Source organism: Verrucomicrobiia bacterium (assembly GCA_035577545.1).
In the GTDB taxonomy this organism is placed as follows: domain Bacteria; phylum Verrucomicrobiota; class Verrucomicrobiia; order Palsa-1439; family Palsa-1439; genus Palsa-1439.
Map to the genome: position 1 here is coordinate 1 of DATLVI010000007.1, position 51,217 is coordinate 51,217.

General features: G+C 57.7%; 46 protein-coding genes and 1 tRNA gene. 28 read left to right on the plus strand and 19 right to left on the minus strand.

The window, feature by feature from the left end:
• Positions 1-141 precede the first annotated feature (141 nt).
• From pyrH to VNL17_01605, 4 genes are all read right to left on the minus strand, one after another.
• On the minus strand, positions 142-876 hold the full coding sequence (pyrH, locus tag VNL17_01590; protein ID HXI82764.1) for a UMP kinase: 735 nt from the start codon (positions 874-876) through the stop codon (positions 142-144).
• Between the two features lie 19 nt (positions 877-895).
• The gene (tsf, locus tag VNL17_01595) at positions 896-1,513 is read right to left on the minus strand and encodes a translation elongation factor Ts (GenBank protein HXI82765.1); all 618 of its coding nucleotides are present in this window, start codon (positions 1,511-1,513) and stop codon (positions 896-898) included.
• A 40-nt stretch (positions 1,514-1,553) separates the two neighbouring features.
• On the minus strand, positions 1,554-2,375 hold the full coding sequence (gene rpsB / locus VNL17_01600; protein ID HXI82766.1) for a 30S ribosomal protein S2: 822 nt from the start codon (positions 2,373-2,375) through the stop codon (positions 1,554-1,556).
• 175 nt (positions 2,376-2,550) lie between these two features.
• Positions 2,551-3,708: a family 10 glycosylhydrolase gene (locus VNL17_01605; GenBank protein ID HXI82767.1), complete on the minus strand. Its 1,158-nt coding sequence runs from the start codon at positions 3,706-3,708 to the stop codon at positions 2,551-2,553.
• A gap of 87 nt (positions 3,709-3,795) precedes the next feature.
• On the opposite strand from VNL17_01605, the gene VNL17_01610 reads away from it, so the two are divergent.
• From VNL17_01610 to VNL17_01655, 10 genes are all read left to right on the plus strand, one after another.
• Positions 3,796-4,680 carry a prephenate dehydrogenase/arogenate dehydrogenase family protein gene (locus VNL17_01610; GenBank protein ID HXI82768.1) on the plus strand — a complete coding sequence of 295 codons (885 nt, stop codon included), beginning with the start codon at positions 3,796-3,798 and terminating at the stop codon, positions 4,678-4,680.
• Positions 4,677-5,939, plus strand: a complete 1,263-nt coding sequence (aroA, locus tag VNL17_01615) for a 3-phosphoshikimate 1-carboxyvinyltransferase (GenBank protein ID HXI82769.1) — start codon at positions 4,677-4,679, stop codon at positions 5,937-5,939. The genes VNL17_01610 and aroA overlap by 4 nt, the downstream gene beginning before the upstream one ends.
• Positions 5,936-6,658, plus strand: coding sequence for a (d)CMP kinase (cmk, locus tag VNL17_01620; protein HXI82770.1), 723 nt, complete (start codon positions 5,936-5,938; stop codon positions 6,656-6,658). Before aroA ends, cmk begins: the two co-directional genes overlap by 4 nt.
• 4 nt (positions 6,659-6,662) lie before the next feature.
• Positions 6,663-7,301, plus strand: coding sequence for a lysophospholipid acyltransferase family protein (locus VNL17_01625; GenBank protein HXI82771.1), 639 nt, complete (start codon positions 6,663-6,665; stop codon positions 7,299-7,301).
• Between the two features lie 119 nt (positions 7,302-7,420).
• Complete coding sequence (locus VNL17_01630) at positions 7,421-9,088, plus strand: 30S ribosomal protein S1 (GenBank protein HXI82772.1); 1,668 nt, start codon at positions 7,421-7,423, stop codon at positions 9,086-9,088.
• 74 nt (positions 9,089-9,162) lie between these two features.
• Positions 9,163-10,347 (plus strand): tyrosine--tRNA ligase, encoded by a 1,185-nt coding sequence (gene tyrS, locus VNL17_01635; GenBank protein HXI82773.1) that lies wholly within the window; start codon positions 9,163-9,165, stop codon positions 10,345-10,347.
• Between the two features lie 33 nt (positions 10,348-10,380).
• Positions 10,381-10,459 (plus strand) — tRNA-Pro (locus tag VNL17_01640).
• Between the two features lie 21 nt (positions 10,460-10,480).
• The gene (locus VNL17_01645; protein ID HXI82774.1) at positions 10,481-11,104 is read left to right on the plus strand and encodes a DUF1080 domain-containing protein; all 624 of its coding nucleotides are present in this window, start codon (positions 10,481-10,483) and stop codon (positions 11,102-11,104) included.
• A gap of 57 nt (positions 11,105-11,161) precedes the next feature.
• On the plus strand, positions 11,162-12,052 hold the full coding sequence (locus tag VNL17_01650) for an NmrA family NAD(P)-binding protein (protein ID HXI82775.1): 891 nt from the start codon (positions 11,162-11,164) through the stop codon (positions 12,050-12,052).
• 113 nt (positions 12,053-12,165) lie between these two features.
• On the plus strand, positions 12,166-12,612 hold the full coding sequence (locus VNL17_01655) for a CBS domain-containing protein (GenBank protein ID HXI82776.1): 447 nt from the start codon (positions 12,166-12,168) through the stop codon (positions 12,610-12,612).
• Position 12,613: 1 nt separating this feature from the next.
• On the opposite strand, the gene VNL17_01660 is transcribed toward VNL17_01655, so the two are convergent.
• Positions 12,614-14,092: a glycoside hydrolase family 13 protein gene (locus VNL17_01660; protein ID HXI82777.1), complete on the minus strand. Its 1,479-nt coding sequence runs from the start codon at positions 14,090-14,092 to the stop codon at positions 12,614-12,616.
• Between the two features lie 36 nt (positions 14,093-14,128).
• Here VNL17_01660 and VNL17_01665 point away from each other — a divergent pair, with 36 nt between their 5' ends.
• Positions 14,129-15,061, plus strand: coding sequence for an EamA family transporter (locus VNL17_01665; GenBank protein ID HXI82778.1), 933 nt, complete (start codon positions 14,129-14,131; stop codon positions 15,059-15,061).
• A 1-nt stretch (position 15,062) separates the two neighbouring features.
• Here VNL17_01665 and VNL17_01670 read toward each other — a convergent pair whose 3' ends face one another.
• Complete coding sequence (locus VNL17_01670) at positions 15,063-17,846, minus strand: HEAT repeat domain-containing protein (protein ID HXI82779.1); 2,784 nt, start codon at positions 17,844-17,846, stop codon at positions 15,063-15,065.
• Positions 17,847-17,877: 31 nt separating this feature from the next.
• Complete coding sequence (locus tag VNL17_01675; protein HXI82780.1) at positions 17,878-18,519, minus strand: sulfite oxidase-like oxidoreductase; 642 nt, start codon at positions 18,517-18,519, stop codon at positions 17,878-17,880.
• Between the two features lie 684 nt (positions 18,520-19,203).
• On the opposite strand from VNL17_01675, the gene VNL17_01680 reads away from it, so the two are divergent.
• Genes VNL17_01680 through VNL17_01705 form a run of 6 tightly spaced genes read left to right on the plus strand, consistent with a single transcriptional unit; the run spans position 19,204 to position 27,101 of the window.
• A complete protein-coding gene (locus VNL17_01680) occupies positions 19,204-20,667 on the plus strand; it encodes a circularly permuted type 2 ATP-grasp protein (protein ID HXI82781.1) in 1,464 nt (487 codons plus the stop codon).
• Positions 20,667-21,638 carry an alpha-E domain-containing protein gene (locus tag VNL17_01685; GenBank protein HXI82782.1) on the plus strand — a complete coding sequence of 324 codons (972 nt, stop codon included), beginning with the start codon at positions 20,667-20,669 and terminating at the stop codon, positions 21,636-21,638. Before VNL17_01680 ends, VNL17_01685 begins: the two co-directional genes overlap by 1 nt.
• Positions 21,639-21,653: 15 nt before the next feature.
• Positions 21,654-22,424, plus strand: coding sequence for a peptidase (locus VNL17_01690; GenBank protein HXI82783.1), 771 nt, complete (start codon positions 21,654-21,656; stop codon positions 22,422-22,424).
• 8 nt (positions 22,425-22,432) lie between these two features.
• Positions 22,433-23,287, plus strand: a complete 855-nt coding sequence (locus VNL17_01695; GenBank protein HXI82784.1) for a transglutaminase family protein — start codon at positions 22,433-22,435, stop codon at positions 23,285-23,287.
• 10 nt (positions 23,288-23,297) lie between these two features.
• A complete protein-coding gene (locus VNL17_01700) occupies positions 23,298-24,410 on the plus strand; it encodes a glucose 1-dehydrogenase (GenBank protein HXI82785.1) in 1,113 nt (370 codons plus the stop codon).
• 18 nt (positions 24,411-24,428) lie between these two features.
• Entirely contained in the window at positions 24,429-27,101 is a 2,673-nt protein-coding gene (locus VNL17_01705; protein HXI82786.1) for a glucosidase, read from the plus strand.
• Positions 27,102-27,118: 17 nt separating this feature from the next.
• Here VNL17_01705 and VNL17_01710 read toward each other — a convergent pair whose 3' ends face one another.
• Together VNL17_01710 and VNL17_01715 are read right to left on the minus strand one after the other, a co-directional pair.
• On the minus strand, positions 27,119-27,745 hold the full coding sequence (locus VNL17_01710; protein ID HXI82787.1) for a hypothetical protein: 627 nt from the start codon (positions 27,743-27,745) through the stop codon (positions 27,119-27,121).
• A 16-nt stretch (positions 27,746-27,761) separates the two neighbouring features.
• On the minus strand, positions 27,762-31,355 hold the full coding sequence (locus VNL17_01715) for a DUF6537 domain-containing protein (GenBank protein ID HXI82788.1): 3,594 nt from the start codon (positions 31,353-31,355) through the stop codon (positions 27,762-27,764).
• 44 nt (positions 31,356-31,399) lie between these two features.
• Between VNL17_01715 and VNL17_01720 the strand changes: the two genes are divergently transcribed.
• Together VNL17_01720 and VNL17_01725 are read left to right on the plus strand one after the other, a co-directional pair.
• Positions 31,400-31,882, plus strand: a complete 483-nt coding sequence (locus tag VNL17_01720; protein ID HXI82789.1) for a hypothetical protein — start codon at positions 31,400-31,402, stop codon at positions 31,880-31,882.
• Complete coding sequence (locus VNL17_01725; protein ID HXI82790.1) at positions 31,879-32,907, plus strand: M23 family metallopeptidase; 1,029 nt, start codon at positions 31,879-31,881, stop codon at positions 32,905-32,907. Before VNL17_01720 ends, VNL17_01725 begins: the two co-directional genes overlap by 4 nt.
• A gap of 24 nt (positions 32,908-32,931) precedes the next feature.
• On the opposite strand, the gene VNL17_01730 is transcribed toward VNL17_01725, so the two are convergent.
• Positions 32,932-33,300, minus strand: coding sequence for an STAS domain-containing protein (locus VNL17_01730; GenBank protein ID HXI82791.1), 369 nt, complete (start codon positions 33,298-33,300; stop codon positions 32,932-32,934).
• A gap of 456 nt (positions 33,301-33,756) precedes the next feature.
• Between VNL17_01730 and VNL17_01735 the strand changes: the two genes are divergently transcribed.
• Positions 33,757-34,311 (plus strand): RNA polymerase sigma factor, encoded by a 555-nt coding sequence (locus VNL17_01735; protein HXI82792.1) that lies wholly within the window; start codon positions 33,757-33,759, stop codon positions 34,309-34,311.
• On the plus strand, positions 34,304-35,050 hold the full coding sequence (locus VNL17_01740) for a hypothetical protein (GenBank protein HXI82793.1): 747 nt from the start codon (positions 34,304-34,306) through the stop codon (positions 35,048-35,050). The genes VNL17_01735 and VNL17_01740 overlap by 8 nt, the downstream gene beginning before the upstream one ends.
• Before the next feature lie 18 nt (positions 35,051-35,068).
• Here the strand turns inward: VNL17_01740 and VNL17_01745 are convergent, their stop codons facing one another.
• On the minus strand, positions 35,069-35,638 hold the full coding sequence (locus VNL17_01745) for a hypothetical protein (protein HXI82794.1): 570 nt from the start codon (positions 35,636-35,638) through the stop codon (positions 35,069-35,071).
• A 166-nt stretch (positions 35,639-35,804) separates the two neighbouring features.
• Between VNL17_01745 and VNL17_01750 the strand changes: the two genes are divergently transcribed.
• On the plus strand, positions 35,805-36,197 hold the full coding sequence (locus tag VNL17_01750) for a hypothetical protein (GenBank protein HXI82795.1): 393 nt from the start codon (positions 35,805-35,807) through the stop codon (positions 36,195-36,197).
• 65 nt (positions 36,198-36,262) lie between these two features.
• Here VNL17_01750 and VNL17_01755 read toward each other — a convergent pair whose 3' ends face one another.
• The 3 genes from VNL17_01755 to VNL17_01765 form a co-directional block, all read right to left on the minus strand.
• On the minus strand, positions 36,263-37,585 hold the full coding sequence (locus VNL17_01755) for a DEAD/DEAH box helicase (protein HXI82796.1): 1,323 nt from the start codon (positions 37,583-37,585) through the stop codon (positions 36,263-36,265).
• Between the two features lie 438 nt (positions 37,586-38,023).
• The gene (locus VNL17_01760) at positions 38,024-38,992 is read right to left on the minus strand and encodes a hypothetical protein (GenBank protein HXI82797.1); all 969 of its coding nucleotides are present in this window, start codon (positions 38,990-38,992) and stop codon (positions 38,024-38,026) included.
• A gap of 359 nt (positions 38,993-39,351) precedes the next feature.
• Positions 39,352-40,155: an isocitrate lyase/phosphoenolpyruvate mutase family protein gene (locus tag VNL17_01765; GenBank protein HXI82798.1), complete on the minus strand. Its 804-nt coding sequence runs from the start codon at positions 40,153-40,155 to the stop codon at positions 39,352-39,354.
• A 264-nt stretch (positions 40,156-40,419) separates the two neighbouring features.
• Between VNL17_01765 and VNL17_01770 the strand changes: the two genes are divergently transcribed.
• The 5 genes from VNL17_01770 (at position 40,420) to VNL17_01790 (ending at position 44,760) form a co-directional block, all read left to right on the plus strand.
• A complete protein-coding gene (locus VNL17_01770) occupies positions 40,420-41,475 on the plus strand; it encodes an NAD(P)-dependent alcohol dehydrogenase (GenBank protein HXI82799.1) in 1,056 nt (351 codons plus the stop codon).
• A 421-nt stretch (positions 41,476-41,896) separates the two neighbouring features.
• The gene (locus VNL17_01775; GenBank protein ID HXI82800.1) at positions 41,897-42,517 is read left to right on the plus strand and encodes a YdeI/OmpD-associated family protein; all 621 of its coding nucleotides are present in this window, start codon (positions 41,897-41,899) and stop codon (positions 42,515-42,517) included.
• Between the two features lie 195 nt (positions 42,518-42,712).
• Positions 42,713-43,078 carry a nuclear transport factor 2 family protein gene (locus tag VNL17_01780; protein ID HXI82801.1) on the plus strand — a complete coding sequence of 122 codons (366 nt, stop codon included), beginning with the start codon at positions 42,713-42,715 and terminating at the stop codon, positions 43,076-43,078.
• A 174-nt stretch (positions 43,079-43,252) separates the two neighbouring features.
• Complete coding sequence (locus VNL17_01785; protein HXI82802.1) at positions 43,253-43,789, plus strand: GrpB family protein; 537 nt, start codon at positions 43,253-43,255, stop codon at positions 43,787-43,789.
• Between the two features lie 215 nt (positions 43,790-44,004).
• Positions 44,005-44,760: a hypothetical protein gene (locus VNL17_01790; protein HXI82803.1), complete on the plus strand. Its 756-nt coding sequence runs from the start codon at positions 44,005-44,007 to the stop codon at positions 44,758-44,760.
• A gap of 245 nt (positions 44,761-45,005) precedes the next feature.
• On the opposite strand, the gene VNL17_01795 is transcribed toward VNL17_01790, so the two are convergent.
• The 5 genes from VNL17_01795 to VNL17_01815 all read right to left on the minus strand — a co-directional run bounded on the left by VNL17_01795 (position 45,006) and on the right by VNL17_01815 (position 50,412).
• Positions 45,006-45,308: a hypothetical protein gene (locus tag VNL17_01795; GenBank protein ID HXI82804.1), complete on the minus strand. Its 303-nt coding sequence runs from the start codon at positions 45,306-45,308 to the stop codon at positions 45,006-45,008.
• Between the two features lie 269 nt (positions 45,309-45,577).
• Positions 45,578-47,317, minus strand: a complete 1,740-nt coding sequence (locus VNL17_01800; protein ID HXI82805.1) for a hypothetical protein — start codon at positions 47,315-47,317, stop codon at positions 45,578-45,580.
• A 76-nt stretch (positions 47,318-47,393) separates the two neighbouring features.
• The gene (locus VNL17_01805; GenBank protein HXI82806.1) at positions 47,394-48,185 is read right to left on the minus strand and encodes a prepilin-type N-terminal cleavage/methylation domain-containing protein; all 792 of its coding nucleotides are present in this window, start codon (positions 48,183-48,185) and stop codon (positions 47,394-47,396) included.
• Between the two features lie 113 nt (positions 48,186-48,298).
• Positions 48,299-49,036 (minus strand): type II secretion system protein, encoded by a 738-nt coding sequence (locus VNL17_01810; protein HXI82807.1) that lies wholly within the window; start codon positions 49,034-49,036, stop codon positions 48,299-48,301.
• Positions 49,037-49,194: 158 nt separating this feature from the next.
• Positions 49,195-50,412 carry a YgeY family selenium metabolism-linked hydrolase gene (locus tag VNL17_01815; protein ID HXI82808.1) on the minus strand — a complete coding sequence of 406 codons (1,218 nt, stop codon included), beginning with the start codon at positions 50,410-50,412 and terminating at the stop codon, positions 49,195-49,197.
• Positions 50,413-50,497: 85 nt separating this feature from the next.
• Between VNL17_01815 and VNL17_01820 the strand changes: the two genes are divergently transcribed.
• Positions 50,498-51,217: FAD binding domain-containing protein (locus tag VNL17_01820; protein HXI82809.1), on the plus strand; the 720-nt coding region annotated here is incomplete at its 3' end.

The following is a 51,217-nucleotide window of genomic DNA, read 5'->3' on the forward strand; positions in this document are numbered from 1 at the left end:
GTAATAGTCGACGCGGATGTTTTCAAGAATGGCCGCACTGGCCCGTCCCGTCCGCAGGGTGCCAAAATCCGTTCGCATGCGGTCGATTGTCTTCTGCATTTGTTCTTCGATGTGAGTCTGAATCGCTTTAGGGATCATCGCTTAATGACTCTTGATCAACGTGCCGACGGATTCGCCGGCGACGACGCGCCGAATATTGCCGTTTTTATACAGATTAAAAACAATGACCGGAAGCCGGTTGTCCATGCAGAGCGAAAAAGCCGTCGTGTCCATGACCCGCAATCGCTTGCGGATGGCCTCCATGGCCGTCAATTGGGTGAGCCGCTTGGCCTGAGGGTTGGTGCGGGGATCATCCGAATAAACCCCGTCGACCTGTGTGCCCTTCAACAAAACGTCCGCGCTGATCTCGACCGCACGCAGGGCGGCGGTCGTGTCGGTTGAAAAATAAGGATTTCCGGTCCCGCCGGCAAAAATGACCACGCGGCCCTTCTCGATATGTCTCATCGCTCGACGGCGGATGAACGGTTCAGCCACGGCGCGCATCTCGATGGCGGATTGAACGCGGGTGTGGACTCCGTTCTTCTCCAATGCGTCCTGGAGCGCCAGCGCATTGATCACCGTGGCGAGCATGCCCATGTAATCGCCGGTGGTGCGGTCCAAACCGTGCTTGGTCCCCGCGAGCCCGCGGAAGATGTTGCCGCCGCCAATGACAACCGCCAGTTGGACGTCAAGCTCCTGAAGCTCCTTGATCTCCTGTGCGATGGAGTCACAGGTTTCCGGTGAAATGCCGTACTCGCGTGATCCGATCAGCGCTTCGCCGCTCAACTTCAACATCACGCGCCGATATTTGGGTGGCGCTGCGGATGTCGTCGTCATCCTTGGTCGTCTCCGTGGCTCAGGCGGTCGGCGTTGCGCCGGGAATTTCCTCACCCAATTGCCAGCGGGTGAAGCGTCGGATCACCAGGTTCTCGCCCAACTGCGCAATCTTCGCGGTGAGATGGTCCTTGATGGTGATCTCCGGGTTCTTCACGAAGGGCTGCTCCAGCAGGCAAACGGTGGAATAAAACTTCTCCAACTTGCCCTTGAGGATGCCTTCCACAGCTTGCGGCGGTTTGTCCTTCACTTGGGCGCGGTAGATTTCCTTCTCGCCTTCGATAATGTTCGCGGGAACATCTTCACGCTTCACATAGCTGGGGTTGGCCGCTGCGATGTGCTGCGTGATGTCCTTGACGAGTTCGCGGAAATGCTCATTGCGCGCGACGAAATCCGTCTCGCAGTTGATTTCCACCAAGACGCCAAGTTTGCTGCCGTGATGGATGTAGCTGGCGATGCAACCTTCATTGGCCGTGCGCCCCGCCTTCTTGCCGGCGACGGCGATCCCTTTTTTGCGGAGGATCTTCTCGGCCTCAGTCAGGTCGCCCTTGGCTTCCTGCAGGGCCACTTTGCAGTCCATCATGCCCGCGCCGGTCTTATCGCGCAGTTCTTTCACGACCTTGGAGTCAATTGCTTGCATGGTTGTCGTAGTCATCTTGATTTCTGGCGTCGTAAACCGGCTAGGCTGAGACGGCTGATTCCTCGGGAGTCAACGCCGGCTCGGCGGGCGGCGGAACAGCCTCCACAGGCGCGGGGGCGGCGACGGGTGCCGGGTACTTCTTGCCCAGTTCGGCCTGTGCCTCGGCGATGGTATTGGCGATCACATTCGTGATGAGCTTGACCGCGCGAATGGCGTCGTCGTTGCCGGCAATCGGGTACGTGGCCTGATCGGGATCGCAATTGGTGTCCACAACGGCAATGATCGGGATGCCGAGGCGCTTCGCTTCGTGGATCGCGATGGCCTCGCGCATAATGTCGATCACGAACATCGCGGCGGGCGCCCGCTCCATTTTCACGATGCCGTCGAGATTGCGGTGCAATTTGTTCTGCTCGCGACGCAGGGACGCAACTTCCTTCTTGGGTAAATGCTCGCCTTCGGGCGACTCGAGGAGACGGTCGATTTCCTGCATCCGCTTGACGCTGTTGCGGATGGTGCGCAGATTCGTCAGGGTGCCACCGAGCCAGCGATCCACGACGTACGGCATATTGGTGCGCGTGGCCGCTTCCTTGACTTCCTGTTGCGCTTGCTTCTTGGTGCCAACGAATAAAACGGATCCCCCGCCGAGCACGATATCGTGGAGAAAACCACAGGCGATTTCGATCTGGGTGAGGGACTTGTTGAGGTCGATAACGTGAATTCCGTTACGCGCGGCAAAAATGAACTTTTTCATCTTGGGGTTCCACCGCTTGGTCTGATGACCGAAATGAACCCCGGCTTCCAACAACTCTTCAACTGTTATACTGGGCAATGTATCCTCCGTTGTTTCATCCCGCGACCGCACGACTTTTGGTGGCGCGAGACATCCAGTCATTAAACGACTGGATTTTGGTTTAGTGTTTTTATGTCCCGAATCCTTCCGGGACGGTTTAGTACTGCCACGTCACTACTCGGGCAGGACTAAGCACTGTAACCACCAGACAACGGCTTTGCAAGCGGAAAAGGCATGCGTGTTGGTATCAGAATCTCGTGCCGGAAGCGCCCAGATTGGGGAGGAAATTTCGCGCGGCCGAGTCATCGTACGAAAAGAGCACGAAACCCGGCGCGCCGAGTTGGCGGATCATGGTGATTTGCGCGTTCAACTGGCTCAGGCGGTCGAACTTCCAACTGCCGATGCCAACGACCACCTTGCTGCGCGGCGCCCACGTCTGCTCCTTTTGCACCTTGGATTCGAAATCGCGCAAATCGGGTGTGTAGGTCATTGTGCAGACGTAATCCACGTACCCGCGATCAAGCCAGAGCTTCCAGTCCTGAGCTTTTTCCTCGCGCGCGCGATTGAGGTCGGAGAAGACGGCCGCCGACACCGCCAGGCCTGGCCGTGCCTGCCGCGCGCGGGCGGAGAGATCTTCGATCCAGGTATTGATGACATGTTGCCGCCATTCGTTGAACTGCGCGACGTACACGCCCTGTAGCACGGCTTCCGGCCAATGCTTCACGTGTGTGCCGATGCTACGCTCGAATTCACGGCGACAGTTGGCGCAAAAACAGGACGGCTGTTCGCAGAAACGGATGTAGTCGAATTGAATGCCATCGACGGGATACCGCTTCGCCATTTCCGTCACGGACGAGGCGATCAATGCGCGGTTCGCTTCCTGCGAGGGACACAACCACGTGAAGCCCGCCTGCATGACCGCATGCCCATCGGGTCCGCGCATCACGCGGTCCGACGCGACCAATTCCCGTTGGAACGCAGGAGGCGCCTTGAACATGAACGTGACGATTTGCTTGGCATGCACCGCCAGCCCGCGTCGGTGCGCCAGGTCGATGCCGCGCGCGACCGGGTCGGGCGAACCGCTCACGATGCTGGGGAGAGACCTGCTATTCGGGTAAAGCGCCGCGCCGCCCGAGGCAAGATTGGCAAAGATCGTGTTGAAGCCTGCCCGCTGCAGGTTCGCCGTCGCGCTGTCCCAGTCTAGCTTTGTCGTATCGCTGACCCAGACGCCGCGCAGTTCGGCAGCGCGCGTTGGACGCGGCACCGGCGCTGGTATCGGTGTCGGTGGTGGTTGCGGCAGGCTCGCAACGCTCGGGCGATGTGGCGCCGTGCAAGAGCCGAATAATAAAATCACGCCGTAGGCGACGATCAGCGCGCCGACGGGAAAGTTCCCCAACCTCCTCATATTCCTCCCTGTAACCCCGGGAGCGCAGTGACAAATTCGCGCTCCAAAAGTTGCCGCACTATAAGTGGAATCCGGTGATGTTGCCAAATGAAAAGTTTGCTGTTACAACGGCCTTCGATGCTTGGCAAACTTTCCATCCTTGGCCCCGGTCTTTTGGGTGGTTCCATCGGCCTCGCGGCTCGACAACGCAAGGTCGCCAAGCGGGTCGTTATTTGGGGGCGTCGGCCCGACGCCGTAGACCAGGCCTACAAACTCGGGGCGGCCGACGAAGCGGTGACCGATCTGGCGAAAGCGGTTGCAGATGCGGAGTTGGTCGTACTGGCCACGCCAATCGGCGCCATGCAGACGCTGGCCGAGCAGATGCGCCCTTCCCTGCCCAAGGGTTGCATTGTAACGGATGTGGGCAGCGTCAAATACACCATCGTGACCGCGCTTTCCGACGCGCTGCAAGGCCACGCCCGTTTCGTCGGCTCTCATCCGATGGCGGGCTCGGAACAGTCCGGCATCGACGCCGCCAAGCGCGACCTTTTCGAGAATGCCGTTTGCATCGTTACCCCGCGCGAGGACACGGACAAGGCGGCGCTGAATGTCGTTTACGATTTCTGGAAGGCGCTCGGCTGTTCGGTGAAGACGCTCGGACCATTGGAGCACGACGAAATGGTCGCGCGCACCAGCCATTTGCCGCACGTCGTCGCCGCCGCGGTCGTCAACGTCGTCTGCAACAACGGCGATAAGCCACTCAACTTTGTCGGCCCCGGCTTCAAGGATTTCACGCGCATCGCCAGCGGCCCGTTCGAAATGTGGACGGAAATCTGCCTGGAAAATCGCGTGGAAATCGGCCGCGCACTCGATCAATTGATTGAGGAACTCGTCAAACTCCGAGCTGCTGTCGAAAACTCCGATACCGTCGAATTGCGCACGATGCTGAAACGAGCCAAACATTTTCGTGATGAGTTGAGGTTCAAGACGTGAAGCCTCTGCCTGACCCTTACCCCATCGAACCGCTGGCGAAGCCGCCGAATTGCACGATCACCGTGCCCGGTTCCAAGAGCATCACCAACCGAGCGTTGATTCTAGCAGCGCTCGCCAAGGGCAAATGCACATTGCGCGGCGCGCTGTGGGCTGACGACACGCAGGTGATGGTGGATTCCCTGCAGAAACTTGGATTTGAAGTAACGGTTGAGCCAGATCCAAACGAGGAGTGCAATCGTACCATCACGGTAGTTGGGCACAACGGCGAGATTCCCGCGAAAAAGGCGGAACTGTACGTTGGTAATGCGGGCACTGCCGCTCGGTTTCTGACAGCGCTGGTTTGCCTTGGTCACGGCGAGTACACGATTCGCGGCGATCCACGCATGCACGAACGACCAATGAAGGAACTCTTTGACGTGCTGATACAACAAGGTGCGGCCATCGAAAGCAATGCCGGATCTCTCCCAGCCAGAATTAACGCAAATGGTTTGCGTGAAGGAAAAGTTGTTATAAGTAACGTAAGCACGAGTCAATTCGCGAGTGCACTGGAATTAATCTCACGACCCGCTCGCCTTAAAATTTCGTTTAAACTGGAGAAGCAACTCGAGGAACTTGGGGAGCAATTCGAGCCTCAATACGTCTTCATGACACACGATATGTTGGCTCATGACATGTCGAACTATTTTATCGCGCCGGATGCTTCCAGCACCTCGTATTTCTGGGCTGTAGAGTTTATCTGCGGTGGTCACATATCAGTCGCGGCCATGCCAGAGTTTTCACTCCAACCTGATTTTAACTTCCGTACCTACTTGCCTACCCAACTCTCTGCTGAAGAGCTGCAAGGGTTTTCTCCAGAGGTTCGACAGCGATGGCCACAGACAATTCAAGTGTCCAGGTTCCTTAATCTTGGTGACAGTGTATTGACTCTGGGGATCTGCGCCTTGTTTGGCGATCAACCGATTCAGATCAACCAAGCATCGAGACTACGACTGCAGGAAACAGATCGACTAAAGGCGATGGTCACAGAGTTGCAACGTGTTGGGGCGAAGGCGGAGGAGCATGAGGATGGTTTTACGGTTTGGCCTGCAAAACCGGGGCAATTGCATGGCGCGGACATTGAAACGTACAACGACCACCGGATGGCGATGTGTTTTTCTGTGTTAGGATTGAAAGTTCCGGGCATTCGGATTAAGAATCCACAGTGCGTGAGCAAAACATTTCCCAATTTCTTCGAAAAGCTGGAGCAACTGCGACAGTGAGCAACCCCTCGACAACCGACAAGGTCGTGGTCGTGGCAGTGGACGGACCCGCCGCCAGCGGCAAGAGCACCGTGTCCCGGGCGCTGGCCCGGATGCTGGGCTACAACTATGTCGATACCGGCGCGATGTACCGCGGCATCACCTGGAAGGCGCTGGCGGAAGGGATCGATGTGGACGATCCGATTGCGGTGATCGCGATGATGCATCGGATCAAGATTACTTTTGAAATTGTTGACCATCAGGCGCGGATGTTGATTGACGGCGTTTATCCGGGCGACGCCGTTCGCGACCCGCGCGTGACAGAGAAAGTCTCGACCATCGCGGCCATGCCCGAGGTGCGCCAGGTCCTCGTGCAGCACCAGCGGTCGCTGACGAAGCTCGGCAGCCTGGTGATGGAAGGGCGCGACATCGGCACGGTGGTGTTTCCCAACACGCCCTACAAGTTCTACCTCGAAGCCAGCCCGGAAGTACGCGCGCGGCGGCGCAAGCGGGACCTGGAGGCGATGAAGATCGACACCAGCCAGGAGGGCGTGAAGGAATCACTCCAGCGCCGCGACAAGAAAGACACGGGCCGCAGCACTTCGCCGTTGCAGATCGCGCTCGGCGCCACCGTGATTGAGAACTCGAATTTGTCGGTCGAAGAAAACGCCAAGGTGCTGCTGGATCACATTCGCCAGCAGGGCCAGCGCCGCGGTAGCTTCGGCGTCGGCGGCGCTTGAGCGCATGAGGCAACTCTGGTACCGGTTCTGCCGAGTCTGGTTTCGCCTCTACTTTTATCTGTATCACCGCGGCCGCGTTTACAACGCCGAACGACTTCCCGCGGAGGGAGCGTTCATCCTGGCCGGGAACCACGTTAGTTTTCTCGACCCGCCATTTTTCGGGCTGGCTTGTCAACGCGACGCCTACTTCATGGCACGTGACACCCTTTTTCGCAATCCGCTGGCCAATTGGATTCTACGAAGTTGGCACTGCGTGCCTATCAGCCGCGACCGCGGCGACATCGGGGCGATGAAAACTGTGTTGCGGATGCTCGGCGAGGGCAAAGCGGTCCTGATGTTTCCCGAAGGCACGCGCAGTGATGATGGCCAGCTACAGGAACCTCGCGCGGGTGTCGGCATGATCGCGGCCAAAGCGAATGTTCCCATCGTTCCGATGCGCGTTTTCGGCACGGACCGGGCGCTGCCACGCGGGACAAGTTTTCCACGGCCTGCGCGGGTGGAGATCAAGTTCGGCGAGCCATTCTTGTATTCGTTGCCCGCGGATTTCGAGAACCTGCGCGGTGACGCGCTCAAGGCGGTCTACCTTGATATCGGGCGGGAAATCATGCGGCGGATCGCAGCGTTGCAGCCCCGAACCGAGTAAATCTGGGGGTTTTCAGAAAGGGCTTGCTAAGCCCTCGCTTCAGGCTTTATATTTGCGCGCCTTTTCAGCATACCGCACCATCGTTGTGCCTTGCCAGAGGCAGGAGAAATAATCAGTTAATGTCTAATTCAATGGAGAAGCTATTTTCCGAGGTGAAGCAATTCACCGAGGGAATGCTTGTGAAAGGGCGCATCCTCGAGGTGCGCCCGAACGAAGTGTTGGTGGATATTGGTTACAAGTCCGAGGGCTCGATTTCGCTCTCGGAATTCGATGAGCCCGAAGCCGTCAAGCAGGGCGACGAGATCGAGGTGCTGTTGGAAAGCCTCGAAGACGACGACGGCATGGTCGTGCTATCCTACGCCCGCGCTGAGCAGAAGAAGAACTGGGACCGCATCGTCACGATTTGCACCGAGGGCGGCACCATCGACGGCAAAGTACGCGGCAAGGTCAAGGGCGGCCTGATGGTCAACATCGGCGTCGATGCCTTCCTCCCCGCCTCGCAGATTGACGTCATCCCCCCTCGCAATCTTGACGAGTACATGGGCAAGACTTTCAAATTCAAAGTCGTCAAGATCAACCAGGAGCGCCACAACATCGTTCTCTCGCGGCGCGAGCTGATTGAGCAGGAACGCGAGGACAAGCGGCGCACGCTGCTCTCGAGCATGCAGGTCGGCCAGATTCGCTCTGGCGCGGTGAAGAACCTCACGGACTTCGGCGCGTTTATCGATCTCGATGGCCTCGATGGATTACTCCACATCACCGACATGAGCTGGGGCCGCATCAATCACCCCTCCGAGTTGCTCAAGGTCGGCGAGACCATTGAAGTCATGATCCTGGAAGTTGATCGCGAGAAGGAACGTGTTTCGCTCGGCCTCAAGCAGAGGAATCGCAATCCTTGGGACAACGTGGAAGTCAAATATCCCGTGGGCAGCAAGGTGCGCGGCAAGGTCGTTAGTGTGGTGCCTTACGGCGCGTTCGTACAGTTGGAGGACGGAGTTGAGGGCATGGTGCATGTCTCCGAGCTTTCGTGGACCAAACGCGTGGCGCGGGCTTCTGATGTATTGAAGGTGGGCGAGGAAATCGACGCCCTCGTGCTGGAAATCAAGCGCGAGGAGCAGAAAATATCCCTCGGCATCCGCCAACTCGAAGCGAATCCGTGGTCGCAGGTCCCGAAGAAATATCCACCGGGCACGAAGATCACCGGCAAGGTCCGCAACCTCACGAATTTCGGCGCGTTTGTCGAAATCGAGGAAGGTATTGACGGCATGGTGCACGTCTCGGACATGTCGTGGTCGCGCAAGGTCACGAATCCGGCCGAACTGTTGAAAAAGGGCGAGACCGTCGACGCCGTCGTGCTGGAAGTGGACAGTGCCAACCAACGCGTTTCGCTCGGTATGAAACAACTGGAAGAAGATCCGTGGCGGTCTATCGACCAGCGTTACAAGATGGGTGACCTCGTGAAGGGCAAGGTCGTCAAGCTCGCGTCGTTTGGCGCGTTCATCGAGTTGCCCGACAAACTGGAAGGTCTTGTCCACATCTCGCAGATCAGCGAAGATCACATCGACAAGATCAAGAACGTCCTCAAGGTGGGCGACGATGTCAGCGCCCGCGTCATCAAGGTGGATGCTCCCGAGCGGCGCATCGGTCTCAGCATCAAGGCCGCGAACTACAGCAGCGACCAACTCGAAGCCGAGAAAGAGCAGTATGAGGCCGCGCTCAAGCCGGGCGAGGCCATCGTTGATCTCGAGCACGCGTTCGAGCAGGCCGAGGAGGAGAAAAACCAGTAGCCGTTTCGCCTCGAATCTAGTACAAGAAACCCAGCCCGGAATGTTTTCGGGCTGGGTTTCTGTTTTTGCACTCAATGAAGACCGCCGACGAACAACTGGATCTCCTCGCCCAGGGTTGTGAGAGCGTCGTCACGCGCGACGAGTTGAAGAGGAAGCTGGAGCAAGGCCGCCCGCTCCGTGTCAAACTCGGTTGCGATCCCACCGCGCCCGATCTGCATCTTGGCCATAGCGTCGTGTTGCGCAAGCTCCGCCAGTTTCAAGACCTCGGCCACAAGGCTGTATTGATCATTGGTGATTACACTGCCCTCGTGGGTGACCCGACCGGCCAGAACAAGACGCGCCCCATGCTCAGCGAAGCCGACATCGAGCGCAACGCGAAGACATATTTCGATCAGGCAGGCAAGATTTTGGACACGGCTCCTGACAAACTGGAGATTCGCCGTAACGGCGAATGGCTGGCAGGGATGCGCCTTGCGGATGTACTCAAGCTCATGAGCCAGATGAGCGTAGCACGGATGTTGGAACGCGATACTTTTGAGAAACGCTACGAGGCCGATGTGACGATTGGCCTGCACGAGTTCCTTTACCCGCTCATGCAGGGATACGATTCCGTCATGATCAAGTCGGATGTCGAATTGGGCGGGACGGATCAGTTGTTCAACAATTTGGTGGGGCGTGATCTGCAACGGGACGCGGGCCAGGAGCCACAGGTTGTGATGATCCTCCCCATTCTCGAAGGACTCGATGGCGTCGAGAAGATGTCGAAGAGCAAAGGCAACTATATCGGCATCGGCGATACGCCCAAGGACATGTTCGGCAAGACCATGAGCATCGGCGATGAATTGATGTGGAAGTGGTACGCGCTTCTCATCGGTAAGACCCCGGCGGAAATTGCCGACTTGAAAAAGGGCCATCCCATGGAGGCAAAGAAAGTCCTCGCCCATGCCATCGTGGCTCAATATCAGGATGCAGCGGCCGCGGATCACGCTCGCGAAGATTTTGAGAAGCAGTTTTCGAAGAAGGACCTCGCGGAAATCGCCGAGAACCTAGGCGTACCCGCCGGTGAGATAGGGATCGTGGAATTGGTGGAGAAGACGGGTAAATTCAAAAGCCGGGGCGATATTCGACGGATCATTCAACAAGGCGGCGTCTCCGTTGATGGGAATAAGATCACGGATGCCGGTGCCAAGGTTACCGTCCGTAGCGGCCAGATCCTCAAGGCCGGCAAGTTGGTCGTCGTCAAGCTGACGGTTGCCTAACGCTTCTCTTTGCCGTACACTTCCTGACTCGACCGGGACGTAGCTCAGCTTGGATTAGAGCGCCTGCCTTGGGCGCAGGAGGTCGCAGGTTCAAATCCTGTCGTCCCGACCATTTTTTCTAACTATGTCGTTTATGAAAACGGCTTTTCTGATTCTCAGCATTCTTTTGTCATCAGTCCCGCTTGGCGTTACCGCGACGGCAGCGGCGGGTGCGGATGGATTTGCCGCGGTCTTCAACGGGCTGAATCTCGATGGCTGGAAAATGCAGGGGCACGCTTCGTGGAAAGCCGATCGCGGTGAAATCGTGGGCCAGCCGGACCCGGGCCAGAATACGGATTGCTGGCTCTTCAGCGAGGTAGAATGGACCGACTTTACGTTGGAGGTGGAGTTCAAGGTCCCGGAAAAGTGCAATAGCGGAATTGCAATCCGCATGCCCAAAGAAGCGACGGGCGACCCCGATATGTACGGGTATGAAGTCCAGATCTCCGATGCGCCGGGGAGAAAGCCGACCGGTAGCGTGTTGCATCATGTGGATTCCAAAATCAACAACGTCCACGAACCGAATGAGTGGAACCGTATGTCGATCACTTGTGAGAGAGATCACATTGTGGTTCGTCTCAACGGACGGTTGGTGGTGGACACAAAAGAGACCGGCTCCAAGCGTGGAAGAATTGGGATGCAGATCGCCAAGGGCGAGGAATTTGCCAATCAGGAAGTGCGGTTTCGAAATATCCGGATCAAGAACCTCGCGCCTTAACCGGCTCCAATCCTTCCGCTTGCCCTGCCCCACCGAGCGCACGTACATTGCGACAACATGAAATCCCACGGCAAAAGGCAGGCTTTCGCGATCACCGGAATTACGGGTCAGGTTGGCGGCGTTGTTGCGCACGCATTGTTGGCGGCTGGTCACACGGTACGGGCGGTAGTGCGTAGCGCGGAAAAGGGGAAGATTTGGGCGGAGCAGGGATGTGAGATTGCTCTGGCGGAGATGAACGATGGCAAGGCGCTGCAGGTTGCATTCACGGGAACGGATGGTGTGTTCGTTCTGTTGCCACCGAATTTTGCGCCTTCGCCGGGCTTTCCGGAAACGACAGCCATCGTCGCTGAATTGAACAAAGCTCTTGCGGCGGCGCGCCCCGGCCGGGTTGTCTGTCTCTCGACGATTGGCGCACAAGCGAGCCAGGCAAACCTGCTCACTCAATTACGAATCATGGAGCAAGTGTTGGGACTGCTGGCCATGCCGGTGGCATTTCTTCGTGCTGCCTGGTTTATGGAGAACGCCGCGTGGGATGTCGAACCGGCGATGAAAACCGGAGTGATTCCAAGTTTTCTTCAACCGTTGGATAAACTCTTTCCGATGGTCGCCACGGCGGACGTCGGACGCGTTGCCGCCGAATTGCTGCAGGAGGAGTGGAACGGGAAGAAAGTGGTCGAGCTTGAAGGACCGCGCCGCGTCGCGCCGAATGATATCGGGGCAACCTTTTCACAAATTCTGGGTCGGTCGGTAAAAATGGAGGCTGTTCCACGGGAACAATGGGAAACGCTCTTCAAAAGGCAAGGCATGACTGACCCCACGCCGCGAATGAGAATGCTGGATGGCTTCAACGAGGGCTGGATTGAGTTCGAGGGCGGCGAGGCTGGCTCCGTCAAGGGCGTTATCCCCCTCGCGACGGTCCTCAAAGAACTCGTGAAGCGCAAGAAGTGAAGTTACTTTATCTCACCTGCGAAAGACCACGCCGTTAATATTAATCCTTCCGCTTGCCCTTCCCTACCAGGGGCGGGTACACTATCGACAGACGGGCAACGGAGGATTCTTTCATGCACACGGTCAAGGAACTGTTGCGGGAGAAAGGTAATGAGGTCTGGACCATTGCGCCGAAGGTCACGGTGTACGAGGCGCTCGAGCTGATGGCCACGAAGAACATCGGCGCGTTGGTGGTTATCGAGCAGGGAAATGTCGCGGGGATCTTCACGGAACGCGATTACGCCCGCAAAGTCGTCCTCAAAGGCCGATCTTCCAAGACCACGACGGTGGGGGAGTTGATGATCACGGATGTCCTGTACGTCAGTCCCGACGATACAATCGAGAACTGCATGGCGCTCATGACCGACAAACGTCTGCGCCATTTGCCGGTCATGGATAACGGCCGGTTGGGTGGGATCGTTTCCATCGGCGACATTGTGCGAGTGATCATCTCCGAGCGCGAGTTCACGATCCGCGAACTCGAGCGCTACATCACCGGGGGGCACAGCTCGCTCGCGTAGTTCAAAGGTTGCGGGGCTTGAAGAACTTGTAGTTGGGCAGGCGCGTGTCATCAGGAACAAAGATCGCCGCAGAGCGCGCGGGGATGTCCAACCTGAGGTTGCCTGCTTCCATATTGACCACCTGCGACGGCTCCAGCAGGTTTTTCATGGGCAGCGCGTGATAGAGATGCGAATGCGGTGTGAAGACGATCTGGCGCAACGGTTGCGTCGCATTGTTGATCACGACCAGGGCGACTTCGTTGATCCTGTCTGTGTGGCGGAGGAAAACCAAGGCATCTCCGTCAAGTTTTTGTCCGAGCACGGTGAGCTTGCCCTGTCGCAGGGCTGGGTGTGTTTGGCGAATCTCGATGATCCTCTTGTAAAACTCCAGCGTCTCCCCGTCCCAGCGCTTCTGATCCCAAATCATGGGACGGCGGCAATCCGGATCGTGCCCACCGTCCATGCCAATTTCTTCGCCGTAGTAGAGAAACGGGACACCGGGTAGAGTAAATTGCGCGACCACAGCGAGCCTTCGCTGGGCGGTATCGTGGATCGTCCAGCGCAACCGGGGCGTGTCGTGGCTCGACAGCATGTTCCAGGATTGAGTCGCGCCGGCGTGGCCGTAACCGTCGTGATATTCCCCAGCGGCATGGTTCATCTGGCGCGCCGAAACTTCCCCGCCCAACCAGCCGAGCACCGCGTCGCGGAAGTAATAGTTCATCACCCCGTGAAAGACCTGGTCGCCATTGCACCAATCGCCCGCGTAGCACATCACTTCGCCCAGCAGCACGGCATCCGGGAAACGCTGGCGGATTCCCTTTCGCATTTCACGCACGGTCTTGAGACCGACATCCACCGCCACATCAAAACGCCAGCCGTCGATGCCCATTTCGAGATACTTGTGGAGCACGCTATTTTTGCCTCGAAACAGCAACTTCTGCAGTGCCTCGTTCAACAGATTTAACTCAGGCATGTGCCGATGGCCGCGCCAACATTCGTATTCGCCGGACTTCTGGAACGTGAAAAAATCCTTGTACGGTTTCTCACCGCGCCGCGCCGCTGGGAACCAGGGATGGCTGTCACTGACGTGATTGAGCACAGCATCGAGAACGAGTCGCATCTTCCGCCGCTTCAACTCGCGGATCAACTGCTTGAGTGCTTTCTCCCCGCCAAATTGCGGGTCGATGGTGAAGAAGTCGGTGGTGTCATACTTGTGGTTCGACGGCGCGATGAAGATCGGGGTGAGATACAGCGCCGTGACCCCGAGGTCCTGGATGTAGTCGAGACGTTCGGTGATCCCCATCAGGTCGCCGCCGAAGAAATCCTTTCCGCGCGAGGGGTTCTCTGGCATCTCGTCCCAGCGGCGGCGCGAAGACCCGGGAGCATCGTAAAAGGGCAGTGCCAGCTTCGACTCCGACGTATGCGGTTTGCCAATGGCAAATCGGTCGGGGAAAATTTGGTAGGTCACCTGATCGGCCATCCAAAGCGGATCGTTCTTCATGGCGCGGGATTGTAGGAGTTGTGGTAGGCTCGCGCAATGCGCGAATCGCAAAACCGATCCGGGACACCCCCGCGCTGGCAGGTCATGATGGCCTTCGCGGCGGTCTATCTCATTTGGGGATCGACGTACCTCGGCATCCGTGTGGCGGTCGAAACCATCCCGCCGTTCTCGATGGCAGGCTCGCGCGCGCTGGTAGCCGGCGCATTACTTTACATTTGGGCCCGAGTGCGCGGAGCGGCGCGCCCGGAAGCCATCCATTGGCGTGAAGCGGCCATCGTGGGCGGATTCTTACTGCTGGGGGGGAACGGATTACTGAGTTGGGCCGAGCAACAAGTGCCCTCCGGGGTCAGCGCGCTAATCATCGGCTCGGTCCCTTTGTGGATGGTGCTGCTGGAATGGCTCTGGCACAGCGGGCCGCGGCCAACGGTGGGCACTGTTTCGGGGCTTATCGTGGGATTCGCCGGCCTCGGCTTTCTCGTGGCCCCCGGCAAGTTGGGAAATGGGACGCAGGTCAATCTCTCCGGTACGGCCGCGCTCCTGCTGGCGGCATTTTTTTGGGCCATCGGCTCATTGTACTCGCGGCGGGCGCTACTGCCGTCGTCGCAGTTGCTCGGCGCGGCGATGGAAATGATCGGGGGAGGCGTTTTGCTGTTGGTGGTGGGCGCCGCGCTTGACGAATGGAAGCATTTTACGTTCGCCCATGTGACAGTCCACTCGGCCATCGCTTGGGTCTATCTCTCGGTGGTTGGATCGCTGATTGGCTTCACCGCGTATGTGTGGCTCCTGAAAGCCACGACACCGGCGCGGGCTTCCACATATGCATATGTCAATCCCGTGGTCGCGGTATTCCTTGGTTGGGCACTGGTTGGCGAACCGATTACGCCCCGCATGTTGTTCGCGGCCCTGGCGATCATCCTGGCGGTTGTGATCATCGTGACGCGCTCCAAGGAAGTGCCGACGGAAACCTGAGTCAGCGTTTCTTCGTTGCGGTGGCGAGCTCTTCTGTGAATTGCTTCTCCAAGGCGGCCCGCACAAGGACATCGTCATTTTTGTATTCTGATTTCGCCCATGCCAACGCGCGCTTATCGCCGAGCTTTACCAACGCTTCGATGATGTGCGGTCGCGCCCGCAGCGGCGCTTTCGCAAAGGCCTTGCGCAACGGTCCGATGCTGGGTCGGCCCAAGACGACGAGCGAGTCTGCGGCCGCGTAACGCACGTCGTACATCTCGTCGTTGAGTACGGCGATCAACTTCGGAATCGCGCGCGCATCGGCGATCCGGCCCAGCGCTTGCGCGGCGCGCAGGCGCACCAGTTCCCGCGGATCGGCCAGCGCAGCCATTGCGGGCTTAAACGCTGCGCGGGCACGTAGATGACCGAGTGTATAAAATGCGGTCGTCCTTGTCTTGTCGCGGTCAATCAAGGGCAGAATGTGGGGAATGGCGGCGCGTGCCTTCTCGTCAAAACGTGCCAGAAAATAGCAACAGATGCGGGCAACATCATCGTTCTTGGCGTGGTCGATGCCGTCGATGAGCAAGGGAATGGAATTTGTGCCGAGATCATCGGCCACCTCCTCGGCCTTGACTCGTATGAGAACTTCCGGGCTATCCAATCGCGAGATGAGCCAGGGTAGCACTTCCACTCCACGCTTCTTCAGCTCCGCCGATGCTGTCGCTGCATCGGACTTGTCGCTGTTCGCGCGGCGCAGCAATTGTTCGATGGGTTGATGCGGGTCGACCGGGGCGATGGTGTAGAGGCGCTTCTGGGGAACGGGATTCAAAGGTTTGGGACTATTTAATTCTGCGCTTCGCAGAAGCGCAGCTACAACGCTCTCACCTGAAGCATTCGTGCCGGCTTCGCAATCCAGCCCCGCACCATATAGCGGCTTGAGCCAGATGGTGTTGTTCGTCTGTCCCTGCGAATAGTAGTCTTGACCGCTGAGATCGAGGAGGAGCGCGATGGAACCGTACTCGCGTTTGCCACCGTCGTGGCCGGCCGCCTGTGATTGGTTCGTGTCGGTACCGGTGTACGAATCATTGCCGGCGTGGTCGAGGAGCATCGCGAAGGAATTATTGATGGCGGCACCTTGCGCGGTCGTGTCGCCGGAGTATTTATCGTCGCCGGCACGGTCGATGAGCATGCCGACGGCGTAATCATGCGCCGCGCCCTGGCAAATGTGGCCGGCGGTATAGGTGTCGTTGCCGTTCCAATCAATGAGTGCGCCGCTGCTGAGATGAATTCCCGCGCCCTGACAGTATTGATAGGCGTCGTAGATATCGTTGCCTTCCGCGTCGAGAAGCAGGCCGACGGAATACCAGTAGCTGGCGCCTTGACCGTACACGTCGGCCACATAGTGGTCGTTGCCCTTCAAATCGCAGAGGATGCCGATGCCGCCGCCCGCGAACGGTCGCATCCCGTAGCCGAAACCTTGCGACAACGTGAAAAAATGCTTCGGCAGCCAGCCGCAGGGATATTTGCCGCCGGTAATGTACAAATCGTCGCCGCTTTCGTCGAGGAGGAGTCCGATTCCGCTTGTGCCGCCGAATCCCTGCGCCATTTCGGAGGCCTTGTACGTGGTGTCGCCGCCGCGTTGCCAGAGGATGCCCGCGCCAAATTTTCCGGCGCCCTGACAGAACGTGTCCGCTTCGAAGGTCTGCTTCCCCTGCCCTGTCATGAGCAATCCGCAACCGAAAAGGCCTGCTCCTTGCGAGATGTTTTTTGACTGAAAGGTGCAATTGCTGCCCAGCGCGGCGAGAATCCCAATGCCGAAGACTCCCGACCCTTGCGAGAAACTGCGTTTCGAGGTGAACTGATCGTTGCCGCCGAGATCGATCACGATGGAAATGGGCCGCCCGAGTAGTCCATTAGCTCCGCCCGCGGAATTCAGATAGGTGTCATCGCCGCCCGTATCGATAATGAGGAAGGCCTCGTTCGAATACACGTTGTGCCCTACCCCGCCGACAATGATTTTGCCGAGAGGAGTGTCGGTTTCGACTTGAAACTCTTCGGTGAAGGTGTTGGTGCGGAGATCAGCAATTGCGGACTCAACGGCCCAGCTCAACTGCTCGAATGCGATAAACAGATACCTCGAATTCAACTTGTCGCTGGCGTCGAGAATGTCCTGCGCCAGTTCATCATCTTGAAGTTCAAGGTCGTCACTTCGTTTCAGGATGCCCCGGAGCGTGTGAGTGTCGATTCCCAACCGTTCCCACGATTCTACTTCGGCTTTATCCTTGTCGAGTTCGAATGTTTCCGCCGCGAATGCCGCGAACGGCGTATTCTTGTCTGGAGGCAAGCCCTGAACGAGCAGGGTTTTCGAGAGTGACGCGGCGTCAACGATTTTCCGAATGGCGAGGGCCACGGATGGCGGCAGCCCATTCAGGAACGCCGGGTCAACAGTCATCGGAGCAAATTTGAAGTCCAAATCCCCACGACGTATTTCCAATTGTTCGCGAGAGAATCGAGCGAGTGCCGCCAATGAGGTAACGGTTTGCAAATTGGACATTACCGATTGGCCATAAACCGGCAAAGTAAGCGGGTGCTGCAGGAAGACGCTGGCTTTGTGGAGCACCAGTTCGGACTCGGCGTTTGTTTTCGAGAACGACAAGTCTTGCGGGGTCATTTTGAGGGCGCGGAGGGCGAGTTCGATGGCGTGTTCGTCGGTGGAGTCGAGGGCCGGAGGAGTTTCACAACGAAGGCACGAAGGGCGCGAAGCAAAGAGACAGAGAGCGACGATGATTCGAATGGTGCGGGTCACGGAGCAGGAATAGCGGATAGCCGGCGGCAAGTCACGAGAATCTGTCGTCGGTCCACGGGTCGGCGGTGTTGGAATAGCCGCGGACTTCCCAGAAGCCGGGGTGATCTTCCGGTAGAAAGATGATGTCTTTCACCCACTTCGCGCCTTTCCAGGCGTAGACTTTCGAGACGACGACGCGCGCGGGGCCGCCGTGTTCGCGCTCGAGCGGCTGGCCTTCCCAATGATGGACGACCAGCGCGTCCTCGCGGGCCAAGTCGAGTGGCAGGTTCGTCGAGTAGCCGTCGAAGCCGGTGAAGAGGACGAACTTCGCTTCCGGTTTCGGCTTTACGAGATCGCAGATGGCTTCAAAGGCCACGCCCTGCCAGTGATTGTCGAATCGGCTCCACGTGGTGACGCAATGGAAATCGGCGGTACGATCGACCTGCGGCAGGGCCATAAAATCCGGCCACGTGAGCAACTTGGGGTTTTCGACGAGGCCTTCGATGTTCAGCGACCATTTGTCGAGCGGGATTTCCGGCTGAATACCAAGATCGAGGACGGGCCAGTTCTTCACTTCATGCTGGCCGGGCGGAAGACGCAGCTTAGCGGGAGCGGGAGCTATGCCTTTTCGAGAGCGACCGGCTTGGGCAATGCGCTCCTTGCCCTTGATCAGTTTCTCATTAAGTTCGTCCATGGCGCTACCCCGTCATAGCACGGAGTATAACCATGGTGTTTGCCGTGAGCAACCTATCCGAGGAAGGCAACAAGCTTGGTCGGCGGGACATCAAGGCGCCAGACGGAGCGCCTGCCCTACAATTTCTGAATATCGTTAATTGATATTTTTATCTGGACAGGACACTTTGGAAAGGGTATGATCGGCCCAGTTCTTTGACAAACCGACTTCGCGGGGAGGCTTCCTCCTTCGCAAAGGCTACGGCGGACAAGTCGAAAGTCCAGGGCTTGGTTCGGGGAAACGTCGGCCTTCGGTATGGGGGTAAAATGGCGCTATCGTGGTGTCCGTACGACAGGGGTCGGGCGTCCATATACGTTTCTGCGAAACGAACCCATTTTCATGTGAGCCTAAATACAAATGTATTCCGCTGATGGAAAGGTGTTTACAACCGTCCGAGTGGGGCAAAATAAATGGGTTCGTTCTGGAAAACGAACCCATTTAGGAGCCGTTTTCGGGTGTCAGAGAGGCGTTTTACGACAAATATCAGGCTTCTGTGGGCGTCGGTTCGGTGGCGAAGGCGCTTCACGAGGGGTTGACTTTGGCACATGAATCTGTTTTTCTATTGTCCACAGCTTCACGGGTTAAGGAAGGTCTTTGGCGTTGGGCGGCCGTCGTGCGCGTGCGAGAAACAGGGCACGTTGTGTCATGAAATTTGACGGCTACAATACCGATGGGTTTTTTGACGAGATGTTCTCGCCAGATAGTTCTCCCCGACACGAGGCGAAAGCGCTGGTCCAAAGACTCCAAACTCTGCCGCAGGGGGAACTGCAACGTCGTCAACGCGCGGCCGAGCATGCCCTGCTCCAACTCGGGATTACCTTCAATGTTTACGGCGATGCCGCGGGTACCGAGCGCATTTTCCCGTTCGACGTCGTGCCGCGCGTGGTAGGCGCCAAGGAGTGGGACCGGATCGAGCGCGGCCTCAAGCAGCGCATCGAGGCGTTGAACCTCTTCCTCGACGATCTCTACCACAAACAAAAAATCATCAAGGACGGTGTCGTGCCCGAAGAAGTGATCCGTTCCGCCAAGAGCTTCCGCGCCGAGTGCGTCGGCATCGATCCGCCGCGCGGAATCTGGTGCCACATTACCGGCACGGACCTCGTGCGCGACGGTGATGGACAGGTCTATGTGCTGGAGGACAATCTCCGTTGCCCGTCCGGCGTGTCCTACGTCATGGAAAATCGGCAAGTGATGAAGCGAACATTTCCACAATTATTTGCGGCGACGCGAATCCGTCCCGTCGTGGATTATCCGAGCCGCCTGCTGGATATGCTGGAATCCATCGCGCCGTCCAGGGTGGAGTCGCCGCGGGTGGTCGTGTTGACGCCGGGCCCTTACAACTCTGCGTATTTCGAGCATTCGTTTCTCGCGCAGCAGATGGGCGTGGAACTGGTCGAAGGGCGGGACCTGGTCGTGATCGACGGCCTGGTGGTGATGCGCACGACGAAGGGCTTTGAACGTGTCGACGTAATTTACCGGCGCATCGACGATGATTTTCTTGATCCGCGGACGTTCCGGGCTGACTCGGCGCTTGGGGTGCCGGGCTTGATGAACGTGTACAAAGCGGGACGTATTGGGCTGGCCAACGCACCGGGCACGGGAGTGGCCGACGACAAGGTCGTGTACGCTTATATTCCGAAGGTCATCAAGTATTACCTCGACCAGGAGCCGATTATTCCGAATGTGCCGACATATATGTGCTGGGAGGATAAGGAACGGAAACATGTGCTGGAGAACCTCGACAAGTTGGTCGTCAAGGCGGCGAACGAGTCGGGCGGTTACGGGATGTTGGTTGGACCACATGCCACGAAAAGTGAGCGCGAGGAATTCGCGGTGAAGATCCAGGCTGCGCCGCGCAATTACATCGCCCAACCGACGTTGTCGCTCTCACGCGTGCCGGTGCTGGTGGAAGATCATTTTGAAGGCAGGCACGTGGATTTGCGTCCCTACATTCTTTATGGCGAGTCGATCTATGTATTGCCCGGTGGCCTCACACGCGTAGCGCTCAAGAAGGGCTCGCTGGTGGTGAATTCGTCCCAAGGCGGCGGCAGCAAGGACACGTGGGTGCTGTCCGACGGCGGCGGTGGCGAAGCCGAAGGAATCCACTGATGCTCAGCCGCGTCGCCGATTCGATTTATTGGATGAGCCGCTACATCGAGCGCGCGGAGAACGTGGCGCGCTTCATGGATGTCAACCTGCGCCTGATGCTGGATTTGCCGATGGGCGCCGAGGAGCAATGGGAGCCGATGGTCAACACCACGGGCGACCAAAAGCTCTTTGCCGGCAAGCATCCCGTGGCCACGCGCGAAAACGTGATCCGGTTCCTGGCGTTCGACGCGAGTTATCCCAACTCGATCCTCTCCTGCCTACGTTCGGCGCGCGAGAATGCCCGCTCGGTGCGGGAAATCATTTCCTCGGAGATGTGGGAGCAGTTGAACAAATTCTATCTGATGGTCAACGACGCCGCCCATTCCCAAGAGACACTGGACGAGCCCGCGGAATTCTTCGCCGCGGTGCGCAACGCCAGCCAGGCGTTCGGGGGAGCGATGAATGCGACCATGTCGCATGGCGAAGGCTGGCATTTTTGCCGGCTCGGTCTGCAATTGGAACGGGCGGACAAGACCTCGCGCATCCTGGACGTCAAATACTTTATCCTGCTGCCGACGCCCGCGGACGTCGGCACGCCGATCGACGACATCCAGTGGGCCGCGGTCCTGCGGTCGGCCAGCGCGTTTGAAATGTACCGGAAACGGCACGGACGCATCCTGCCCGAGAAGGTCGTGGATTTCCTGCTGCTCGACCGCGAGTTCCCCCGCGCGATCCACCATTGCCTGATCAAGTCGGAGGAATCGCTGCATTTGATTTCAGGCACGCCGCTGGGGACGTTTCGCAACCCCGCCGAGCAGCGGCTGGGGCAATTGCGCTCCGATGTCGCTTTTGCACAGGTCGGCGATATAATTGCCAGCGGATTGCATGAGTTCCTGGATGGATTCCAGACACGGCTCAACCTGGTCGGTGGCGCGATTTTTGAGACGTTTTTTGCGATTCGCCCGCTGGCGGAGGGAGCACGGTTCAAATAGCGAGGAGATCGACGAATGACATTCTGCCTGGGCATTAAAGTGCGCGAGGGACTGGTGGGATTGGCGGACACGCGAGTGACGATCGGCACCGAGGTGATCACCGCCCGCAAAGTGTACACACACCAGCGGGGGCGGCAATCGCTGTTCCTGATGGCGTCGGGCTTGCGGTCCGTGCGCGACAAGGCGCTCACGTATTTTGAGGAAGCGCTCAATGACCCCAACCAGTCCTACGACCGGATTTTCAAGGCGGTTAATTCCTTTGCGGCACAGGTCCGTCGCGTAGCCCAAGAGGACAAGGAAGCGCTCGCACAGAGCGGCCTGCTGTTTAACATCTACGGGTTGATCGGCGGGCAATTCGAGGGTGACACCGAACACAAAATGTACCTGGTGTATCCGGAAGGCAACTGGGTGGAAATTGGCCAGGGCACGCCGTACCAGATCATCGGCGCGGGCGGTTATGGCAAGCCGGTACTCGACCGCACGCTGACCTTCGAGGACACGATGCGATTTGCGTTCAAGGTTGGCTGCCTGGCGTTCGATTCGACGCGCATCAGCGCCGCGGACGTGGATTTTCCGATGGATGTTGTCCTGTATCCGCGCGATTCCTTCCAGTTGGTCGAACACCGCTACAAGAGGGAGGATTTGTTGGATATTTCCAACTGGTGGCAGGAGCGACTCCGCAAATCCGTGAGCGAATTACCCTCGGAATGGATCGAGCACGCCTTCTCCAAACTCATGCCGCACGCCGACAAAATCACCATTCTCCAGCAACCCCGGACGGGATAGATTCGTCCATGCTTTTTGAAGTCACGCACATTACCACGTACCGCTACAGCCGACCGGTGTTCCTGGAGCCGCACACGCTGCGGTTTCATCCCCGCAGTGATGGCCAGCAGCGCGTGAATCGGTTTGCACTGTCCGTCAATCCCTACCCCGATGTAATGACTGAGTGTCTCGACTGCGAAGGCAACGTTGTGACCGAAGTGTGGTTCGGGAGCCTGACCGATGCCTTCGAGGTCACGGTGAAATTCGCCGTCGAAACTCTGCGCGGCGACCCATTCGACTACCTCCTCTCTCCTACGGCCGAAAAACTGCCGATTCAGTATTCCAGCGAAGCAGGGCTTAGCCTGGTCCCCTATCTGGCGAGAGACGATATTGATGGCTCTGTCGCCCATTTCGCGCAGTCTGTCGTCCAGCAGGCCAAGGGGCAAACCGTTCCGTTCCTGTTTCTCCTCACCCAGCAAATCCACGATACCTGCCGCAACGTCATCCGCCAGGATGGCGATCCCCTGTCCGCGGCTGCAACGCTGGCGGCCCGTGAGGGATCATGCCGCGACCTGACGGTGCTATTCATGGATGCCTGCCGCGCACAAGGCATCGCGAGCCGGTTTGTGAGCGGCTATCAGGAGGGTGTGTCCGGGTTGTCGGAGCGCGACTTGCATGCCTGGGCCGAAGTCTATCTGCCCGGCGGCGGCTGGCGCGGCTACGATCCGACGCTGGGCCTCGCCGTGTCCGACCGCCACATCGCGGTCGCGGCCAGTCGAACATCGCGCGGGGCTGCGCCCATTACCGGCACATTTCGCGGCTCGGAGGCGACGACGCAAATGGCTTCACGCATCGAGCTTGTCGCTGCTGCATCACCGTCATGAGCAAATCACCATGAAAGCCATTGCCGTTTTTCCCGCAAAGCAGGAACTCGCGCTGATCTCGCATCCCGAGCCGGCGCTCACGTCACCGACACAGGCGAAACTGCGGATGCTCGAGGTTGGCGTCTGCGGTACTGACAAGGAGATTTGCGTGTTCCAGTACGGTACGCCACCGAGTGGGTCTGACCATTTGGTCATCGGGCACGAATCGTTGGCGGAAGTGATCGAGGTGGGCCAGGGCGTGTCGCGCGTCAAACCCGGCGATCTCATCGTGATGATGGTGCGGCGTCCGTGTTCCCATGCGGAGTGCCTGGCCTGCCGTTCGGATCGACAGGATTTCTGTTACACCGGCGATTTCACGGAGCGCGGCATCAAGGAGCAACACGGGTTCATGACCGAGTTCATCGTGGACGAGGAGAAGTATATGAACGTCGTGCCCCACGAACTGCGGGATGTCGCAGTACTCGTCGAGCCATTGACGATCGCGGAGAAAGGGCTGACGCAGTTGTGGCAGGTACAACAGCGTTTGCCGTGGGCCTGTCCTCTGGAACCAGGGAAAGCACCGGCTTCCTGTCACCGCGCGGTAGTATTGGGCGCCGGGCCGGTGGGCCTGTTGGGGGCGATGGCTTTGGTAAACCAAGGGTTCCAAACGTTCGTGTATTCACAAGAACCCAAGCCGAGTCCGAAATCATCCGTAGTAGACTCCATCGGAGCGATGTATGTGTCCGGCAAAGATACCTCGCTGGATCAACTCGCGGCGCTGGTCGGCAACATCGACATGGTCTACGAAGCGACGGGCGCTGCGGGCGTATCGTTCCAGTTGATGGAGCGGCTCGGAACGAACGGGGTGTTTCTTTTCACCGGGGTCCCCGGGCGCAAAGGGCCGATCGAATTGGACGCTGATCTAATCATGCGTAATCTTGTTCTCAAGAACCAGGTCATGTTCGGCACGGTCAACGCCAACCGTGAGGCGTTCGAGTCCGCGATTACTGACCTGAAAATCTTTATGAAGAAATGGCCCGGGGCCGTGCGCGCGCTGATTACCCAGCGCTATCCGATGGAGCGTTATCGGGACCTGTTGTTGGGCAAGGTGGGTGGAATCAAGAACGTCATTTCCATCGGTTGAAACGGGAACGAGGAAGCGATGACTCAGGAAGAGATCAGGCTCGGCGAGGATGCCCGCCGCGAAAAGAATTGGAAACGCTGGGGGCCGTACCTCTCCGAACGGCAATGGGGCACGGTTCGCGAGGATTATTCCGAGTCCGGCGAGTGTTGGGATTATTTCCCGCACGATCACGCACGCAGCCGAGCCTACCGTTGGGGCGAGGATGGCCTACTTGGAGTTACCGACCGCGAGTGCCGCTTGTGCCTGTCGCTCGCTTTGTGGAATGGGAAAGACCCAATCCTGAAGGAGCGATTGTTTGGCCTCGCCGGCCCCGAAGGCAACCACGGTGAGGATGTAAAGGAGTGCTACTTCTACCTCGACTCCACGCCGACGCACTCCTACATGAAGGCGCTCTACAAATATCCTCAAGCCGAATTTCCCTATGCGTGGTTGGTGGAGGAGAATCGTCGTCGCGGCAAGAATGACCCCGAGTTCGAGTTGCTCGATACCGGCGTTTTTAATGACAATCGGTATTTCGATGTGTTCATGGAATATGCGAAAGCCGGTCCAGACGACATATTGATCCGGATTACCGCGGCCAATCGCGGTCCGGAGGCCGCGACGCTACATCTCCTACCCACGCTTTGGTATCGCAACACCTGGATCTGGGGCTGCAAACACGATGGTTGTTGGATCAAACCGCGCATCATACCGGCCGGGGATTCCACTCTTCTAGGTGAGCACGTCAATTTCGGAAAACACTGGCTGGTTGCAGGACCGGGGCCGGATAAGAAAGCGCCGCAATTTCTTTTTACCGACAACGAGACAAATACAAAGGAACTCTATGGCGCTGACAATTACACACCATTTGTCAAGGACGCCTTCCACGACTACATCGTCCGCAGCAAGACCGATGCCGTGAATCCCGAATCGGTAGGCACCAAGGTGGCGGCCTACTACAAACTGGAAATCCCCGCCGGTAAGGAAGTCGTCCTGCGCGTCCGCTTGTCCAACCAGGATCTTACTCCGCAAAAAAACCTGGGTCAGGAATTCGACGATATTTTTGCTGCTCGCCAGCGCGAAGCGGATGAGTTTTACGCGACGCTCATCACTCCCCAGCTTTCCAGTCCGGAAACCAACATCGTGCGCCAGGCATACGCGGGGTTGCTCTGGAGCAAACAATTCTATCACTACATCGTATACGACTGGCTCACCGGAGATCCGCAACAACCGGTTCCGCCCGCCCTTCGCCGCCATGGCCGCAATGCGGATTGGAAGCATGTCTATAGTCGCGATGTTATTTCGATGCCCGACACATGGGAATACCCATGGTTCGCTGCGTGGGACCTCGCCTTCCACATGATCCCCTTCACCAAACTGGACTCGCAGTTTGCCAAAGACCAGCTCGTACTCCTCCTGCGCGAGTGGTACATGCACCCGAACGGGCAGATTCCCGCTTACGAATTTGCGTTCGGCGACGTGAACCCGCCCGTGCACGCGTGGTCGTGCTGGCGAACGTACAAGATGACCGGCGACCGTGGCGAGCGGGATCGCGTCTTCCTATCGCGCACGTTCCAGAAACTTGTGATCAATTTCACGTGGTGGGTCAACCGCAAGGACGCGGAGGGCAAGAACATCTTCGGCGGTGGCTTTCTCGGCCTGGATAATATTGGCGTCTTCGACCGCTCGAAACCGCTACCCACCGGTGGACGCCTTGAACAAGCCGACGGTACCGCATGGATGGCATTCTTTTGCAGCACCATGCTTTCCATCGCGCTGGAGCTCGCGCAGGACAATCCAGCGACCGAGGATATGGCCTCGAAGTTCTTTGAGCACTTCGTTGCCATCGCTGACGCGATCAATACCCATGGCGGCACCGGGTTGTGGGACGAGGAAGACGGATTTTATTATGATCAACTGTATCTGGACGGGCACACGACCCGGTTGAAGGTGCGTTCGTTGGTGGGGCTGCTGCCGCTCATTGCTGTCGAGGTGATCGAGGACGAGGTAATCCAGAAGCTGCCCGGCTTCACGAAACGCTTACAGTGGTTTTTGGATAATCGCAAAGATCTGGCGGAGCACATCTCCTATATGGACTCCGATGGCCAGGAACACCAACACAGGCATCGGCTACTGGCAATCCCATCGCGCGAACGGCTGGAGCGCGTCTTGCGTTACATGCTCGACGAAAGTGAGTTTCTCTCGCCGTATGGGATTCGTTCGGTATCCAAATATCACGAGCACAATCCGTACGTCTTTCATGTCAACGGCGAGGAGTATCGCGTCGACTATGTGCCCGGCGAATCCAATACGGGCCTGTTCGGCGGCAACTCGAATTGGCGCGGCCCAATCTGGTTCCCGATCAACTATCTGCTCATTGAGGCCCTGGAGCGGTACCATCACTTCTACGGCAGCACACTGAAAGTCGAGTGCCCGACCGGCTCGGGTCACCTAATGAATCTTCAACAAGTGGCCGACGAATTGCGCACGCGCTTGGCGCGCCTCTTCCTGCCTGACGCCAGTGGTCACCGTCCCTGTCATGGGAACGAGCCCCGGTACGCTGTCGACCCGTACTGGAAAGATCTGGTGTTGTTCTACGAATACTTCCACGGCGACAATGGCCGCGGCCTCGGTGCCAATCACCAGACGGGCTGGACAGCTCTCGCCGCGCCGTGTGTCGAGGATTCCGCCAGCACACGAACAAAGAAATAACGCCGGCAGTTCATGAATTATCGGCCCAACAGATAAGTTGCGTGCGGGACCGGCGTCCGCGAGATATCTTCGGGGGTTCCGTGTGAGGCATGGATACCAGGGGCCAGATCGATGCCCGCTCGGGTGAACACGTACTGCACGAAGCCCGAGCAATACATTGATCTTCTCCGGGCCAGCCGGTTGCGACCCGAGCGAAAACTGGGATGCCGCAGTGCGAAGGCCGTCCCGATCAGTTCACGAAGCGAATACACCGCGTGGACGGCGACCATTCTCAATCCCTCGCTCAGCACTGCCTGAGTCTGCCTGTTATTCAACCCGAAGTCCAACACCGCCAGGTTGGGAAAGACCTCCTCGTCGTAATACTTGGAGATGCGGTTTTCTTGCACGCCAAGCTGGATGTGTTTTCGATGAATCTGCAGGTCCGACTCGATCACCCAATGATGCCCATCCGCACGCTTCCCCTCGAAGAGCATTGCGTGCGACCACAAACTCCGGCGTTCGTGCTGGTCGATATGACGCTCCGCCTTCCGAATCGCCTTCTCAACCAGCGTCGTCCCGCCGACCAGCCCCACCCGACCTGTTTGCGCATGCGATTCGAGGAAATCCCGATTAGAGAGATTGCGAACGACAATAGGTTCGTTCATGTCGGAGTGAGAACAACTACACCGTGTGCCTCACAGGAACCGTCGCTGACGCCGTCTTCTTCGGCTGGGAGACCAACCCCTCGGCCTTCCGTTGCGCCTCTTCCATCTTCGGATAACGGACTTCGCGATAGCCACGAACCTCCTCGACGCAACGCAGGGCCTTCACATAGCGGTCGTAGCCGGCGCGATCTTCGTAGTAGAAGTTCTCGACCAGGCTGACATACCAGTCGCGGAACTCACGCTCGCGACGGTGCCAGGCCGGCATAAGGCGCCGCAGCCAGCGCAGATGTTTGAGCAGGTTGAGTTGCCACTTCTTCGGGCTCAACTTGAAGCGGAAATCCCGACCGAGGATGTTAAACTCGGGACGGTTCAGGTGATGGTAAACGATCTGGTCGCCCCGTTCCGTGTCCACGTGATAGCGGTGGTGATCGCGGCGGGCTTTCTCTTCGCTCGTGAGCAGATGCGCCACGTAAATCTCGTCCTTGATGACCATCGCCTTGTGCAGATTCCAGATGACCGCCTTGGTCGCGGCGTGATCGAATTGAGCGCTGTCCACCGCGTACACTTTCTCGACCAGGTCGAGGTAAAGCGGTGCATAGGTCGCCACGCCGCCATACTCCAGCAAATCATACAACCGCCAGACGATGTCGCGCTCCGTTTGTTCCCCGAGTCGAATTGATTCCTCACTACGCCGTATGAGAACTTCAAACTCGCGGGCCCAATGCTTACCGGATCGATGGTTACGCTGCAGCACATCCTTGCGCTCGGTGATAAACTCCTCGTATGTCTCATGCAGCTCATGTTCGTGAACGAGTTCGGGTTCAAACACGAGCTTGCGTCCCAACTGCAACGCTTTGATATTGTCAACTGCGGCGGAACCCATTGTCTCGCGCAAGCCCCACTCAATGTTCTCAAGTGACAAAGGTAATAGACCCTTTTGAAATGCGATGCCCAGCATGACCACGTTCGCGTATAACTTTGTGCCGAAGAAGTATTCGGAGATACCGGCCACGTTCAGGCCGAAATACTCGTCCGACCTGGTGTAGCGGCGTAACGTCTCCTCGAGTTCCGCCACATTGAAGTCTTCCTTGCCGAGAAGGGTGAGGATCGTTGGCGTCTTGTAGGCATTCACGACCGCTACCGTGCGCTGGGGACTGGCGATGCGTACGTTGCCTTTCGGTGACAGGCTGCGTGTGGCCTCCAGCGGGTCGATGCCGAGCAATAAATCCGCTTGGCCATACGGGATGATGTTGGACGTAGCGCTCGCGCCTTTCGTGAAAATGATCTGGGAGAACACGCCTCCATTGCGAATCGCTAGCCCCTTCTTGTCGCAAAACAAAACCTGGTAACCCTGCTTGAATCCTGCGCGCACGAGGGTTGCCGTGCTAACGCCGATTCCCTGTCCGCCGACGCCAGCCAGATAGCAGTGCCACGCGTCGGCAAAATCGGCCACCTTGGGAAGTGGAATGTTGGCAAGATCAATCGCGTCGATCGGTGCGGGGGGCTTCTGCGTGCGGACGATGGTAACTTCCTCGAACGATGGACAGGCGTAAATCTTGGTGCACGCCGTGTCGGCAACACACCACGACAGATCGGTCTGAATCTTCGCGCCGAAAGGCGTCTCGGCGATGGTCAAACCTGGACAACCGGTGGCGATGGTGCATTCGAGGCAATACTCGCAGACGTCAGGGTTGATATTGACAAAGCGCTTTTCGGCGACAAAACCGTGCTCACGAATTTCGCGACGCTCTTCACGCGACTCGCGGCGATGATAGGTAATGCCGCATTCTTTGTCGGCGACGATCACCTTCACGCCATCACGCAGGATCGTTGTCTCGAGCATGCTCTTCCACGTCTCTCGATAGGCGGGGTTGGCGCGTACCACGTGCACGCCCTGCCCGATCATCGCGTCGACAATGCCGTCAATATTCTGCTTGTAGGTGTGCTCGCCAACAATGTCCACATCCATGGATGGAGTCGGCTGGTGGCCGGTCATCGCCGTGGTGGCGTTGTCGAGAATGATGTACGTGATGTCCTGGCCCTGCTTGAGCGCGTTGGAGATACCAAGCATTCCGCTGTGGAAAAACGTCGAGTCGCCGAGGAAGACCACCTGCTTGTTGGTGATAAACGGGTCGATGCCCGCGCCCGTGCCGCCGCCCAGGCCCATGCCACTGTAGTTGTGCATGAGATCTTTGGTCGGCTCGAACATCAGCATCGTGTAACAGCCCGTGTCACCGTGAAAAACCAGGTCTACCGGGCCCCGCCTGTGGTACTGCTTCATGTAACGTGGGTCGATGAATTGCTTCTTCATCTCGATCAACACGCTGGCGCTATCGCGATGCGGACAACCGGGGCAAAATGTCGGAGTGCGCAGGGGAATGTGAATGTCAAACTTCTCGGTCTCGTGAATCAGTTCGACAGCGCAGTCGATACGCTTCTGGTCGATGGCGAGATTTGGGTCATGAAAAAAACGGCCCAGCGGCGCAAGCCGTTCAATGAGAATGCTCGGATTCAAGCCCCGTGTCGCAGGGATCCCGATTAATCCCGCCGGGAACTCCTTACCCCAAACATTCGTGCGGTTGGCAGCCGTGCCGTTTTGGTTGAGGCGGTTGACGATTTCCGCAATCTGCTCTTCCATGAACCCGCGGCGCTCTTCGATGACGAAGATGCTGCGGACTTGCCGCGTGAATTCTGTGACCAACCCGGGGTCGACCGGATAACTGATGCCGAGTTTGAGGATCGGCACCTGGTCCGCGACACCGAGTTCCGCCAGCGCGTGTTCGAGGTAACAGAACCCAAGGCCTGAAGCGACGAAACCGATTTCGGCGCGCCAACGCGGGTTCTCGCGGGCGTTGATGATCCGGTTTACACTATTGCGCCGGGCGACCTCAAACAGCCGCGCGTAACGTTGCGGCAGGCCCTCTTCCTTGATCCACGTGCGCGGTGGCAGTAGGACGGTGTTCTCCAAATCGATTCGCGCCGTGTCGAGCGAATACTTATTGACGCTACTGATGTCAGGGAAACAATTCGGCCGCACCTGAACACTACCGCCGCCATCCGCCTGGTTGGTGGTGACAATGTAGCCGATAAAAAGATTGGCCTCGCGAGAGAGCTTGAAACCGAGATCGATCCAGTCCTTCAACTCCTGATTACTGCTGGGTTCCATTACCGGCATGAAGATGTGCTTGCAGAGATACCGTGAGTCGGCCGGGACTTGCGTTGAATCGCTCCATGGGTCATCGCCGATGATCACCAGCGCACCCCCTTGCGGATGAGCGCCCGCAAGATTGCCGAGCGCCAACGCGTCGGCGGCGACATGGAACCCGACCGATTTCATGGCACACAGGCCACGCAATGGACCCATCTGTGAACCGTTGAGCATCGCTGCGCCCAGCGCCTCATTGTTGGCGATGGTCGCACGGATGCCCTTCTGCTTGTAAAGCGGCGCGACCAACTCCATCGCATCGAAAAAGCCCGCAATGGGTGAACCGGGGTAACCGGTCAAGAGATGGGTGCCGCCTTCGGCTTCGAGTGCGCCCTTGATCAGCAGCTCGTTCCCCGTAAAAACCTCGGCCCCCTCCTCCTTGAGGAATCGTGGATCGACTGTCATGATTTTGTTGTAGCGCCGTTCACGCTACCATAGAATGTCTGGCCATGCAAACCCTTAAAAATGTGGGATGCTTTGCGCTCGCGGCGGTCTGCTTCGTCGGCTGCGCCACTTTCGGCAAGAAAACCGAAGACGTAAACCTGGGCATCCACGAGGAGTCCAGTTCCTCGCTGCCGGCCGAGACCTTCCAGACTGTCGAAATCCCGCGCACGGGCGTGAAACTCGCGGTCAGCCCCTTCCCCACACTCACCGAACAGGACGTGCAATCCGCCGAGTTGTACGATACAGCCGGGGGCAAGGCGATTTTTCTGCGGTTCGATCCCCACGGCACGATCGTACTTGATGAAATGACCACGCGCGACCGCGGCCAATACCTGGTGATCTACCTCAACAAACGTCCTGTTGGCTCTTGGTTTGTGGATCAACGCATCCTCAATGGCCAGTTCCTCGTGGAAGGCGATTTCACCGACGAAGAAGCCAGGAAGGCCGTGGAAGCGCTTAATAAGTTGGGTGAGAAGAATCGTCGATGAGTCGACTGCGACTTTTTCCTCTCATTATCTCCAGCTTCGTCCTCGCTGTCACTGCGCGCGCGTTCGACATCTGCCTGCCCACTGCCAACGACGCGCTGCTACGGCCCGGCGGTGACGCGGACTATTTCCAACCCACCGTCGAAGGCACGGCTGAGTCCGGCATGTTCGGTTGCGTCCGCAGCAAAGGTCACCGCTTCCACGAGGGAATCGACATCAAGTGCCTCCAACGCAACCGGCGCGGGGAACCGACAGATCCCGTTCACGCCGTGGCCGACGGCGAGGTCGCGTTTATCAATACAAAGCCCGGTCTCTCGAATTATGGACGGTATATCGTGCTCCGCCACAACTGGGACAATGTGTCGGTCTGCACGTTGTACGCGCACCTCAGTGAAGTGGCCGGTGGTCTCGTCGTTGACCAACCCGTAAAGAAAGGCCAAATCATCGGCACAATGGGGCATTCCACGAACACTCGCGAAGGCATCTCCCGCGAACGTGCCCATCTCCATTTCGAGATCAATTTCCTGTTGAACCCCAATTTCCGCATTTGGTACCCGAAACGCGACCCGCAAGCACCGCCCTTCGGCAACTTCAACGGCAAGAATCTCATCGGCCTCGATCCCGCCGCCTTACTCCGGGCCTACGCAGCCAACCGTAAGGTGGATTTTGCGGAGTACATTTCGAAGCAACCGATCGCCTTTACGGCACTCGTCGGCGCCCGCCTATTACCGTGGCTCACGCTTCATACCGAGCAGATCCAACCCGCATCTGGCATCCCCGTCGCCTATGAAATTGGTATGACGGCTTGGGGAATGCCCGTGATGGTGTGGCCGCGCACGGCGCAGGAAATCGGTGACACGCAACGGCGACTGCTCCAACGCGGCCCGCCCCTCGTGCAGCGGGTCAATGAGCCGGAACTGGCGCGGGCTACTTGCCACGAACTCGTGAAGCGCAATTCGCACGGGGACGGTTGGGCGTTGACCGAAAGCGGCCGAGAGTGTTTCGAGCTTCTAACGTACGTGCCGTAGCGATGGAGCACCAGCGCTGTGCCCTTAGCGTAACGCGGTCGCCGGCAAACCACGGAACGAGAGCAGTGCCTGCGGCAGGTCATCGAAAAACTCCATCAAGTCACCCATCGCAATCAGGTTGGCCACGTGCTGAATCGTCGGCGCGATCCCGACGCACTTTACATCACCGCCGCGTGCTTGCGCCATATGGGCGAAATCGAGGAGCTCTTTCAACTGTGCGCTGCCGATGTAGGTGACTCGTGAGCATTCCAGGACAATGCAGGGAGTGACTTCCGCGATCATGCGTCCCAATGTGGCGGACAGATCCGCGAAAGCCAGCGCATCGATCGCCCCTCTCATCTCCACGACCTCGACACCGGAAACCTGGTGCATTTTAATCTGCAATTCGTGCATCGTCATTATCCGGTGGTTAGAGCATCGGTTGTGCCTCATCCGGAAAAGGGTGCTTTGGATGACAGAACTGCGAGGGAAGTCCAATTCTGTGAGGCCTTGGCGGACGATTCTGCGCATCCCTTTTCGGCGGGGGCTATAGAAGCCCCCGCCGAAACCCAGGGTTGCGGCTATCCCAGCCAGGTACTGAGCAACACGCGAGTTTGGGCACTACAACTACTCCGGAAGACGGCTGCATAGCGGGGGATCGACCACAACGCGGCCACTTCCTGAACGAACTGCCACAGTACCCGGTTTACGGCACCGCAACCCTAAACCGACCCGCTTTCCTACGACAAATGCGATGCACAACTGCCAGTTTTGTTCCCGCTTGTTTTTCCTGTTGCAGATGAGCCTGGCTTTCGTGAGAATCAAGGGGTTTACCCCCAACGGGGAACAATAACCAGTGCTGTGCCTCTTATGGCTACGGACAAACAAATTAATGACCCACCAGCGATGGATTTTGAATCGTTGGTGGAGAACCATTATAGAGGACTGTATCAATTTGCATATAATCTCGCGCGCGATGAGGCAGAAGCTTGTGACCTTACCCAGCAAACTTTTCTCATCTGGGCGCGCAAAGGGCATCAATTGCGTGATCCATCGAAAGCGAAAACGTGGCTCTTCACCACTTTGCACCGCGAGTTTCTCCAGGCGCGCCGCAAACACGTGCGCTTCCCGCATTATGAACTTGACGAGGTCGCAAGCGAATTGCCGTCCGTCCCGCCCACGATGGTTGACCAATTGGACGCGGCCGCCATGGTCAGCTCACTCGCGCAGGTCAACGAACTTTACCGCGCGCCGCTCACCCTGTTCTACCTTGAGGACTATTCGTACAAGGAAATTGCCGAGATCCTTGACGTACCCATCGGTACCGTCCAATCGCGTATTGCCCGTGGCAAGTCCCAACTCTATAAAGCTCTTACCGACGGCCAGTCATCCGAGGCCGCAAGAGTGAAGGAGTCACGTGAATAGCCAGGAGGCCAGAGAGATCTTGCTCGGGTATCGACCGGGCGTCGATGATGCAAACGATCCCGCGATTGCGGCGGCCCTGCGTCAAATGGAGCAGGACCCCGAGTTGGCCGCTTGGTTCGAGCAGCTACAGCAGGCTGACAATGCAATTCGCCGCCGGCTTCGTGAAACGCCCATACCTCTTGGCCTCAAGCAACGCATTCTCGCTGAACAGAAAATCGCCCGTCCGGATTTTGGCTGGCGAAAACCCATGCTCGTTGTGGCAGCCGCTGCCGTCGTCGTGTTGACCGTGCTGTCCGCGTGGATCATCCAGCGAACAGCCAGTACCGGGCTGAGCGCCTATCGCACCGATATGGTGCGATATGTTTCCTCCAGTTACAGCAGCACCTTCGTCAAGGCCACGAGTTTCGGCGAACTGCGGCAGGTTCTCGCCAGAAGGAACTGGCCGACGGACTTCATCGTTCCCGACCGTCTCCGGTCTGTCACTGTCATCGGCGGCAGCGCCGTGGAATGGAAGGGCCACAAAGTCGCCCTCGCTTGCATGAAAGAAGGCCGTCACGGCCTCTGGCTTTTTGTCATCGACAAGTCTGCGTTACCCGACGCCCCCAAGACCGAAGCGCCGCAGATCAAGGAAGTCGAAAGCGAACCCACGGCTGCGTGGAGTCAGGGCGGGAAGGCTTACCTCTTTACTGTCCAGGGTGACGAGGCTTTCCTCAAAAAATATCTCCCAACGGTGCAGTAGCCCGTAAAGAGAAGACAATCATTCCGTAACGGGCTTCTCGGGTGCTGGCGCTTGAGCCTTGGGTTGCTTCGGGGTCTTCGGAATACCCGTGGAAAGATCTACCAACTCTACGAGCAGCGCATTCGCTTGTTTATCTGTTAGGCCGAATACACCTTCCGGCGTAACGCCGGTGACGAATTTTCCACTCGGTGTTTGAAAGGCGTACTTCGTTTCCACCAGCTTGAGCTTGAACACGCTGCCTTCAGAAACGCGCTTGATCCCCTCATCGGTTTCCCGCCAATAGTTGCTCTTCGTTTTATCCCCTGAAAGCCCTCCGGGAGTATAGCGAATCTTGACCGCGTCTCCATCCGCCGGATCGGTTCCGTTGAGATCAATGATGGTAAACACTTGCTTGGAACCGATCTTTTCCCCGCCCAGGGTGAGAAAACCGCCCGTAACAGTTGTGACGTATTTACCGTCGGCCGTCCGTAACGCAACTGGTTTCTCCACCGGTTCCGGCGCGACGGTCACGTGAACGCCCGCCTGTGCTGGAAGAGCAACCAGTATCCCGATGGCGACAGTGATGAGCGCGAGAGATGCCTTCTTCATATTCGGAAATATCCCGTTTTCTTCGACGGTGCTTCTCTAAAGTTATTCATTGCCCATGTCAAGTTGCAACGAATAGCGCCGTTAAGACTTGACGATTGTCACCGACAGCACACGATTTTTGTGCTAGAGTGGTTGCGCACTTAAACTCAAAGAAAGGCTCATCACGATGTATCGACCAAAAGAAGGACCACGGTTCGACTACCGCGCGCAGGAAAGCCAGCGGGTCGGCAGTTCGCCCACCCTCACGGACAAATTTCCTCAGTTGAAATCCTTGATCGTGAACCTCGGCTATTTCAATTCCAAAGGTGTCACCAAGAACAGCCAGATCAAGTACTCCCCCAATCTCGACCGCGCCAAATCCGTCTTCCGCGTGGATTGCCCCAATGCCGGCTGCATTCGCGGCGATTTCGACCTGTCCGAACAACTCGCCAAGGCCGTCAAAGAGCACCGCACAACGGTCACAGCCGAAATGTGCTGTCAGGGCTGGCAAAGCAAGACCACCATCGACACGGTCCCGTGCCACAACATCCTGCGCTACACGCTCAGTCTCGGTTATTGAGCAGACGGTTGGGCCGTCAAATGGGGCGGTCCAACGAAGCAATCGGCGTTCGCTCAGCGTTTGCATTACCGACCCCAACGCGACCGGGATCGCGAACCACGATGACCGCCGCCCTGTCCTCCGTGCCGTTTTTGCCCCGAACCACCGCCTTGTCCTGAGTGCCCCTGTTTGTGTCCTTGGCCGTGACCCGCCGGGCTCAACTGCTTGGACCGATATGGTCGCGCATCTTGGTCACCGGGCTGCGCCACCGCACCCTGATAGTCAAAACCCTCCGCCCGTTTCCGCACGATACCTCTTCCAATAAACCGCTCCAGCGCCCGCAACGCGCCGTAGTCCGCCGCCGTGATAAAACTGATCGCATCGCCAACCGCGTGCGCCCGACCGGTCCGACCAATCCGATGGACGTAATCCTCCGAGTGCATCGGGAAATCGTAATTCACCACATGCGAAATCCCATCCACATCGATCCCCCGCGCCGCGATATCTGTCGCCACCAGCACCCGCACCGCGCCGGACTTGAAATCCTTCAACGCCCGCAACCGCTGGCTCTGCGACCGATTCGAATGGATCGTCGCCGTCTTAATCCCCTTATGGTCCAGATGGTCCGCGAGATGATCGGCTGCGTGTTTCATGCGGACAAAAATCAGCACCATGTTCATCTGCGGGTCCTTGAGCAGATGCAGCAGCAGCGACGCCTTCAAATGTTTCGGCACTTCATAAACAAACTGCGTCACCGTCTCCGCGGGATTCGCGCGCTTGCCGATCTGGACGACCTTCGGCGCATGCTGAAATTCCCGCGTCACCTGCTCGATGTCGCGCGACAATGACGCCGAAAACAGCAACGTCTGCCGCTTCGTCGGCAGCGCCTTCACGATCCGCCGGATGTCCGGCAAAAATCCCATGTCGAGCATCCGGTCCGCTTCATCGAGCACCAAGAATTGTATCCCGGAAAAATCCCCGTTCTTCCGCCCCATCAAATCCAGCAACCGCCCCGGCGTCGCCACCACGATGTCCACCCCCGACCGCAACGCCTGGATCTGCGGATGTTCACCCACGCCCCCGTACACCGTCGCCATCCGCACCGACATATACCGCCCGTACGCCCGCACATTTTCCTCGATCTGCACCACCAACTCCCGCGTCGGCGCCACCACCAACACGCGAATCCCCCGCTTCTGCCCCGCCCCGATCAGCGCCGCCAACTTCGCCAAAATCGGCAGCACAAACGCCGCCGTCTTCCCCGTCCCCGTCTGCGCGATGCCGATCACATCATGCCCCGCCAAGATCAACGGGATCGCCGCCGTCTGGATGGGAGTGGGTTCCGTGTACCCGGCAGCCGCAACAGCTTTCAGGACATTAGTATCAAGACCAAGTGCGCGAAATGGCATAGCCGTCCATTATAAGGCCCATCCAACTCAATAGCACGCCGCAATTCCGTCTCACCTTTGGTCGTTTCCCACCGTGGAGGGCCACAGCCTGCCCCGAATCCTTTTTCGGCGTTGTCGTGGCTGCTCTTCACATATTTATTGTAGGGCGACCGGCCCGGTCGTCGTCGTTCGTGCCCTATTAAACCGTTTGAAATTGGGTTCGTTTTGGAAAACGAACCCAATTATTTTAGCCACTTTTTTATCGCATAACACCTTGTCCCCCTGATGGATAAATGCCATTTTTCCTCCGGAAAAAATTGGGTTCGTTTGGTAGAATCATATATAGGGCACCTTTCCTTCCCGTACGATATGCAGACACGATTTCCACTGGATTTCCCTGCCTCTCCCCTTGGGGGAGAGGGTTAGGGTGAGGGGTGGTCGTATCTCCGCGCAATAGGATCACTTCATCACATCCATCATTAGCGGCGGCTTCACATCTTCACCTTCCCTCCGGCGCTGCAACCTCTCAAGCTGGTTCATCGCCCGATACAACTGCCGATCCAGCGACCCCTCATATCGCATAATCTTCTCCAGCACCTCGCTCGACGGCAACACATCCGCCGCCTGTCCCGCCGTCTCCTGTTTGTCCTCACGGTCCCGATGTTCCGTATTCAACTTCGCCTGCCAACCGAGCGTCGCCTCCACATACCGGTCCACCGCCGTCTGGTGCCTCAACTTCAAATCTTCGGGAGTTAGACCTTCCGGATTAGCCACGTACGTCTTCCGAAACCCCTCCAGTGCTCGCGTCATATTATTCGGCACATCCATAAACCGCCGCCGCACCCATTCGAGCGTCTTCTCCGTCAATTCCCCGTCCTTCCTCACGTTCTCCCGCACCGTCTCCAGGATATGCGTCCGGTACTCCAACCCCGCGCTCGATTTCGTCATCGCCACCGACGCGTCACGCGTCGGATCCATAAATATCCACTGCGAAAGCGGGTCCCGATCCGCCCGATGCTGCCGCCCGCCGTCCACGCTCTTCACAATCTCCCCCGTCTCCGCCATCAACGCCCGCCGCATCCGCCACTGTGCCGTGACGATCTTGTCCACCAGCATTTCTTCCATCCGCCCCACCGGCGCGAGACATTCCCAACACTGCTCCCGCAACGCCTTGAACTCCTCCTCGTGCTCCCGAATCCTCAGCCCCCGCACCACCAGCGCCGACGACAAAATCCCATGCCGCATCGCATTCATCCGCGAAGCCGCCTTCCCCTTCACCGTCCGCGGCCCCGTCGACTTAAGCGCATTCCGCCGATTCGCACTGATTTGGCTTTCGGAAGCAACCGCGTCCTCGCCTTGCACTTCTAAAACGGTTTCCGGGTTCTGGTTCGTTACTTCTGCTGTGGGAGTGACATCTTTCTCGTTCATGACTCGATCGATCCTTCAGTTAGGGGTTCAGTTGTTGTAGGCCGCGTGCCCTCACGCGGCGGGTTTGGCGCAGAGAAAAAGCGATTGCTCCCATTCAACCGCTTCTTCCGGTTAGACAACATGCCCACCTTATATCATTATCGGAATACGATGTCTAGGGGAAATATCAATACTCGATTAATAATTCTCACTTCCGGCTTGACGAGAGGCCAGCCAGCCGGCACCAGAGCAAACTAAGGGGGAACATCTGAACCGCCCAGCCGTACGACGCCGCGGCCTAAAGCTGCGGCGTTTTTGCTCCTCCGCGTTCGCTCAGTTACGGAATCAATCATCAAGTGGGCATTATCTCATGCGGACGATTATCGAGTGAACAATTCTTGCAATTTCCCGTAGGCCATTGAGTCATTGAACAGCGGCTTTGAATCGCCGGTCGAGAGAAAGCCCTTTGCCAATTCCGCAACACGACTCCAGATCATTTGAGGGATGGCGGTGCCAGAGCTCAATCGCTGCACGCCGAGCTTCTTCAATTCCTTTGCCGGTGGGAGGCCAGGATACGCCATGACGTTGATTGGCATTTTGACTTCCGAAACGATGGCCTTGATGTCCGCAGGCTCATAGAGACCTGGAACAAAAATTCCATCGGCTCCGGCCTCACGGTAACGCGCGGCACGACTGACGGTCTCTCCGACGCGACTTTCGGGGCTGCCTATCTCTGCCAGATAAACGTCGGTGCGCGCATTGATGAATACGCTTACGCCGGTGCTCTCAGCGGCTTTTCGAGCTTTTTCGATTTTTTTGGCTAAGAGTTCCGGCGTGCTTTCGCCGTCTTCGATGTTGATGCCCACGGCTCCTGCGTTGATGATGGGCTTGAGATTCTCGGCGATTTCTGCGGGATTTTTTGTATAACCGCCCTCGAAATCCACTGAAAGTGGAATGCGAATGGCATCCGTGATTCGAGCGGTAAGTTCCGCAAGCATCCGGGCTGGCAGCACGTCACCATCGGGATAGCCGAGTGCCCAGGCAACGCCTGCACTTGAAGTGGCGATTGCCTTTGCACCCGCATTTTCAATGACTTTCGCGCTGCTCGCGTCCCAGGCATTCGGCAAGATTAAGATGTCGTGTTGTTTATGGAGAGAATGAAAGGTTTCTGCGAGATTTGGCATACGGTTATTTCGTTTGAATTGCATTTTTCACATGGACAATTTACCATAACCCAAGATCAGCTTCCACTGCGGTCTGCGCAGAATTTAGGCTTCCGCCGACGTACACAATTTCCCAGGTGCGGCCAGTCTTTTGCAGCGCTTCAAGTGCGATGGGCCGAAAACGACATTTAGAGTAATCGGGGTCAGACCTGTATTCTTGACGGATTTCATCGTTTTGCTTCCACACCCGGTTGATACCGAAAAATCCGGTGCTATAGTTCGGCCATGAGCACGCACAACACTAAATCTTACGCGGCGCAAGCGGCTGCTTCCGCCCTCGCCCCGTTCGCCATTGCCCGTCGCGAACCCGGCTCCACCGATGTTGAAATGGAAATCCTCTTCTGCGGCGTTTGTCATTCCGACCTGCATCAGGCCCGCAACGAGTGGCACAACACCACCTATCCGTGTGTCCCCGGTCACGAAATTATTGGTCGCGTCACCCGCGTCGGCGACCGTGTCACCAAATTCAAGAAAGGCGACCTCACCGGCGTGGGCTGCATGGTCGATTCCTGTCGTACCTGCGCGAATTGCCGCGCGGGCAATGAACAATACTGCCTCACGGGAGGAACCATCTGGACCTACAACGGCAATGACAAGGTTCTCGGGGGCCAGACGTTCGGCGGTTACTCCACCAGTGTTGTGGTCGATGAATCTTTCGTCCTGCGCATTCCGCCGGGGCTCGACCCGGCCGCCGCCGCGCCGCTGCTCTGCGCCGGCATCACCACGTATTCACCCCTGCGCCACTGGAAAGTTGGCCCCAACCAAAAAGTCGGCATCGTCGGTCTCGGCGGGCTCGGTCACATGGGCGTAAAACTCGCGCGGGCCATGGGCGCCCACGTCGTGTTGTTTACCACCTCGCCCGGAAAAGTTGCCGACGGCCTGCGTCTCGGCGCTCACGAAGTCGTTATCTCCAAAAACGCCGACGAGATGAAGAAGCACGGCACCAGCTTCAATTTCATCCTCGATGCTGTTTCCGCCCAGCACGATATCGATGCCTACCTCGCCCTCTTGAAATTGGACGGTACCCTCGTCCTTGTCGGCGCACCGGAGCACCCGTTGCCGGTCAGCGCCTTCAACCTGATCTTGCCCCGCCGCAATTTTGCCGGGTCAGCCATCGGCGGTATCCCGGAAACACAGGAAATGCTCAATTTCTGCGCCGAGCACAAGCTCGCGTCGGACATCGAGATGATTCCCATCCAGAAAATCAACGAAGCCTACGAGCGCCTGCTCAAACAGGACGTGAAATATCGCTTCGTCATCGACATGGCTTCGCTCAAATAACCGGGATCAGCCGCTTCTCAAGTGCTGATCTCCTTTCCCGCCAGCGACTGATTCCACCGGCACACCCAGAAGCCGGCCATAGCGTTCGGCAGCGTCGGCCAGGAGAATCTTTTAATTGGGGTCAACTCACTACTCCGTACACAATTCCCAAACCGCCGGAGCCAGTCCCGCCAACGCCTTCCCTCCTTCCCACCCCGCAGTTATGGATAGTGCTATCCATAATCTTCGCGCCCTCTTGCTTGTCCGCCGTAGCTCGAAGAGCGGAGGCGGATGGCTTTGTGGTGAATTCCAAATTCGCGCAGATTAGCGCCCTCGTCGCGCCGTAGCTCCAGCGAAGGCGGATCCATTCGCGGTCGCCAACCGCTGCCTAATCCGGACCCAGCTTGTTGAATAATTGTTTTATTTGGTACTATACCAATCCATGAAACTGGCCAAGCGGCAAGAAACCAGGCCAACGATTCGCTTCCGTGCCACGTTGTTTCGGCCCAAGGCAACCGGAAAGATTGGATCGTCGGCTCTTCTCACTCTGCCCAGGAACGCGAGCGCGAAGCTTCCCTCACGAGGTATGACCATCGTTGAGGGAACGATCAATGCCATCCCCTTTCGAGCCGCCCTCGAACCAGACGGCAAAGGAAGTCACCAGCTCAGGGTCAACAAAGCCATGCACGATGCTGCCGGCGCCGACGCTGAAGACACGCTAATGGTGGAGATTACGCGGGTCGGAGAAGAACCGGAGGTCAGGGTGCCAGTGGATCTGCGCCAAGCCCTTGCCGCGGCCCCGCCGGCGCAGGCGTCGTGGGCGGATATCACACCCCTCGCGCGCCGGGACTGGATTTTCTCGATCAGCACAGCCAAACAACCGGAAACGCGCCGGCGCCGGATCGAGAAAGCCTGCGATATGCTGGCCTCGGGAAAGCGACGACTATGTTGTTTTCCCGGCATCAAGTGGCTGATGAAAGAAAATGCAAAATCATGCGGAATGTGGCTCCCCTTGCCGAACTCAAAAAATCGTCCTCCGCCGAGATCGACAAGTCCTGAATAACGCCGCCACCGGAGAAATGAAGCTTTACTTCACATGGACGGTTAGGCGACTACACAGGACTTTGAGCGACAAGACAGTCATTGACGCAAGATTGAAGTTCGATTACCAGTGCCTTTTCACGAATCAATGTTGAGAAGTCATAAAATTAGCCAAGGTCGGGTGGCTCGCGGCCTACGATCTGAAACGGAGAACACGATGCCCAACAGCATATCGACGTTACTGCTTCGCAATCTGAGCGACGTATTTGGCGAAAATGACCCCGTGCGTCGTCGCGCTGCAATCGACGAGCTTTGGGCCGAGGATGGCGTTTTCTACGACCCCAAAAGCGGCGCCCATCGTGGACGCGACGAGATCGATCGCGTCGCGGGCGCGATCAAGGCGACTCACCCTGAGTTTCGATATCAGCCAATCTCCGAGCCGGAGGAATTGGGCAATGGGGGACGCGTCCGATGGGTATCGGGCCGCCCCGGGGAGGCACCAGCGTATGCTGGGACTGATTTCATCATTGCCCGGGACGGGCGGATTGCCGCCGTCTATCTCTTTTTCGACAATCTTCCTTAAGACAACACGCGCGAACTCAATGAGATCGAATGCTTTGTTAAAGCAGTTGAGTTGAAAAGCCTGACGGCAGCAGCAAAAGCCCTAATCATATGGGTCAACGCTTTACAATTTACACGAATACAGTCGGCAGTATCTCAGATTGAATTTCCGCTGGCTCATTCCTAGAATGGTTCCATGCCGATTCCAGTCATCATGGCTGCCTATAATCCCGATTGGCCGCAGATGGCAGCCGGCTACGCGGAACAGTTGCGCGTCCTCGGCCCGGTCCTTATGACCGTCCATCATATCGGCTCGACCGCGGTGCCAGGGCTGGCGGCCAAGCCCATCTTCGATCTGATGCCGCTGGTCACCGATCTGGCCGACCTCGATCGGGAACGTGGGTGCATTGAGGCGCTCGGCTACGATTGGCTCGGCGAGTTGGGCATACCGGGACGGCGCTATTGTAAACGTGACGATGAAACCGGTACCCGCATTGTTCAGCTTCACTTTTTCCAGGCAGATTCGCCCCACGTCGAGCGTCACATCGCCTTTAGAAACTATTTGCGCGCGCATCCCGAAGTGGCCCGCGCTTACGAAACCGAAAAACGCCGGGCGCGAGACCTTCACCCGAATGATTCATATGCCTACACGGATGAGAAGGCCGCGTGGATTCAAAAAACGGAAGCCACCGCACTGATTTGGTTTGCCGAACAGAATCCCGTAAAGCGGTAAAGGGGCCAGTCCTTGGTATTGACGCTCGGAAACTGGGCCCAGATCTCATCATAAAACAATCCGGCCTCCAGCTCGACCGACCAAACCCCGCAGATGGCTTGATAACACCGTAAGAAACGATAAAATGCGGGTCAATGAGACTGACTGTCACGCCGCGGTCGCGGGGCGAAATATCGGTCAACCGCACAACAACCAAAATTCATCAAGGTGTGTAAATGAATCGTATCATCAGACTGGTGGTCATCTTCGGTTGCGTTGTCATTCCGATAGCCGCCCTTTATGCCAAGGTGAATGTTTCAGAAGCGCCGCCGCCGAGCAGTCCAGTCTTGATTGCTTTTGGGAACAGCCAGAGTTACCGCGGTATCAACATGCCGAGTCCCGATCTGCGGGGTAATTTTTGGAACAGCGTTGGGGCGGACGCGGTTAATGGCCCCCTGAAGAACGCCGCCGGCGAGGTGACGACCATGGGCCTGAGTTTTCAGTCCGCAGCCGGAACCGACTATTACAACGGCCCTTCCGGAGCGACTCAGGATCCCAGCGCCTGCGTCATTGACGCGGACGCGCTCGGCAACCTGGGCGTCAAGGAAGCCGTGTACCACTATTACGTGAATTCAAAGTTCCAAATTCAAGGGCTGGATCCGACGAAGGTTTACTCGCTGACCTTCTTCGGATCGCATAAGTACAGCCCTAGCGATTACACAACCTACTTCGTTTGCAGTGACGCGAGTTACTCGAGGGTGGTCACTTCCATTAGCCTCTATGTACAGAGTCCCGGCAACCCTGCGGCCCACAATTCGAACAAAGTAGCCACCATTAGCGGACTGGCCCCGCAGAGCAACGGCATCATCTACATCAAGTTCCAGGGGACGAACCGCGACCCGAGTGTTGGTGGTTATCTGAACTGTATGCAGATCGTTGATATCCCCCGGACGAATGCCCCACCGCCCAAGTTGGTGAATCCATCACCATAGACTCTTACCGTGAAAGATTGATGGTGTCGTTTGGGTCAACTCCGTATTCTGGACACACTTCATAAACCGCCCGCGCCACTCCCGCCGACTTCCCTCTTTCCCGTTTCGTCGTTATGGATAGTGCTATCTATAGTCTTCTCGCCCACATCCACCGCCAAAAAAGGGAGAGGCCAACCTGGCCTCTCCGCTTGTCAGGCCTTCGGGAACGCCGAAGACCTCTGTCTGTTGGATTACCCTCGACTGCGTTAGTGGCGAGCCGACGCGTGCTGCGTCTCGTGTGCGGGCAGACCAAACGCGTGTTCCGTGTTGATCTGGAAGTACTCGTTCCGCGCCGCCTTCGACGTCAGTGGTTCAAGGAACCGCTTCAGATTGTCCAGCGAATCCGCTTCCCACACGCAATCGGCCCGCCGGCCGTCCGCGCTGGGTAGATAGAAAACCGCCTTCAGACCTTTCGGCAATCTCCCCTGCTCGACCATCGGGCCGATCTGGCTCGTGGTCTCCTCCCACGTCTTGGGATCCGTGATGTTGTGATGAATCGCTACGAACATGACTACTGACTCCTTTTGGTTGAGTTAACTGCGTTCGCCATTGCGGTACGATTCCTACCGCCCCCATGACATCCTACAAACGCTAGCACCCCTCCCAACGAATGCAAAAAATTATTTGTGACATTTTCTCTGAACAAGCGACCGGGGGTTTTGCCTTACGGTATCAGCCGTACGCGATAGCCGAAGGCTGCACTAGCAGCCTGGAGCCGAGTCAGACGAGACGCCAGCTTCGCTGGCAAACCCGCGATGTTGTTTCGCGGCAACATTACCTATGGGACCAATCTTACACGGTAATACCGCGCGGGTGAATTCGTCGCGCCGCCGACATCGAGGTAGTTGGTCGTGACGCCCGGGCCGGCAGAATTCGTCACGACGAAGATGTCCGTGAAACCATTCGTCGTATAAATGCCACCGACCCCACCGGCCGAGACCTGCAAAGCATTGGTCAGCCCGGGGGCCATCAGCCAGGTAATGAACAGGTCATTGCCCTGCGGGGTGATCGCTGTGATTTGGAATGCATTCGTGTTGAAGATCACCTTGCTCACGATGAGCGCGCCTCCGGTGTGGATGAACTGTCCGCAGGTATTCGTCAGGATCAGCACATCCGTCTTCAGCAGGCCCGCACTCAAAATCAATTGACCGTTGCGCACGTCAATGTAGGCATTGTGCGCCGCGTTGGTCACATACAAACTACCGCCCGCGACATTCACCACACCGACCCCGCCGGTTGGACAGTTGCCAATGACCATATTCGAAAACAGCGTCGCCGATCCTCCGTCAAGATTAAGCGTGCCCCGCGCAGGGAATGCCACTTGGTTTGTAGCCGGCGCGTTCGTAATGACGCAGAAATACATTCCCAACTGCATCGAGTTCCCGATCCACGTACCATTAGAGATGGTGATGTTGCCGTCACCCCAAGGCGCAACGAAAATCGGCGAGTTTGTGGCGACCAGTTGCCCGCCGGTCATCCACACGGTACCGGTTGCTCCAATGCCCGTCCCAAGGAACAGCGGCCCCTGGACCTCAACGGTGCTTCCCATCATCGTCAGAGTGCCCTGTGACCCGGCATGCGGCGCGATGTTAGTCGCGAAGGGCAGTGTACCCCCGTTCGCTCCGATTTCGAGGGGACCGACGGACACCGTCGCATTGGACCAGAACTGTTGCCCGTTCCCACCCCCACCGATGAGCATCAGGAAAGCATTGGTCACCGTAAGTTGTCCCGACGTGATCTGCACCACGCCCGTCGCGCCGTCATATTCCCCGACCACCATATGTCCGGCCGCGATCCACGAACTGGTGTCCATCACGACAGCGCCTTGCGAAGCGGCGCCGAGACCCACCAGCACCGGTTGGTCGGAAGTCAGGACCGAACCGTTGACAACGGTCAACTGACCGGTGCCGTACAATCCAACCGCCGTCGGGCCGTTGGTCAACGCCAACTGCCCTCCTGATAAAAAAACATTCCCAACGGCATTGGTATCAAGCCCAACTGCGAGGTATCCCGAAAAACTGCCGGTCCCGTTGATGGTCAGCAAACCCGGCGAACCGGGCTCCGGCCCAACGGCAGCCACGTTAGAAACCGCCAGACTACCATTCGCGAGGACAATACTGCCTCCCAGGTTATCAACCGTATTGGTCGGCCCGGTCACAAGCACCGCCGAATTCGAGATCACCAACACTCCCCCATTGCTGATCGACAAGGAAGTGAGCATCGTCAACGACACGTTGGTTCCGATGTTCGAGATTAGCACCGTATTGGTCGTGCTGCCGGAGCTCCAAAGGCTCAGGTCATTGACGGTCATCGTGTTCGGGAATGTGCCGACCGTTGTCGAGTCGATCGTCACAATCTTGGAGATGGAGTTCGTAACGTAGATTGACTGCGTATTCGTCGGCGCCAAGCCAAGCGACCAGTCCCCGGCAGCTTCCCACTTGTCGCTGGCTGAAGTGTTCCACGAATTGGTCAGAGCCCAGCCCGTGATCGGTCCGAATGCGCCAGCCAAGAAAACCATGGCGCACACAGCGACTAATCGCTGATAGATACGCTTATTCTTCAAGGTTGAGTTCATGCAGCATCGTCCATGGTTCCTATTGTGGTGAAGTCGAAATACCCGGGGCGAACCACCAGTGATACGGCCTGCCGGCATGCCAGTCGCCGTTGGGACCGACGCTCGAGTCGTTAAATGCACCCGCGTCGGACGGACAGTTCCTGCAATAGTCCTCAATTCTGATCCACTGTGCATGACCGTCACCCATGACAAAATTCAATCCCCCCGAGTGTCTCGCGGTGCTGGGCGTGTAATTGCCAAAAGGATCCTCAGCGATGAATTTGCCATTTGTCGAGGGGAAGACGTCTTCCGGTTCCTCCACCAAGATAATCGTGGTGGCGGGACTTACCATTCGGCTTCGTCTGAATGTAGCGTGGGCTCCAAGTGTACCATGCAGACACGTACTGATCGCGTACATGAAGTCTGGGTTCGCCAGTGTCGGGGACACGGTCGTGTTGGTCGCGCTGGGGCAAGTCCAAATGCCTTTCATGCGCGGAGTCGGCGGTGTATTGGCTCCGTACAGGTCGCAAAGTTTCGGCTGTTTGATGTACGGAGGAAGAACATTGTACCATGCGTTCGCGTTGGGCGTATCGCAGACGCTAGCGGAGACGTTGCCATCGTAGGGATAGTAATCTTTTTGGTCCGCGGTATACAAGCTGACGGCCACGCCCCATTGATGCATATTGCCGAGGCACACCGCCGCCTTCATCGTATCCTGCGCTGTGTTCAGCGCCGGCAGGATCGTCCCAACCAGAATTGCGCCCAGGGAAACAACCACAAGCAGTTCCGTGAAAGTAAAGCCCCTCGTTTTGTAGTCGGCTCTCTCTTTCATCCTCACACACTCCAGAACGATCACCCGCAAGGTTCCTAGCTCATTCCCCTCGCGCTAACAATCCCAAAAACGTCCAAAACCACTATTTTACACGCCCTTTACACGCCACGTACTCAGGTCGACGCGCCCTTAAACGGAAACCAATGGTAAGGCACGCCGGTCTTCCAATCGCCGGTCGCCGTTGAGTTGGAGTCGGTGAACGGGTTGGCCGGGCATTGTCTGCAGAAGTTGGTATAGGCGATCCATTCCGCATGACCATCACAGAGGACAAAGTTCCCGCCGTCAAAATGCCGCGCCGGTGCAAACCTGCCGGTCGTATTACAAAAGCCGTCTTCCGCTTCTTCTGCAAATAATATCGTGGTAGCGGGCGCGACGCATTGGCCGCGCTGGAATTGTGCCGCTCCGTTCGGGTCCATGCGCGAATTGAATGCGTAGGTAAAATACGGGCTTGAGAGTGTGATCGATACGGTTCTGTTGGTTGCGCTGGGGCAGATCCAGATGCTTTTTGTGAGCGGTGCCGGCGGCGTGCCCCCTTCATAGTATTGAATCAGCGGCGCTTGCTTCAAGTAAGGCGGCACCACGTTGAACCAAGCATTGAGATTGGGCCCTCCGTCAATCACACTAAAGTTACTGCCCTCGGCCGGCCAATAGTCCCTCTGGTCTGCGGCATACAGGCTGAAGCCCAGCCCCCATTGATGCATGTTACTGAGACAAACCGCCGCCTTCAATGTATCCTGTGCCGTGTCCAGCGCCGGCAAGATCGTCCCCGCCAAAACCGCGCCAACGGAAACAACCACCAGCAGTTCCGTAAAAGTGAAGCCTCGCGTTTTGAGATCGGTTCGGTCTTTCATCCGCACTCTCTCACCGATTAACCCCTGAACCGCGTCGGACAACAGAAGAGCTGTCCGTCCTCTGGCCTGCGCCGTTGATACCACATTCGCGGGCAGCCCACAACTCAAAACGGGGTTCCGAACGAGCGTCTACACCTGCTATATATTGGCGGGCAGCCCTACCGCCGCTTCGTCTCCGCCACAATGATCTGCGGAATCGCGGCGTAGAAGATCGTCGCCTTGATGAGCGCATCCACGGGCACGACCTCGTTGGTCTGGTGCGCGTAGATTTCGTGTTGGGGACCGAAACCAATCGTGGGGATGTTGTGGCGGCCGGCAGTGGCGACGCCGTTGGTGGAGAATGTCCAGCGATCGACGCGCGGTTTTTTGCCGAGGGCAATGGCCCCGGCCTTCACGCCGGCACGGACGAGTGGATGTTTCTCATCGAGCACCCATGTCGGGAAATATTTCTGCTGACCAACCTTCAGGCCGGTCCAGGCGACGGCATCGTAATTCAAGATCTCAACTCTGCCCTTCGCTTTCTTCACAGACGGCAATGCCTGGATTTCTTTTACGGACGACTGCGGCGTCTCGCCCTTCGTCATGCGCCGGTCGAGGTAGATGGCGCATTCGTCCGCCACCGCGTTGAACGACGGTGTGCTGGCTTCAATGCACGTGACCGCCACGGTGCCAACGCCAAGGAACTTGTCGTACTTGAGGCCCTTGCGGTTCAACTTGTCGACATCCTTGATGATCTCGGCCATCTTGGTGATGGGATTGTCACCGCGTTCGGGCGCGGAGGCATGGCAGGATCGGCCTTTGACGGTGACCTTGATTTCCATGCGGCCGCGATGACCGCGATAGACGCCCAGATGCGTCGGCTCCGTGATGACCACGTAGTCCGGCACCATCTTCTCTTTTTCAATGACGTGCAGCAGGCACAACCCGTCGCAATCCTCTTCCATCACGCTGCCGACCACCCACAACGTATAGTCTCCGCCAAGCCCGAGTTCCTGGATCGCTTTCCCCGCGTACACCATCGACGCCACGGACGTCTTCTGGTCGCAGGCCCCGCGTCCATAGATCTTGCCGTTCTCGAACTTCCCCTTGAACGGGTCCCACTTCCACTGGCTGCGGTCGCCGACGTGCACCGTATCGACGTGCGAATCGATCATGATCTTCGTCTTGCCCTTACCGATCCGGCCGATGACGTTCCCCATCTTGTCGAACCACACCTTGTCGAAACCCACCTTGCGCATTTCCTGGGCGATGCGCTTGCAGACATTCCCCTCTGTCCCGCTGAATCCAGGGATGGCGATGAGGTCGCGGGAAAACTTGATGATGTCCTTCTCATAGGACTTCACGGTATGGCGCAATAAATCGGCAGAAGCTGTCATGATAATTGAATCCCTTTCGTTAGCGGCCCTCGTTTTAATGTTTTTGACTCTTGCCCGTCAACAAATTCGTTGACATAATGCAGCCGTGTTCTACCAGCCGAAGGACATCCAAAAGGCTCTCGAGCTCAAAGCCGAACTGAAGGAACGAGGCGCTTTCCTCGCCGGGGGCACCGACCTCGTGGTCCTAATGAACCACGGCAAAGCCGCCCCCGAGAACTTCATCGACCTCACGCACATCCCCGAATTGCGCGCGATTCACAAACACAACGGCACACTGGAACTGGCCGGCAACGTCACACACGCGCAAACCGGAAAGCTGCCGATCCGCTGCCTCGCACAGGCTTCGCTAAGTGTCGGCGGCCCGGGAATTCGTGAACTCGGCACGATTGCTGGCAATCTCGCAACCGCTTCACCGGCCGGTGACGGTTCCGCCGCCCTGCTCGCACTCGATGCCGAAGTGGAATTGACCAGTGTGCGTGGCTCACGGCGTCTGCCGCTCGAGAAGTTTTTCCTCGGCTACCGCAAGACCGCCCTCGCGTCCGATGAGATGATCACGAAGATCATCATCCCGACGAACTACCAGACCGATTGGGCCAAGAACGGCAAGCGCGGCGCGATGAACATCTCGATCGTAGCGGTGGCGGTGGCGATTACCCCGAAAAAGCAAGTCCACATCGCGCTGGCGTCCGTAGCGGCGACTCCGCTACGCTGTTATCAGGCGGAGAAATTCCTGGCAAAGAACGGCCTGAATACGGAAACGATTCGCCAGGCCGTCCAGATGGTTCGCACCGAGATTAAACCCATC

What these genes read in the sequence shown, in the direction of transcription:
- pyrH (HXI82764.1), bottom strand. Translation starts at nt 876, where the DNA reads ATGACGACGACATCCGCAGCGCCACCCAAATATCGGCGCGTGATGTTG.
- tsf (HXI82765.1), bottom strand. Translation starts at nt 1,513, where the DNA reads ATGCAAGCAATTGACTCCAAGGTCGTGAAAGAACTGCGCGATAAGACC.
- VNL17_01605 (HXI82767.1), bottom strand. Translation starts at nt 3,708, where the DNA reads ATGAGGAGGTTGGGGAACTTTCCCGTCGGCGCGCTGATCGTCGCCTAC.
- VNL17_01610 (HXI82768.1), top strand. Translation starts at nt 3,796, where the DNA reads ATGAAAAGTTTGCTGTTACAACGGCCTTCGATGCTTGGCAAACTTTCC.
- VNL17_01625 (HXI82771.1), top strand. Translation starts at nt 6,663, where the DNA reads ATGAGGCAACTCTGGTACCGGTTCTGCCGAGTCTGGTTTCGCCTCTAC.
- VNL17_01630 (HXI82772.1), top strand. Translation starts at nt 7,421, where the DNA reads ATGTCTAATTCAATGGAGAAGCTATTTTCCGAGGTGAAGCAATTCACC.
- tyrS (HXI82773.1), top strand. Translation starts at nt 9,163, where the DNA reads ATGAAGACCGCCGACGAACAACTGGATCTCCTCGCCCAGGGTTGTGAG.
- VNL17_01645 (HXI82774.1), top strand. Translation starts at nt 10,481, where the DNA reads ATGAAAACGGCTTTTCTGATTCTCAGCATTCTTTTGTCATCAGTCCCG.
- VNL17_01650 (HXI82775.1), top strand. Translation starts at nt 11,162, where the DNA reads ATGAAATCCCACGGCAAAAGGCAGGCTTTCGCGATCACCGGAATTACG.
- VNL17_01655 (HXI82776.1), top strand. Translation starts at nt 12,166, where the DNA reads ATGCACACGGTCAAGGAACTGTTGCGGGAGAAAGGTAATGAGGTCTGG.
- VNL17_01660 (HXI82777.1), bottom strand. Translation starts at nt 14,092, where the DNA reads ATGAAGAACGATCCGCTTTGGATGGCCGATCAGGTGACCTACCAAATT.
- VNL17_01665 (HXI82778.1), top strand. Translation starts at nt 14,129, where the DNA reads ATGCGCGAATCGCAAAACCGATCCGGGACACCCCCGCGCTGGCAGGTC.
- VNL17_01675 (HXI82780.1), bottom strand. Translation starts at nt 18,519, where the DNA reads ATGGACGAACTTAATGAGAAACTGATCAAGGGCAAGGAGCGCATTGCC.
- VNL17_01680 (HXI82781.1), top strand. Translation starts at nt 19,204, where the DNA reads ATGAAATTTGACGGCTACAATACCGATGGGTTTTTTGACGAGATGTTC.
- VNL17_01685 (HXI82782.1), top strand. Translation starts at nt 20,667, where the DNA reads ATGCTCAGCCGCGTCGCCGATTCGATTTATTGGATGAGCCGCTACATC.
- VNL17_01690 (HXI82783.1), top strand. Translation starts at nt 21,654, where the DNA reads ATGACATTCTGCCTGGGCATTAAAGTGCGCGAGGGACTGGTGGGATTG.
- VNL17_01695 (HXI82784.1), top strand. Translation starts at nt 22,433, where the DNA reads ATGCTTTTTGAAGTCACGCACATTACCACGTACCGCTACAGCCGACCG.
- VNL17_01700 (HXI82785.1), top strand. Translation starts at nt 23,298, where the DNA reads ATGAAAGCCATTGCCGTTTTTCCCGCAAAGCAGGAACTCGCGCTGATC.
- VNL17_01705 (HXI82786.1), top strand. Translation starts at nt 24,429, where the DNA reads ATGACTCAGGAAGAGATCAGGCTCGGCGAGGATGCCCGCCGCGAAAAG.
- VNL17_01710 (HXI82787.1), bottom strand. Translation starts at nt 27,745, where the DNA reads ATGAACGAACCTATTGTCGTTCGCAATCTCTCTAATCGGGATTTCCTC.
- VNL17_01715 (HXI82788.1), bottom strand. Translation starts at nt 31,355, where the DNA reads ATGACAGTCGATCCACGATTCCTCAAGGAGGAGGGGGCCGAGGTTTTT.
- VNL17_01720 (HXI82789.1), top strand. Translation starts at nt 31,400, where the DNA reads ATGCAAACCCTTAAAAATGTGGGATGCTTTGCGCTCGCGGCGGTCTGC.
- VNL17_01725 (HXI82790.1), top strand. Translation starts at nt 31,879, where the DNA reads ATGAGTCGACTGCGACTTTTTCCTCTCATTATCTCCAGCTTCGTCCTC.
- VNL17_01730 (HXI82791.1), bottom strand. Translation starts at nt 33,300, where the DNA reads ATGCACGAATTGCAGATTAAAATGCACCAGGTTTCCGGTGTCGAGGTC.
- VNL17_01735 (HXI82792.1), top strand. Translation starts at nt 33,757, where the DNA reads ATGGCTACGGACAAACAAATTAATGACCCACCAGCGATGGATTTTGAA.
- VNL17_01745 (HXI82794.1), bottom strand. Translation starts at nt 35,638, where the DNA reads ATGAAGAAGGCATCTCTCGCGCTCATCACTGTCGCCATCGGGATACTG.
- VNL17_01750 (HXI82795.1), top strand. Translation starts at nt 35,805, where the DNA reads ATGTATCGACCAAAAGAAGGACCACGGTTCGACTACCGCGCGCAGGAA.
- VNL17_01755 (HXI82796.1), bottom strand. Translation starts at nt 37,585, where the DNA reads ATGCCATTTCGCGCACTTGGTCTTGATACTAATGTCCTGAAAGCTGTT.
- VNL17_01760 (HXI82797.1), bottom strand. Translation starts at nt 38,992, where the DNA reads ATGAACGAGAAAGATGTCACTCCCACAGCAGAAGTAACGAACCAGAAC.
- VNL17_01765 (HXI82798.1), bottom strand. Translation starts at nt 40,155, where the DNA reads ATGCCAAATCTCGCAGAAACCTTTCATTCTCTCCATAAACAACACGAC.
- VNL17_01770 (HXI82799.1), top strand. Translation starts at nt 40,420, where the DNA reads ATGAGCACGCACAACACTAAATCTTACGCGGCGCAAGCGGCTGCTTCC.
- VNL17_01775 (HXI82800.1), top strand. Translation starts at nt 41,897, where the DNA reads ATGAAACTGGCCAAGCGGCAAGAAACCAGGCCAACGATTCGCTTCCGT.
- VNL17_01780 (HXI82801.1), top strand. Translation starts at nt 42,713, where the DNA reads ATGCCCAACAGCATATCGACGTTACTGCTTCGCAATCTGAGCGACGTA.
- VNL17_01785 (HXI82802.1), top strand. Translation starts at nt 43,253, where the DNA reads ATGCCGATTCCAGTCATCATGGCTGCCTATAATCCCGATTGGCCGCAG.
- VNL17_01790 (HXI82803.1), top strand. Translation starts at nt 44,005, where the DNA reads ATGAATCGTATCATCAGACTGGTGGTCATCTTCGGTTGCGTTGTCATT.
- VNL17_01795 (HXI82804.1), bottom strand. Translation starts at nt 45,308, where the DNA reads ATGTTCGTAGCGATTCATCACAACATCACGGATCCCAAGACGTGGGAG.
- VNL17_01800 (HXI82805.1), bottom strand. Translation starts at nt 47,317, where the DNA reads ATGGTTTTCTTGGCTGGCGCATTCGGACCGATCACGGGCTGGGCTCTG.
- VNL17_01805 (HXI82806.1), bottom strand. Translation starts at nt 48,185, where the DNA reads ATGAAAGAGAGAGCCGACTACAAAACGAGGGGCTTTACTTTCACGGAA.
- VNL17_01810 (HXI82807.1), bottom strand. Translation starts at nt 49,036, where the DNA reads ATGAAAGACCGAACCGATCTCAAAACGCGAGGCTTCACTTTTACGGAA.
- VNL17_01815 (HXI82808.1), bottom strand. Translation starts at nt 50,412, where the DNA reads ATGACAGCTTCTGCCGATTTATTGCGCCATACCGTGAAGTCCTATGAG.